We start from the raw sequence: 56,471 nt of genomic DNA on the forward strand, positions 1-56,471 counted from the left end.
TTTTAAATGACCTGGCGAACCGCCGGATGCGGGCCCGCATGTCCAGTGGTGTGAGAGGTGGGGGCTAGACACCCCCACCTACTCGATTCCGTTCCGCTGCGGCCCCGAAGAAAATCAGCCTCCCGCCACCTCGGCGCGAAACTCCAGCGGACTGATCGGCGGGATGGGATCGGTGGGCAACCGCGCATAATTCAACACATCGATCCGCTGGCCATTGATCAGGAACTTGCCGCGCTCGCGTCCTTCGAGAATGAACCCGCAACGCTCGGCGACTAACTTCGACGCCGGATTGTTCACGCGCAAACCCAACTCCAGTCGCTGCAAGCGGTAGCTGGAGAATAACTCCGCCGAGAGGGCGGCCAACGCCCGGCTGCTCAACCCGCGGCCCCGATGCTCCGCGTGCAGCCAATACCAGACCCAGGCGCTCAGGTTCGCCTCATCGATGGTCCCGCACACCAGACCAACGAGCGCAGAATTCTCGACGACGGCCAACGGAACCTGCCGGGCCGGGAATTCGAGCAACATGCGGACATAGGCTTCGGCCTCGGCAAGCGTACTCACCTCGCCTTGCCGGGCCATATCCGGGCTCGAAAGGAAGGCCGCGAGGACTTGCGGTGCATCCGCTAGGCGAAGCGGACGCAAAGATGCCGTCGTTTGCCCAGCGGCGCCGAGCCGCCGGCCGCTGATCTGGGACGACGCGGATTGACCGGTGCCTTGATGAAAGAGCAACTGCCAACCTTGGGCCGAATGAACCCAGAGCGAGGTGCGTTGGCTCAGGTTCTCCGGCTTGGTTCGCCACCGCAGCATCAGCAGCGAATCGCTGAGCCTGCGCACGCGCGGATCATGCACTTCATCCCTAGTCGATTCAACGACTGGTTCATTGCACAGCTGCTCGATAATCTGCGCGCGAGAATAGCACCTGCCCGAGGCACCAACCTCTTCGAAATCTGCGTGGAGCAGCCGCAATAATGCCTGCCGATCCCGGCGGACGGCAGGCAAGAGCAGTTGCCGTTCGCCATCGATGACAACCTGTGCCAGCCGATGATCGGTAGACAAATCCTCCGGACCACTGAATTCGCTCATACCAACGAGTAAAACACAGGCAGAAGCACAGGTTGAAGTCATGAAGTTCGCCAAAGTGAGCTGAGGCATGCTTATAATCCAAGTACTCCGCGGGAGCCCAACAGCGATTGGGCTGAGAGGGCCATGTGCCGACCGCTACACCTGATGCGGGTCATGCCGCCGTAGGAAGGAAATGCCTTCGTGCATATAGTCATTGTCGGCGCCGGAATCATCGGGCTTGCCACGGCATTCGAACTGCGCGCCCGCGGCGCCGAAATCACGCTAGTGGATCCGGCGCCTGGGCTAGGAGCCAGCCACGCCGCGGCGGGAATGCTCGCACCGACCGCCGAAACCACCTGGGGGCAGGGCGCACTTCACCGCCTGATGGCCACTTCGGCCAAGGAATACCCCGCATTCATTGACCGCGTGGAACAATGCACCGGCAGCAGACCAGCGTACGTAGAAAACTCCACGCTGGTCGTCGCCGCCGAAACCGCGGATATGGACGCACTGCTTGCGCTCATGAAGCTGCAAGCCTCGCTGGGATTCAGCGCCGAGCGGCTGCTGGGCAGCGCGGCACGCAAACTCGAGCCGGCGCTTGCCACCGGCATCGCCGGCGCCATCCGCTGCGCCGAAGACCAGCAGCTGGACCCACGGTCCCTGCTGCGCATCCTGATCGATGAGCTTGACCGGTCGATCGTGCGCGAAACGGCGGTGCGGCTGCTGCGCCAGGGATCACGGACCAGTGGAGTGCTTACCTCAACTGGCCAAGAAATCCATGGCGATCAGGTACTGCTTGCCAACGGGTTGGGCGCGCTAGCAGGTGCGCCGGCTCTGCCATTGCGCCCGGTCTACGGAGACATCCTCAGGCTCCAAGGTCCGGCGGGCGCGCCGCTGATCAAGCACACCGTGCGCGGAATCGTGCATCGGCAGCCGGTCTACCTGGTGCCACGCACCGATGGGAGCCTCGTGCTGGGCGCGTCGAGCCGCGAGGACGGCCAAGAGCAGGTGAACGTGGGAGAAATGCACGCCCTGCTGGACAATGCGCGCAGGCTCGTGCCGGGCATCGTCGACACCACCTTGAACGAGGCGATCGTGCGGGCCAGGCCGGCGACACCCGATGATCGGCCGCTGCTCGGACGCGTAGATGAGGGACTGGTGGTTTCCACCGGTTATTCGCGCCACGGGGTGCTGCTTACCCCGCTCGGCGCACGGCTGGGGACCGAGCTGCTGCTCGGGAACCCGGCAGATGCACAACAGCTGACCAGCGTTTCACTCGATAGGTTTGGCGCGCAACTCGCCAACAGCACACCATTCTAGGAGCCAGAGAAGATGCAACAGATCGAATTTATCCTCAACACCGAGGCGGCCACCGTGCCGGCGGGAAGCACCGTGCGCGAGCTGCTCGCGGCGCACTTGGGAAAGAACATCGGAACGGACGGGAGGGCCAGCGACGGGTCGCGTTTAGGCGTTGCCGTAGCGGTGGACTCGGCAGTTGTCCCGCGCAGTGGCTGGAATGACTTCGAGCTGAAGCCCGGCCACCGGGTTGAACTCGTCACCGCGGCTCAGGGAGGCTGAAGATGGAAGAGCTAACTCTTGAAACCGATGGCTTCGAGGTCGCCGGGGAACGCTTCGACTCCCGGCTGATTCTCGGCACCGGCGGGGCGACCTCGATGCATACCCTCGAGCAGGCCCTGCATGTTTCGGGCACCGCGCTGACCACCGTCGCCATTCGCCATTTCGCCGCGGCCGGTTCCGGATCGGTGTACGAGCTGCTGGCGCGCAACGGGGTGCGCCCGCTGCCCAATACCGCCGGATGCTTCACCGCGCGAGATGCGGTGCTCACCGCCCAGCTGGCGCGCGAAGCGTTGGAAACCGACTGGATCAAGCTCGAAGTGATCGCCGATGAGCATACGCTGCTGCCGGATCCGATCGAATTGTTCACCGCGGCCGAAGAACTCGTCGCCGACGGCTTTAAGGTCTTCGCCTATACCAACGATGATCCGGCCCTGGCCATGCGGCTCGAACAGCTAGGCGTGGCAGCGGTCATGCCGGCCGGATCCCCGATCGGCTCCGGAATGGGGATCCTGAATCCGCACAACATCTCAACGATTACCGCGCGCGCCGGGGTACCGGTGATCCTCGACGCCGGGGTGGGGACCGCCTCGGATGCGGCCAAGGCGATGGAGCTCGGCTGCGATGCGGTGCTGCTCGCCAGCGCGGTGACCCGAGCGCAAAACGCGCCCTTGATGGCCGCCGCGATGCGCGACGCGGTCCGGGCCGGGCGCGCGGCGTTCCTTGCCGGGCGTATTCCGCAACGCGATCTCGCGCTGGCCTCATCTCCGACAGCGGGAATGATGCAAAGACTCGTCGGGGAATTCTGATGGCTACCGAGCCGATGCCGCCGCGCAGCCGTGCACAACTCGCCCGGTACACCCGCCACCTGTCCCTGCCCGGGGTGGGTGTGGAAGGCCAAGAGCGTATCGCGAACGCGAAGGTACTGATCGTGGGCGCTGGGGGATTGGGCAGCCCTATCGCCAGCTACCTGATCGCGGCCGGCGTCGGAGAGCTGAGCGTGATCGATCCGGACACCGTTGAACTCTCGAATCTGCAACGCCAGACCGTGCACCGTGAAACGGACCAGGGCCAGCTTAAGGTTGAATCGGTGCGGCGCCTGGCGGAAGAACTGAACAGCGAAGTTTCTGTGCGGCTCTACGCACAGCGACTGGATCCTGGCAACGCGTTGGAACTTTTTGCCGAACACGATGTGGTGATTGACGGCAGCGACAATTTCGCCACCCGGTACCTGTCAAACGATGCCGCGGAGTTGACCCAGACGCCGCTGGTCTGGGGCACCATCTTCCAATTCTCCGGTCAGGTCTCGGTGTTCGACCCCCGAGTGGGCCCAATGCTCAGGGATATTTTTCCCGACCTCCCGGAAGCGGATTCGGTCCCTTCCTGTGCCGAGGGAGGAGTCTTCGGGGCCCTTTGCGGAGTCATCGGTTCGCTGATGGCCACCGAGGCGCTGAAGCTGATCACCGGCGTCGGAGAACCTTTGAGCGGAAAGCTCTGGCTCTACGACGCGTTGGAGGCAAGCGTTCGCATCTTGACGTTTGCACGAGATCCGGAGCGTGCTCCGGTCACCGGGCTCGGTGAATATACCGTGGCTTCCTGTGCGGTTGCAGGCTCCGCCCAGGAGCTGAACGCAAATGAATTTGAACTGCTTCGGGACGCCCGGGAAGTCCTGGTGGTAGATGTTCGCCAGGGGTGGGAACGCGAGCTTGCGGTCATTCCCGGCAGTGTCCACTTCCCGCTGGAAAGACTTGCCAACGAAGGCTGGCGGGAGCTTCAGAGCTTCCCTGCAACCGAGCTGGTTTTCGTGTGCAAAACCGGTGTTCGCTCGCTGCGCGCCGCCACGGAATTGAACCAGTCGCTGCCCGAAGGCAGCGCCCGGGTGCGGAGTTTGCGCGGGGGAACGCTTGGGTGGCTTGCGGAAATCCGCGATGAAATAGTGACTTACTAGCCGGTGCTGACATACTGAGGTTATGCAGCGTTCCACGAAACTAGTGATCAGAGAGCTTGTTCCGGATGATGAAAGGCAGGCTATCGCCGCTCATCACGACTTGCTGGACGATGACTTTGATTTTCTTCCGACGTGGTCCGCACGCCAAAACTGGGAGGCGTACATCGAGCGCATGGCCGAGGGGCGCAGCGGCGAGTTCGTCCCCGAGGGATGGGTGCGCAGCGGACTGTTCGTTGCCGACCTGGACGGACAACTCGTTGGCCGTGTTTCGGTGAGGTACGAACTCAACGATTTTCTCAGCGAAGTCGGCGGACACCTGGGCTATGGTGTTGTCCCGAAATTCCGCGGACAGGGAATCGCCACCCAACTGTGCAGATTCGCCCTCGCCGAGTTGGGATCCCACGGTGTCGACTCGGCTTTGGTAACCTGTGATAAGCAGAACGCCGCCTCGCGCGCAACGATTATCGCGTGCGGCGGCCAAATAGATCAAAACCGTCCCTCGGTTGAAGAAAACGGCGGAAATACGAAGCTCCGCTATTGGATTTCAACACGCGGCTAGATCCCGTTAATCAAGTAATTTCTGTATGTTGCGCCACAGATAAACAACGCAATTGCCTCGAGCGCGTAAAATAGTATGTTGGGTCGCCTGTGGCCCCGCCTCCGAGACCCTAAATTCTCTACACGAAGTGAGCCTTCCCGTATGTCAGATACAACTCTCATCCGTCGCGACGACCTGCGCAACGTAGCAATCGTTGCTCACGTTGACCACGGCAAGACCACCTTGGTCAACGCAATGCTCCAGCAGACTGGTGCATTCGACAGCCACGGTGAAACCGAAGATCGCGTGATGGACTCCGGCGAGTTGGAACGCGAGAAGGGCATCACCATTCTTGCTAAGAACACCACGGTGTTCTACAGCGGTCCGGCCGCCGAGGGCAAGAACATGACCATGAACATCATCGACACCCCGGGTCACGCTGACTTCGGTGGCGAGGTCGAGCGCGGCCTTTCCATGGTCGATGGCGTGGTTCTGCTGGTTGACGCTTCCGAAGGTCCACTGCCACAGACCCGTTTCGTGCTTCGCAAGGCCTTGAGCGCCAACCTTCCGGTGATCATCGTCGTGAACAAGACCGACCGCCCGGACTCGCGCATCGAAGGCGTCATCTCCGACTCCATGGATCTGCTGCTGGGTCTGGCCTCGGACTTGGCCGATGAAGCTCCAGATCTGGATCTGGACGCGATCTTGAACGTTCCTGTCGTCTTCGCTTCGGGCAAGGCCGGCTACGCGTCGAAGAACCAGCCAGAAGACGGCACCCTGCCAGACAATGAGGACCTCGAGCCATTGTTCGAGACCATCATCAAGCACGTGCCGGCCCCGACCTACAACGAGGGCGAAGTTCTCCAGGCGCACGTCACCAACCTTGACGCCTCGCCGTTCCTTGGCCGTCTTGCCTTGCTGCGTATCTTCAACGGCACCCTGCGCAAGGGCCAGGTCGTTGCCTGGGCCCGCCAGGATGGCACCATGAAGCAGGTCAAGATCACCGAGCTGCTGGCCACCAAGGGCCTGGCCCGCGTTCCGGCCGAAGAAGCCGGTCCGGGCGAGATCGTTGCAGTCGCCGGTATCGAGGACATCATGATCGGTGAAACCCTCACCGACCTTGAGAACCCAAAGCCATTGCCGCTGATCACCGTTGATCCACCGGCCATCTCGATGACCATCGGTATCAACACCTCGCCGCTGGCCGGCAAGGTGAAGGGCGCCAAGGTGACCGCGCGCCAGGTCAAGGACCGCCTGGACAAGGAACTGATCGGTAACGTTTCGTTGAGCGTACTGCCAACCGAGCGTCCGGATGCTTGGGAAGTTCAGGGCCGTGGCGAATTGGCACTGGCAATCCTCGTCGAGCAGATGCGCCGCGAAGGCTTCGAACTGACCGTTGGCAAGCCACAGGTTGTCACCAAGATGATCGACGGCAAGGTCAACGAGCCAATGGAACACATGACCATTGACGTGCCAGAGGAGTACCTCGGCGCAATCACCCAGCTGATGGCTTCGCGCAAGGGCCGGATGACCAACATGGCCAACCACGGCACCGGCTGGGTCCGCATGGAATTCATGGTTCCTGCCCGTGGCCTGATCGGCTTCCGTACGCGCTTCATGACCGAAACCCGCGGCGCCGGCATTGCCGCCTCGTTGGCTGAAGGCTACGAGCCATGGGCCGGTCCAATCGAGTACCGCATCAACGGTTCGATCGTGGCTGACCGCGCTGGCGTGGTCACTCCGTTCGCGATGATCAACCTGCAGGAACGCATGAACTTCTTCGTGCGTCCAACCGAAGAGGTCTACGAGGGCATGATCGTTGGCGAGAACTCGCGCGCCGATGACATGGACGTGAACATCACCAAGGAAAAGAAGCTCACCAACATGCGTGCGGCTTCCTCGGACTCCTTCGAGAACCTGACCCCACCGCGTAACCTGACTCTCGAAGAGTCGCTGGAATTCGCTCGCGAAGACGAGTGCGTTGAGGTGACCCCGGAAGCGATCCGCATCCGCAAGGTGCTGCTGAACGCAAACGACCGTGCCAAGGCAACGCGTGCACGAGCAAAGAGCTAACCAGCCGCTCACCGTCGGCGGCAACCCGGGCGCGCTGCTGCGTGGCCTGGTTGCCGCCGTGGTTGCAGGTTTACTCGGTACGGCAATCCACGCTTCGCTGAGCTACGCGGGCGATATCCCGCTGGTCTGGGGAGTGCTGCTGGCTTGGCTGCTGCTGGGGCTGCTCGTTTACTGGTCGGTGATTGCCTCGGGCAAGCTCTGGGCCGGAGCGGTAGGATTCATCGGCTGCTACCTGGTCGTCGGCTCGATTTCCTATTTCGGAAACGACACGCTGATCTTGCCGCTGCAGTACCTTCAGTACCTGCCAGGTCCGACCATCGCGTCCCTGTTGTGGATGTATGGAATGATCGTGCCCGCCGTGATCGCGTTAACCGCTGCACTGCGAGTGCTTCGCAAACGCCAGCGTTAAGCCAAAAAATCCCCAGCCAATGGCTGGGGATTTTTTTGCGCAAAAACTACTTATTGCCGGTTACATCGAGGTGGTGGGCCAGGAACAACGAGGTGGCAACGCCGTCAACCTCCGGTTCGCGCATCGCATAGTCTTCGATAACCGCGCGAATGCGGCCCATCATTTCCTTCTGCGTAGTCTCGGATAATTTCAACCCCACGCGGATGACCTGAATTTCCTCGGGCTCCAGCCCGTTGATTTCCTGCAAGAACGTGTCCACAAGCAGGGGAGCGGCATCGGGGATGCGGGTACCCCACGATTGGCGGGTGCTGCGATAGGGGACTTCCTTCGCCCCACGGTTTCCCCGGCGAGGTTCCTCTGCGCTGAGAAAACCGCTGCTCACCAGCGTGCGTACGTGATGCAACGAGGTAGCCGGGTTCAACTCGAGAATGTCAGCTATTTCCTTGTTGGTGCGAGGCTCATGCAGGCATAGGCGCAGAATTCTAAGCCTCAACGGCGAGCTCAATGCTCGAGCGCGGGCTTGGACGTGTTCGTCGGACGGCATATGGCCAGCATACGCGAAATTGGCCCAGTGATTGGTATCTTCAAATCACATGTCGCGAAACCAGCGGTCTGCGGGCGGCGGCGCAACCGCGCAAGGAGTTCCGCGGGGCTCCGTGGAACCTCTGCGGGCCTGTCAACGCGTTGGCTCGCGCGGAGGGGTTACTTCAGGGTTGGCGGACGAGATCGGCGTACCGGTGGCGGCGGAACGCGTTTGGCGTGGGTGATATTTTCACGCTCCACCTCGACCGGGCCGCGCCGAGTGCTGATGCGGATCTTGTCCGCATTCACCTCGATGACCTCCCCAAGTACGTCGCTGCTGGCGCGGTTGCCTGTGGTGACAGATGACTCGGTAAGTCGGTAGCGGACCACAATGCGGTCACCGGGAGTAAGATCTTCAAATTTGAGCATATTTTCCGTCATGTAATTGTAAGAAGAATTCACTTTCGCAGTCGCGCAACGAAATGTGAATGGTCGATTACGTCACAGGATGAGTGTGCGAGATCCCTTGCATGGGTATCAGGACTAGACTGTAGCTAGAGCTTACTTGCGGATTCAACGAGCAGTCGTTAAATCCGTGAAACCGAAGTGAAATCTTAAAATTGCGCTAAGAAAGGTCTCAACACCCGTGACTTACATCATCGCCCAGCCGTGCGTCGACGTTAAAGACAAGGCGTGTGTCGAAGAGTGCCCGGTAGATTGCATTTACGAAGGCGAACGCTCGCTGTACATTCATCCCGATGAGTGCGTCGACTGTGGTGCTTGTGAACCGGTGTGCCCCGTCGAGGCCATCTACTACGAGGACGATGTTCCGGACGAGTGGGCCGACTATTACAAGGCCAATGTCGAGTTTTTCGACGAACTTGGTTCACCCGGTGGCGCCGCTAAGATTGGAAACACAGGAAATGATCACTCGTTGATCAGCGTCCTGCCTCTGCAAAACCAAGGCTAGGTTCCCCCTTTTATGCTTGAGCTCCCCGATTACCCCTGGAACCAGCTCGCACCCTACCGCGAGTTGGCTGCCGAACATCCAGGTGGTGTTGTCGATCTTTCCATCGGCACACCTGTCGATGACACACCACAGGTAATCCAGCAGGCTCTGGCAGAAGCCGCAAATTCCCATGGATACCCGACCACCCACGGAACGCCCGCGGTGCGTCAGGCAATCGTCGACTGGTATGCCCGACGGCGCAACGTCACCGGGCTCGGTATTGACGATGTCATGCCCACTGTTGGTTCCAAAGAGCTGGTGGCCTGGCTCCCGCTCTTGCTCGGCATGGGTGCCGAGGACATCTTGGTGCGTCCGAAGATTGCTTACCCCACTTACGATATCGGTGCTCGCTTGGTTGGAGCCACGGCCATCGCCGCGGACGATTTGAGCGAACTGACCGAGGCGGAACGCGCTCGCGTGAAGCTGGTCTGGGTCAATTCTCCCGGTAACCCCACCGGCAAGGTCCGCGACGTGGAATCGCTGCGCCAATTGGTCGCCGAGGCGCGCGAACTCGGTGCGGTCGTGGCCTCCGACGAATGCTACGCCGAGCTTGGCTGGGATGAGTTCGACGGTCAGGTGCCCAGTGTTCTGGACCCGCGGGTCAACGGTGGAAACCTGGATAATTTACTCTCGCTGTACTCCCTGTCCAAGCAATCGAACCTCGCCGGGTACCGGGCCGCATTCGTTGCCGGTGCCCCGAATTTGATGCCCGCGTTGGTCAACAGCCGCAAACATGCCGGCATGATCGTCCCTGGTCCCATTCAGCACGCAATGGTCATCGCCTTGGGTGATGACGCGCATGTGGCCGCGCAGCGTGAACTGTATCGGGCGCGCCGCGAAGCGTTGCGCCCAGCTCTTGAAAACTTCGGGTTGACCATCGAGGATTCGGTGGCCGGACTTTACCTCTGGTGCACCGAGGGCCGCTCCAGCTGGCAGACGCTGCAGCGCCTGGCGGAGCTTGGAATCGTCGCCGGCCCAGGTGCCTTTTACGGAACTGCCGGGCAGTCGCACGTACGTGTGGCGCTGACCGGTTCCGACGAACGGATCGCCACGGCCGTTGAGCGGTTGAATTCATCCGCCGCCCGGTGAAGATGACAGTCTAATTAGCATGAACGGGTCAGTTAGCGGTATGTTCTACCGTGACGACTGACCTTTCGGAACTAAAGCCTTTCCGGTTAGGAGATGCAATGACAGATACTAAATCTGCACAGCTACATTTTGGTGAATCCAGCCTAGAGCTACCGGTTATCCCGGCTGCCGAGGGCAATGATGGTTTTAACGTAGCGCCACTATTGAAGACCACCGGGAACGTAACCTACGATCCCGGCTTCATGAATACCGCGGCCACTAAGTCCGCGATCACCTACATCGACGGCGACGCAGGCATCCTGCGCTACCGCGGTTACCCAATCGAGCAGCTGGCACAGCACTCGAGCTTCACCGAGGTCAGCTACCTGCTGATCAACGGCGAACTGCCTTCGGCGACCGAGCTGGAAACCTTCGATGGTTCCCTGCGCCGCCACACCCTGCTGCACGAAGAGCTCAAGGGCTTCTTCGGCGGCTTCCCCCGCGATGCACACCCCATGCCGGTGCTGTCCTCGGCCGTTTCGGCCCTGTCGACCTGGTACCAGGATTCGCTGGATCCAACCGATGACGTGCAGGTCGAGCGTTCGACCCTGCGCCTGCTGGCAAAGCTGCCGGTACTTGCCGCCTATGCGCACAAGAAGTCCATCGGCCAGGCACTGCTGTACCCGGATAACTCGATGAACATGGTCGAGAACTTCCTGCGCCTGTGCTTCGGCACCGCCGCCGAGCCCTACGAGCTGGACCCAGATGTGGTCAAGGCCCTCGACCTGCTGCTGATCCTGCACGCAGACCACGAGCAGAACTGCTCGACCTCCACCGTGCGCCTGGTCGGCTCCTCGGATGCGAACATGTTCGCCTCGGTCTCCGCAGGCATCCATGCCCTGTCGGGCCCAGCACATGGTGGCGCCAACGAGGCAGTGCTCAAGATGCTGCGCGAGATCCAGTCTTCGGGCATAACTCCTGAGGCCTTCATGGAGAAGGTGAAGAACAAGGAAGACGGTGTACGCCTGATGGGCTTCGGCCACCGCGTGTACAAGAACTACGATCCACGTGCACGCATCATCAAGCAGACCGCACACGATCTGCTGGCCAAGCAGGGCAATAACCAGCTGCTTGACATCGCGATGAAGCTGGAAGAAACGGCGCTGAACGATGAATACTTCATCTCACGCAAGCTCTACCCGAACGTGGACTTCTACACCGGCCTGATCTACACCGCGATGGGCTTCCCGGAGAAGATGTTCACCGTGCTCTTCGCCATCGGCCGCCTGCCGGGCTGGATCGCCCAGTGGCGCGAACTGATCAAGGACCCAGAGACCAAGATCGGCCGTCCACGCCAGTTGTACATGGGTGAGACCGAGCGCAACTACCCGGGCGTCTAAGCCGCGGATAGACGATTGAGTCTTGGCGAAACGGCCGGGCAAGCACGAAAGTGTTTGCCCGGCCGTTCCCTGTTTTAACGCGGAATTTCGGCGTATCCTAGGGTTCTAGGGCGCAATGATGCGTGGAAAAGTCAGGTGGTGCGCGTGTATTTTCGTCGTGGCAATAATTGGACTTTGGCCATAAATACAAATCCGAGCATGGTGTTGGCACTTTACCTACGCGAGTTGGGCGGGCTGGACCCGACCGAGGTGGGACCGAACTCCGGACTTGCGCCTGGCATCAAGGCACGCGGCAATCGGCAGGTGGCGGCCGGGCAAATCAAGCAGGAATGGTCCTCCTGGTGGGATTCGCTCATTTCCCGGGATCCAACAAGCGATGCCGAAGGCACCGTGGATCTGCTGGCGGACCTAGGCGCCGGCTGCTATCCAGAACTAGCGAAGCTGGCCAGCGCGCACTACGGGCAGGCCACCTTGTATGCTCAGCAGCACCGTGCGAAATTCAGCGAGCAGTCCAAAGACTATATTCCGCAGCGCATGGACGAGGTCGAACGGATTCTCATCGACCACGGGGTAGAACATGCCCAAGAGGTGGAAGAAATGCAGATTCAGGTCATCGACGTGCCGCTCACCGAGCCGCGGGCCTGGCTGATCGGCGGCGCGACGATCGTCGCGAGCACCTCGTTGTTGCGTGACGGGCGGGCCTTTCACGGTTACATCCAACCCATGGTGACCATCATCTTCCCCTGAGTGCTGTACGCAAAGAGGTCGAGGGACGCACCAGCCGGTGCGTCCCTCGACCTTTTGCGTTGGGAGAACTAGTTGGCGTGCAGCGCGCTGTTCAGCTCGACCTGCTGTCCGGCGCGGGCCAGTGCCTCCACGGCGCCGCTGACCGAATTGCGGCGGAAGAGCAGGTTCGGGACACCGGAGAGCTCCAGGGCCTTGACCGACTTCGCACCGAGCTGCACCCGGGTGCCAGCGGTAACGTAAAGTCCTGCTTCGACCACGCAGTCATCTCCGATGGAGATGCCCACCCCCGCGTTGGCTCCCAGCAGGACGCGCTCGCCAATGGTGATGCGTTCCTTGCCGCCGCCGGAGAGCGTGCCCATGATCGAGGCGCCGCCGCCGACATCGGAGCCGTCACCGACAACCACGGAGGCCGAGATGCGCCCTTCGACCATCGAAGCGCCCAGGGTGCCGGCATTGAAGTTCACGAAGCCCTCGTGCATCACCGTGGTTCCTTCGGCCAGGTGCGCGCCGAGGCGGACACGGTCCGCATCGGCGATCCGCACGCCGGTGGGCAACACGTAGTCGACCATGCGCGGGAACTTATCGACGCCGAAGACATCGACGTTGCCGCGGGCGCGCAGTTTCAGTCGGGTCATTTCGAATCCCGCCACCTGGCAAGGGCCGAAGTTGGTCCACACCACGTTGGCCAGGTGTCCGAACACGCCGTCGAGGTTGATCGAGTTCGGGGTGACCAGGCGGTGCGAAAGCAGGTGCAGGCGCAGCCACACATCGGCGGTGTCGGCAGGCGCCACATCGAGGTCGATGGTCAGCGAAATGACCTTCTGCGTGGTGCCACGCTGGGCGTCGTCGAGTGCGGCGGCGGAAAGTTCGCCGGAAAGTTCTGGAGCCTCGGCGAGCACACCGAGAACGGGGGCCGGGTACCAGACGTCAAGTACGGTGCCATCGGTCGCGATGGTGGCCAAACCATGACCGGAGGCCAAACGTACTGAGGAGTCAAAAGAAGTTGCTGCAGGTTCAAAAGTCATTCTCTGATCGTAGCGTTTGCACTGCGAGTAATGTTGATAAATGACAGCGGTATGAACTCAAAAAGTGTAGAACGATGGGTATTGTGAACGAATTAGACCTTCGAGAAGACGTCGCCAGCCTGACCGAACGGATCATGAATATCGAATCCGTCTCCGGAAACGAAAAGGCGTTGGCAGATGCGGTCCATCAAGCGTTGTTGGCGCTGGAGCACCTGGAGGTGCACCGGGACGGGGACTCCATCGTGGCGCGCACTCGGCTCGGTCGCGAGCGACGGGTGGTGCTGGCCGGTCACCTGGATACGGTGCCGTTGCCGCATACCCAAGGAGCGCGCGGCACGGTGCCGGCCACGGTGGTCGACGGGGTGCTCTACGGCCGCGGGGCGACGGATATGAAAGGCGGGGTCGCGGTCCAGCTGGCTCTTGCCGCCGAACTGACCGATCCACGCTATGACGTCACCTACATCTTCTACGACCACGAAGAGGTCGCCGCGGCGAAATCCGGATTGGGACGTCTGGCCCGGAATGCGCCAGAGCTGCTGACCGCCGACTTTGCGATTCTGCTTGAACCGACCAACGGCACGGTGGAGGGCGGCTGCAATGGCACAAGCCGTTTCCTGGTGCGAACCACCGGCACCGCGGCGCATTCGGCTCGCGCCTGGATGGGGGAGAACGCCATCCACAAGGCCGCCCCGATCCTGGCGCGCTTGGCAGCCTACGAGCCGCAGACCCTCGATGTCGAAGGCCTGGCCTACCGGGAATCGATGAACGCGGTACGGATCTCCGGTGGCATCGCCGGGAACGTGATTCCGGATTATTGCGAGGTGGAGGTCAACTACCGCTTCGCCCCGGATAAGGACCTGGCCCAGGCCGAAGCGGCCGTGCGCTCGCTGTTCGAGGGATTTGAGGTCGAACGCACCGATGGTGCCGAAGGCGCCCGCCCGGGCCTGGACCAAGCCATTGCGGCCTCGCTGGTCGAGATCCTCGGGCAGGAGCCCAAGCCGAAATACGGTTGGACCGATGTGTCGCGTTTTTCTGCGCTGGGAATCTCGGCGGTGAACTTTGGCCCGGGCGACGCCTTGCTGGCCCACACCGATGACGAGCATGTCACGCAGCAGGCCATCCGCGATTGCCGCAACACCCTGCGTGCCTGGTTGAGCGAAACCAAATAGTAACCGGACCCTTGGACTCGGGGGTTAAAACAGCAGTTGCCTCCCCAAAAGGAGAGGCAACTGCTGGCGAGGAGCAATCCGACTAGCTCCGAGGATTCGGTTCGTCCTCGGCGTTCGGAGTTGGTTCCACCGGCAATACCGAGGGAGCTCCGACGACTGCAGCCTGCGGGGCCTGGCCGCCGGTCTTGTCCTTCTTCTCCCTGCTGCCCAGACGGCGCGAGACGATCTCGGCAATCTTGCCCAGGGTGAAGTTGATCAGGATGAAGATCGCCGCGGCAACGATCAGTGCCTGCAGCACGTTGCCGTTGGGAGACGAGTAGGTGCGTGCGAAGAACAGCAGCTCGTTGAAGCTGATGATGTAGCCCAGCGCCGAGTCCTTCAAGATGACGATGAACTGCCCGATCAGGGCCGGCAGCATGGCCACCAACGCCTGGGGGATTTCAATGAACCGCAATGACTGCCCGCGGGTCAGGCCGATCGCAATGCCTGCCTCGCGTTGCCCCTTGGGCAGGTTATGCACGCCGGAGCGCACCAGCTCGGCGACCACCGAACCGTTGTAGAACACCAGTGCGGCGACCACAGCCCACAGCGCGGTATCTCCTGGCAGTTGCAGGGAACGGGAGAAGAACACGTTGAAGAACACGATCATCAGCAGCACCGGCACGGCGCGGAAGAATTCCACGACAACGGTGCTGAACCCGTTGATGAGCTTGTTCTGCGAAAGCCGTCCGACGCCGAAGATCAGGCCGAAGATCACCGAGCCGACGATGCCCAGCACGGCGGCCTTGAGCGTGTTCAGCAGACCCGGCAGCAGATAGTTGGCCCAGGTGCTGCCTTCGATGAAGTCATCCCATTGGGAAGGCTGCATCTGGTCCTTGTTGGCCAGCCCGAAGATGATCCAAGCCAGGAGTCCGGCCGCAATCAGCGCGCCGACGACGTTGATGGCCAGGATGTTTCGCCGGGCCTTAGGACCCGGGGTGTCAAAGAGAATCGAGGCGCTCATCGTGCCACCGCCAGTTTCTTGGAGAGCCAGGTTGTTAGCAGACCCACCGGGATCACGATGATCACAAAGCCGACGGCGAAGGTCAGGAAGATCGGGATCACGATGTCCGCGCGGAATTCGATCATGGTCTTCATGGTCGAGGAGGCCTCGGTTGCCACCGAGCCGACGGCTGCTACGGTCGAGTTCTTAATCAGCGCGATCAAGGTGTTGCCCAACGGGACGATTGCGCCGCGGAAGGCCTGCGGCAAGATGACCTCGCGGGCCGCAGGCAAGAAGCTCAGCCCGATGGCGCGAGCGGCCTCGGCCTGCCCCAGCGGCACGGTGTTCACGCCCGAGCGGATGGCCTCGCAGACGAATGCTGCGTGGTAGAGGGCAAGTCCCATGACCGCCAAGCGGAAGAAGTTCCCCTGGAAATCTCCACCCAGGTTGAAGCCCAATTGCCCGTAGAGCGCCAGCACTCCGAAGAGGATGATGATCGTCAGCGGAGTGTTCCTGATGAGGTTCACATAGCTGGCGCCTATCGCACGGAAGCTGGCGACCGGTGAAATGCGAAGGAGCGCAAGTACCGTGCCTAGGAGCAGGGCGCCCAGAGCGGCCCAGAAAGTTAGTTGGATGTTGACCCAGAATGCTCCGGGTACGTCGTATTCAGTGAATATCGATAGATAGTTGTCCACTGCAAGCCTCTATCTCGATGGCCGCACCTGCGGCCAAGCGGCTATGGGTGTGGTGCCCGCTGCACGGGGCACCACGAAACATGAAGGTGTGCAAAGGGGCCAAGGGCAATGCGCTTGGCCCCTTTGCTACGGATGCTGCTAAGCGCAGGTATCCGAGAGTTCCGGTGGGTTGGTTTCCGAGTTCGGCGTGTAGCCGGTGCCCTCGGTGTTTGCCGTCAAGGCTTCTTCCCAGGCGCCGGATTCGATCATCTTGGTGATCGCCGCGTTGATGTCGCCGCACTTGTCGGTTCCGTCGGGAAGGCCCACTCCGTAGTTTTCCTCGGAGAACGGTGCACCGGCAACCTTGAACTTGCCCTGGTAGGCAGGCTGGGCCGCCAAACCGGCGAGGATGATGTCATCGGTGGTCACCGCGTCGATGGTGCCGCCGCCCATCTGGGTCACGCATTCTGCGTAGCCCGGAAGCTCCTGCAGGTTGGTGTTCTCGGCGTAGTTGTCCTTCACCTTCTGGGCCGAGGTGGAACCGGTGACCGAGCACAGGTTCTTGCCGTTGAGGTCTTCGGGGCTGGCGATATCCGAATCCGTGGCCACCAGCAGATCCTGGCCTGCAACGAAGTATGGTCCGGCGAAGTCGACAACCTTATTGCGTTCCTCGGTGATCGAGTAGGTTGCGAAGATCATGTCGACCTGGTCATTCTGGAGCATGGTTTCGCGGTTCGCCGAAGGGGCCGAAACCCATTCGATGTTCTCCTCGGCGTAGCCCAGCTCGTTGGCAACGTACTTGGCAACATCTACGTCGAATCCGGTGTAGTTGTTGCCGTCTTTGAAGCCGAGGCCCGGCTGGTCGAACTTGATGCCGATGCGGATGCTCTCGGCATCGCCTTCGCCGCTCCCTCCGCCACATGAAGTGAGGGCCAAAGCCGCCACGGCTGCCATTGCAGCGACAGCGCCTAAACGATTCTTACGCATGATTCCTCCTGAATACAGAATGCGGTGATGGAATTAGTGGTTGGTAATGAGCTTGCCCAGGAAGTCCTTGGCACGGTCGCTCTGCGGGTTGGTGAAGAACTCGTGCGGAGTGGCCTGCTCGACGATCTGCCCGTCGGCCATGAAAATCACTCGGTCGGCGGCCTTGCGGGCGAAGCCCATCTCGTGGGTCACCACCAGCATGGTCATGCCTTCCTTGGCCAACCCGACCATGGTGTCTAGCACCTCATTGATCATTTCCGGGTCCAGCGCACTGGTCGGCTCGTCAAACAGCATGACCTTCGGCCTCATGGCCAGCGCACGGGCAATTGCCACGCGCTGCTGCTGGCCGCCCGAGAGCTGAGCTGGCAATTTGCCGGCCTGGTTGGCGACGCCTACGCGCTCCAAGAGCTGCATGGCGAGCTTGTCCGCCGCGGCCTTCTTCAGCCCCTTGACCTTGATCGGGCCGAGAGTCACGTTCTCCAGAATGGATTTGTGCGCGAAGAGGTTGAAGGACTGGAAAACCATTCCCACATCGGCGCGAAGCGTCGCCAGCGCCTTGCCCTCCTCGGGCAGGATCTTGCCATCGATGCTGATTTTGCCGTCGTCAATCGTCTCCAGACGATTAATGGCGCGGCAGAGCGTCGACTTGCCCGAACCGGAAGGTCCGAGAATGACTACAACCTCACCCTTGGTGACCTGAAGATTGATGTCGTTCAGTACATGGAGTGCCCCATAATGCTTGTTGACCCCAGTCAATTCAACGATGGGGCCGTCAGAAGAAGCTTGAGCTTGCTGATCGCTTTTCATAATCTAGACATTACTTCATGTGACGCACATAATGCGAGGCTACGAATGCGTCACAAAAAGTTGTTATCAAACTGTTCCGTAATCGTGCATCGGGCAATGCGCTGGATGCTGGGTGGTTACCGATAGAGTGAGGTCATGGTCCATAAGCGTAAAAGCGAAGAAAATGCGCATGCAGGGCGCAAGGTCCACGTTGAAGCGAGCTGGCCGAACAAAGAGCCAGCCGAGCAACTTGACCGCTATCTGCTGGAGAGTCCGCAGGAAGACGTCACGCATAGCGATGTGTGGCGCGTGCTGCGCATCCAATCGGAATTCGTCTCTGGATTCGGTTCGTTGGCAGGGCTGGGACCAGCGGTGTCGGTTTTCGGTTCGGCGCGCACCGATCCGGACAGCCTGTACTACAAGCAGGCTTATCGCATCGGGCAACGGCTAGCCCAGTCCGGGGTAATCACCATCACCGGTGGCGGCCCGGGCGCGATGGAGGCTGCCAACAAGGGTGCCAGCGATGCGGAAGGCTCCTCGGTGGGGCTGGGGATCGAACTGCCCTTCGAAACCGGGCTGAATTCCTGGGTGAACCGCGGCATCAACTTCCGCTATTTCTTCGTGCGCAAAACCATGTTCGTCAAGTACTCGCAGGGATTCATCGTGCTGCCTGGGGGTTTTGGCACCTTGGACGAGCTTTTCGAGGCACTGACCTTGGTGCAGACGCAGAAGATCACCGGATTCCCCATTGTCTTGGTTGGCACCGAATATTGGGGTGGGCTGGTGGACTGGCTGACGGATGTGGTTGCCAAGGAACGCGCCATTTCACCAAAGGACCTGGATCTCTTCCACCTCACCGACGATCCCGACGAAGCCGTGGACATCGTGTTGCGTAATATGGTGGAGGACCTGGAAAAGAAGCAATCGAGCCGGAGCTAGCCATGCCATTTTTTCTCATAGCACTGGCAATCCTGGCCGTGGGCGGCGTGGCGTTGCTGATTTCAAGCCAACGGAAATCGGTTCCGGCAGGCCGGCATTTCGAATCCACGAGCGAGCCAATTGTGGGGCTCGTGGAGCATGAAGCGTCGTTGCCGCCGGTGTTGTTGCCGGAGCATCCGCGCGCCAACGATATTGACTCCGTGAAGTTCTCGCTGGGGCTGCGCGGCTACCGCTGCGATCAAGTAGACGACACCCTTGATGTGCTGGCTGCCGAGATCACCCGACTGGAAAATACAATTCGTGACATGGAGTCCCGGCGTGTGATTAGCGACACGACGCAAAATTAGCAATAATAGAAGATAAGTGTCCCTTATCAGCGACGAATCATCGCAGAAGGTGGACTTAGACATTGGGTTGTGCGCAAGGCAAAAAATGTTGCGCGCGTTAGCCACGGACGAAGGGAACAGCTCATATGGCTGCGATGAAGCCACGTACCGGTGACGGGCCGATGGAAGTCACCAAAGAGGGTCGAAGCCTGATTTTGAGACTGCCAATCGACGGCGGAGGTCGTCTGGTGGTGGAGCTGAACAGTGCGGAAGCAACTGAACTGCGTAACTGTCTAGTTGGGGTCACCGAATAATTCTTTAGCAAACCGAGGGCCGGCAAGATGCCGGCCCTCGGTTTTTCTACCCGCCGAACGCCCCGCTAGCGCGCTTTAGGTGCGGGCAGCACCGTGGCCACGAACAATCCCTGCTCGCTGGGGAAGAGGTGGGTCTGCAGCTTCGGGTCCTCGCGCAGCAGGCGCAGGGCATCGCGGGTGGCGACGGTGGAGGCGCGGCGTACCGCGGGACGCGCGAGGCGGTGTTCATCGAATGCGTTATTCAGCACGATCACTCCGCCCGGACCCACCAGGCGCTTGGCCTCGGCCACGTAGTCCAGCAGCAGTTCCGCGCTGGCATCGATGAGCACCAGGTCATAGGCGTGGTCGGCCAAGCGGGAGAGCACGCTTTCGGCGCGCTCGTTGATGATGCGCACGCGCGCCGAGAGGATTCCGGCTTCGCGCAGGCCCTGGCGCATGGCGTTGGCATGCTCCAGATCCGATTCGATGGCCGTCAGCGTCCCCGTGGCGCCCATGGCTTCGAGCATCGCCATGGAGGCGACACCTACTCCGGAGCCGATCTCGACGATGCTGTGCGGGGCGCGCAGGGTGCAGAGCAAGGCGAGCATCGAGCGCCCGGCCGGATCGATGCATCGAACACCAAGATCCGCGGCCCGCTCGCGTGCGGCAAGCACATGATCGCGCTCGGGCAGCTGGTTTTGGCTGAAGCCCCAGCTGGCGAGGAGTTCTGGATTCATCGAAGGCATGAGTGTGAGGTCCTTGGGGTTGTCTGTCGGGTGGTCCGGAGACCATCGTACCTACCGAGTTGGGCCGATCTTGGACGAACTGCTGGCAGGTGCGCAGGCGATTCTTAGCTTCAGCTCAGCTTTCCGGGTCACAATTGAAGAGTGAACACTGCAAGTAGCCAGCTAATTGCCCCCGTGGACGGCCCCGAAACCGAGACCCCCTCATGGGACTCCATGGTGCACGACCATGGCGAACGGGTCTTCCGTTTGGCGTACCGTCTGACCGGTAACCGCCAGGATGCCGAGGACCTGTCGCAGGAAGCCTTCGTGCGGGCGTTCAACGCGTTGGAGAAGTACACGCCCGGCACCATGGGCGGATGGCTGCACCGCATCACCACCAACCTGTTCCTCGACCAGGCGCGGCGCAAGTCCAAAATCCGTTTTGACCGTTTTGCCGAGGGCGCCGAGGACCGCTTCCCGAGCAACGCGGTCACCCCCGAGCGGGACTTCGAATTCAACAATCTGGACGTCGATGTGGCCAAGGCGCTCAAGGCGCTCGCCCCCGACTTCAGGGCGGCGATCGTCTTGTGCGATATGGAGGGTTTCTCCTATGAGGAAGTCTCGCAGATCCTGAATGTGAAGCTGGGCACCGTGCGGTCGCGCATCCACCGTGGGCGCGCCATGCTGCGCGACGCGTTGGCGCACCGCAACCCGGCCAACCGCGCCCCGTTGACCGTGAGCCTGCCGCGCATCCCGTTGGGGCTGCGCACCGCCAAGCAGGGCTGACGCATAAGCCATCCGCCGTGGCGCGGTGACTTCGACCATTCGAAGCCGACAAGGTAATCTTTCATACGTGGAGTTAATTGGAATCAATGGCGGAGAATTCATTATTCTCGCCATCCTCGCAGTGGTGATCTTGGGTCCCGAGAAGCTTCCGGAGTACGCCAAAAAACTGGCTAACCTGGTCAAGGAACTACGCCGCATGGCCAATGGCGCCAAGGAGCAGCTGCGTGAAGAGGTCGGCGACGAGGTCGCAGACATGGACTGGCGCAAGCTGGACCCGCGGCAGTACGATCCGCGGCGGATCATCAAGGAAGCGCTCGTCGATGAATTCGACGAGGCGGTGAACGCGGCCAAGGCGCCGCCGCACCCCGCGCAGGCCCCGGTGCGAACGGCCGTTGAGACCGCCAAGCAGCAACCGCTGGCGGCCGACGAGCTGGCCCCCTTTGACACGGAAGCCACCTAGAACCTCTAGAAGGACATTGGCAGCGATCGCCCGGCAAGCCCGCGCGGCCGCTGCCCTAATTTCTGCGCCAGCTGGCGCAGGGAACCGGCCACCGGCGACTCCGGGGTGCCCAGCACCACCGGGACCCCTCGATCCGAGCCCACTCGCACCGCCTCTTCCAGCGGCAGCTGGGCGAGCAGCTCCACCGGATATCCGAGCTGTTCGCTGAGCGATTCGCTCAGCCGCTGCCCGCCGCCGGTTCCGAAGATCTCCATCTTGCCGCCGTCGGGCAGGCTCAGGTAGCTCATATTCTCCACCACGCCGATCACCTGCTGCTTGGTTTGCAAGGCAATGGTTCCGGCGCGTTCGGCCACCGCGGTCGCGGTGGCCTGCGGGGTGGTGATCACCAGCAGTTCGCTATTGGGCAGCAGCTGCGAAACCGAGATCGCCATATCCCCGGTGCCCGGGGGCAGGTCCAGCAGCAGCACGTCCAGGTCCCCGAAGTACACGTCGGTCAAGAACTGTTCCAGCGCGCGGTGCAGCATCGGCCCGCGCCAGATCACCGGCTGGTTCGAGTCCAGGAACATGCCGATGGAAATGACCTTCACCCCATGGGCTACCGGGGGCAGGATCATCTCGTCCACGCGGGTCGGTTTCCCGGTGATGCCCATCAGCGCCGGGATCGAGAAGCCGTGCACGTCGGCATCGATCAGCCCGACCTTCAACCCGTCCGCGGCCATGGCGGCCGCCAGATTCGCGGTGATCGAGGACTTGCCCACCCCGCCCTTGCCGCTGGCCACCGCGATCACCCGGGTCAGCGAATCCGGGTCGGAGAATACCGTGCGCTTGGCTTGCAGCTTCGCGCGCAGCTCGGCGCGCTGGACCGGATCCATCACATCCAGCACGACGTTCACCGCCGCCACCTCGGGCAGCGCGCCCACCGCCTTGGCCACGTCGGCCTCGATGGTCGAACGCATCGGGCAGCCGGCGATGGTCAGCAGGATGCGCACCTTCGCGGTGCCCGCGACCAGTTCCGCGGAGCCCACCATGCCCAGTTCGGTGATGGGGCGGCGCAGCTCCGGGTCGATTACGGATTCAAGGGCGCGGTGCAGGGCCGCGGATTGGGTCACTTTGGGTTTGCCTTCCGATGCTGGGAGCGGTTGGAGTCAACCGTGTCAATTAATCCGGTGGACGGATTGCTGTGCTTGTTCTTGCGCTTGGCGCGCAGATGCAGGTCTTCGCCGTCGGTGGTTTCGAGCAGTTCTTCGAGCACATTGCGCAGTTCGGAACGCACATAGTCGCGGGTGGCGACATCGCGCATGGCCAGGCGCAGGGAGGCGAGCTCCCGGGTGAGGTATTCGGTGTCGTAGAGGTTGCGCTCGGCGCGGTTGCGGTCCTCGGTGAGCGAGACGCGGTCGCGGTCATCCTGGCGGTTCTGCGCGAGCAGCAGCAGCGGGGCCGCATAGGAGGCCTGCAAGGAGAGCATCAGGGTCAGCGCGGTGAAGCCGATGGCCGCGTCATCGAAGCGCCAGGCGGCCGGGGCGACGGTATTCCAGACGAGCCAGAAGGCGCAGAAGATCGTCATGTAGAACAGGAACTGCGGGGTGCCCATGAAGCGGGCGAATTTCTCCGTCGCCGAACCGAAAAGGTCCGGATCGGGGGAGAACTTCGGCCAGAACCGGCTGCGTGCCGAAAGGGGAGTATCCAGCCCGTTGCTCTTGCGCTGTTCGGCCATCCGGTGAACTCCTTTGCTGCTGATCGAGAATGCTGAAGCTTGCCGGCCTAATCCGCCGAGCGCCAGTCATCGGGAAGAATGTGGTCCAGGACGTCGTCGACGGTGATGGCGCCGACGAGCCGCCCCTCGTTGTTGACCACGCCCACCGAGGTGAGGTTATAGGTGGCCAGATGGCGGACCACGTCGGTGATGCTCGACAGGTCCGACATCGGTTCAAGTTCCTTGTCAAGAATATCGCCCAAGGGCTCCGGGGGAGCGGCGCGCAACAGCGCCTGGATGTGAACTTGGCCCAGGTAGCGGCCAGTGGGGGTCTCCAGCGGCGGGCGCACCACATAGACCGTGGAGGCCAGCGCCGGGCTGATCTCTTCGAAGCGGACCGAAGCCAGCGCCTCGGCCACCGTGGATTCCGGGGTGAGGATCACCGGCACCGGGGTCATCACCGAACCGGCGGTGCCTTCGGGATAGGCCAGCAGGCGGCGGACGTCCTCGGCCTCCTCCTCGTTCATCAGCTCCAGCAGCTGGTGCTTGGTCTCCTCTTCCACCTCGGCGAGCAGGTCGGCCGCGTCGTCCGGGTCCATCTCCTCGAGCACATCCGCGGCGCGCTCCAGGCTGAGCGCGGAGAGGATTTCGACCTGTTCGCGGTCCGGCAGCTCCTGCAAGACGTCGGCCAGCCGGTCATCTTGCAGATGCGCGGCGACTTCCAGCCGGCGTTTGCCGGTCATCTCATGCAGCGCGTCGGCGAAGTCGGCGGCCTTCATCTCATCGTGGGTGGCCACGAAATTATCCGCGGACTGCGGTTCGCTCTGCGCCCCCTGGCGGATCTCCGCCCAGGAGACCAGCACCTTGTTGCGGCGGCGGGTGCGCAGGCCCAGCAGCGTGCTGGTCGTCTCCAGGCGCTGGACGAAGTACTCGTTGATCTCCCAGTCCCCGCGCCGGGTCTGGGTCAGGCCCACGTCCTCGATCAAACCGCGCCCGGAGGCATCGAGGAAGGTGACCGTGCGGTCGAACATTTCGGCGACGACGAGCATTTCCTGCCCGCGCTGCTGGAAGCGGCGCATGTTGACCAGTCCGGAGCAGATGACCTGGGTGGATTCCATCGACTGGATCCGGGTCATCGGCACGAAGACGCGGCGTTTACCCGGAACTTCGACGACCACGCCGACACAGGCCGGGGCCCGCTGCGGGCCGCGCGAAACGACGACGACGTCGCGTAGCCGGCCCAGGCGATCGCCCAAGGGGTCGAAGACGTCCAGCCCGAGGAGCCGGGCGACAAAGATTTTAGAAACGTGTGCGCTCACCGTTCTAGCCTAGCGTGCAAAGGGGCCGTTGGCGGTGTGCTGGGCCACGAAGCGGCACAGGATTCTTTCACCCTCAGCGATAGTGGGTGTACAACTGGGCGCACTCACAGTATTAGCGTGCACAATATAGGTATGACCTCGCCGCATGGAGTAAATTCAATCAGCCCCAACGGTTTGCCCCGTGGCGAACTGCTTGGGCGCTACACCAGCTATCTGGATGCCCAGAAACTGGTCGACTATCTTGCAGATAACAACTTCCCGGTCTCCGCCGTGAGCATCGTGGGCAACGACGTACGCACCGTGGAACGGGTGACCGCGAAGCTTTCCTACCCGAAGGTGGCGCTGTCCGGCGCGGCGCAGGGCGGCATGATGGGCCTCTTCGTGGGCCTGCTGCTCTCGCTCTTCGGCGGTAGCGGAACCGGCCTGTACCAGATCCTCTCGGCCATCGGCCTGGGCATGGCGATCTGGATGATCGCCGGAGTCGTTTCCTACTCGATGCGCCGGGGCAAGCGCGACTTCGCCTCCTCGAGCAAGTTCGTGGCGACCAGCTTCGACGTGGTCGTGGACTTCGAGCATTCGCAGACCGCCCGGCAGCTGGCCGCCCAGCTGCCGATGCGTCCGCAGCCGGCACCGGGCACCGTGCCGGCAGCGCAGCCGGTACAGCCGCCCGCCGCCCCGGTGGCGCAGCCGCCGGCAGCCCCCGCTGCGACGCAGGCTCCGGCAGCTCCGGCAACGGAAGCAGCGCCCGCACCGACCAGCCAATTCGGCGACCTGCCAGATGGCCGCCCGCGCTACGGTGTGCGCGTGGACGAGCCAAAGCCCGCGGCGCCGGCGCAGCCCGAGGCGCAGGATGTGGCGCAGGCCGAGCCGACGGTGAAGCAGGATGCGGTGCAGCCGCCCTCCGGCGAAGCCGCCCCGGAGACGGCCGGCCAGCCACAGGCCGAAGCCAAGGAATCCGACAAAGAGACCAAGCAGCAGTAACCAAGCGCAGCAAACCCGCCACGATGTCTTCCGCACCGAGCGGAGCAGCGTGGCGGGTTTTTGCTTGCCCGCTGGTCCGCGGCAGGCAGCCAGCGACGCAAAAAACCAGGGGCAGCCGGGCTTCCGAGGTGGAAACCGGCTGCCCCTGGCAACTGTGCAATGACCGCTGGCGGACTAGCCGCGCAGCTTTGCCATCCACGCCTCGACCTCGTCGGGCTTGCGCGGCAGGGCCGCGGAGAGGTTCACCGCACCATCGGCGGTGACCAGGATGTCGTCCTCGATGCGCACGCCCAGCCCGCGGTACTCTTCCGGGATGGCCAGGTCCTCATTCTTGAAGTACAGGCCCGGTTCGATGGTGAACACCATGCCCTCGACGAGTTCCGCGTCCAGGTAGAGATCCGCACGGGCCTGGGCGCAATCATGCACATCCAGGCCCAGGTGGTGGCTGGTGCCATGCGGCATCCAGCGGCGGTGATGCTGGCCTTCGGGGGACAGCGCCTCCTCCAGGGAGACCGGGAGCAGTCCCCAATCCTGCAGGCGTTCGGCGAGCACGGTGGTGGCGATGAGGTGCAGGTCGCGGAACTTCAGCCCCGGGCGGACCGCGGCGTAGGTTGCATCGGCGGCGTCGAGCACGGCCTGATAGACCTTGCGCTGCAGCTCGGTGTACTTCCCGGAGACCGGCAGGGAGCGGGTGATGTCCGCGGTGTAGAGCGACTCGGCTTCCACTCCGGCGTCCAGCAGCAGCACCTCACCCTCGTTGACCTCGCCGGTGTTGCGGATCCAGTGCAGGATCGTGGCGTTGTTGCCCGAGGCGGCGATGGTGTCATAACCCAGTTCGTTGCCCTCGAGGCGGGCGCGGGCGAAGAAGGTGCCCTCCACGATGCGTTCCCCGCGCTGGTGGGCGATGGCGGCATCCAGGTTGCGCACGACGTCTTCGAAGCCTGCGATGGTGGCATCCACGGACTTCTGCAGTTCGGCCAGTTCGTACTCGTCCTTGACCAGGCGCAGCTCGGAGACGAACTCGGCGAGTTCGTTATCCAGCGCATCGCTGGCCTCCAGATCCTGTCCGGTGTTGATCCGCGAGGTATCGACCAGCGCCTCGACGTTCAGGTCGATCTCGCGCATCAGGCGGATGCGGATCCCGCCCAGGGCCTGCGGTCCCGAGTTCTTGGTCAGCGCATTTTCCAGCAGATCCAGCGACTGCGTGGAGATGCCGGTGCGGGCGGACATGGTGCTCAGCGTGGGACGCGGGCCCACCCAGAATTCTCCGGCGCGCGAGTCGAGGTAGAAGTCCGAGCTGTCCCGGCCCGCCATCGGCGCGAAGTACAAGGTGGCCGCGTGGTTGCCGCCCTGGTCCCCGGCCCCGTCGTCGGTTGGCTCCAGCACCAGGACCGCATCGGGTTCGTGGTCGACGCCCAGACCGGTCAGGTGCGCGAAGGCCGAATGCGGGCGGAAACGGTAGTCCGTATCATTCGAGCGGACCTTTGCCGGGCCGGCCGGAATGACCAGGCGTTCGCCCGGGTAGTGCGCGGAGAGGGCCGCACGGCGGGTGGCTGCAAAGCTTGCGGCAGGATCTGCTGCGGGAAGCTGGGAGGTGTCCGGCGCCCAAGAGGAAGCCATGAACTTCTTGAATGCTTCCGAGGTGGGACGCTGGGAGCGGTTGTTGACGCGATCTTCGAGCGGCTGGTCGTTGCCCGAAGGCGAAGAAACTTGATTGGTCATACTACTTAGTGTGTCACCGATTCGGGTATCCGGGCAAAGTAGCAGTAGGCCAGCTAATCTAGGGATATGCGAATTGACCTGCACACCCATTCAAATGTTTCGGATGGGACGCAACCGCCTGCCGAACTGATCGCGGCCGCGCAGCACGCCGGATTGGATGTGGTGGCGCTGACCGATCACGATCAGACCGCCGGGTGGGGCCAGGCGCGGCAGGCCGCGGCGAAACTTGGTGTGGGTTTTGTCCCCGGAATGGAAATCACCTGCCAGGACCATCAGGGAATCAGCGTGCACCTGCTGTGCTATCTGCAGGACCCCGGCTATCAGCCGTTGCTCGATGAATTGGATCTTTCGCGCAATTCCCGGGTCATCCGCGCCCAGCGCATCGTGGATCGGCTCGCCGAAGATTTTCCGATCAGCTGGGATTTGGTCTCCGAGCATTGCCAGCCGGGCGCCACGGTGGGACGCCCGCATATTGCCGACGCGTTGATTACCGCGGGGGTGGTGGAAAGCCGCAATGAGGCCTTCGCCAACATCCTCTCGGCGCGCTCGCGATACTACGTGGGGCACCCGGCCATCGACCCGCGCGACGCGGTGCGCCTGGTCCTGGAAGCCGGGGGAGTGCCGGTCTTCGCGCACCCTGCGGCCGCCTTGCGCGGACGGGTCGTGCCCGAAGCGACCTTCCACGAGATGATCGATGTGGGACTGGCCGGGGTGGAGATCCACCACCGGGACAACAGCGCGGAAGGCAAGCGCTTCCTGGCCCGGCTGGCCAAGCAATACGACCTGATCGTGACCGGTTCTTCCGATTACCATGGGGCCGGAAAACTGAACCGGCTCGGTGAGAATCTCACCGAGCCGGACATGCTGGATCGAATTATTGCGGCGGGAACCGGAGCTCAGGCCTCTTTGTAGGTGGTGGTTTCCGGCAAGCGGGAACGCATCACCTCGATGGCCTCGGCGTTCTGGTCGATCAGCACGAAGCGCCGATTCAACTTCGCGGCTACCGCACCGGTGGTCCCGGAGCCGGCGAAGAAATCCAGCACCCAGTCGCCTTCGCGCGATGAGGCGGCGATGATCCGACGCAGGATACCTTCGGGCTTCTGCGTCGGGTAGCCGGTCTTCTCCTTGCCGGTCGGAGAGACGATGGTATGCCACCAGACATCGGTGGGCAGTTTGCCCAGGGCGCGCTTTTCGGGGGTCACCAGACCGGGAGCCATATACGGTTCGCGGTCCACCTCGGCCGAATCGAAGTGGTACTTCTTCGGGTCCTTCACGTATACCAAGATGGTGTCGTGCTTCGCCGGCCAGCGGCTTTTGGCGCGGGCACCGTAGTCGTAGGCCCAGATCAATTCGTTCAGGAAGTTCTCGCGCCCGAAAATCTGGTCCAGCAGCACCTTGACGTAGTGCACCTCGCGGTAGTCCAGGTGCACATAGAGCGTGCCGTCTTCGGCAAGCAACCGGTGGGCTTCGTGCAACCGGGGCTCGATGAAGCTGAGGTAGTCATCGAAGCTGTCGTGATAGGAGCGCGCGGCCCCCAGCTCGGTGTTGTAGGAAAGACCCTTGAAGCCCACCCGATCGCCTTCGCCCTCGGCGGCCCGCACCATGGTGCGTTGCGCCCGGGTTTGCTTCCGGCCGGTGTTAAACGGCGGGTCGACATAGATCAGCGTGAAACTCCCGTCGGGCAGTTCCGACAAAGCCTTCACATTGTCACCGTGCAGCACGGTATTTTCCTGCGCCGGAGCGCCCGCGGTGAGTGCGGGCGCTCCGGTTTCGGGCAGGGTGGAATCCTCTGGTTGAGCGAGCACCGTTGGTACTGAATCCTTTCGGAAGAAGAATGGAAACGGAGAACTAATTAGTCCTGCGTTCCACCTTCGGTGCTGCGGGTGCGGCGGCGGGGCCGGCGGCGCGCACGCGATTCCTGCTCGGAGTCGGTGCCGGCAGCTGGCTGTTCCTCGTGCTGGTGGGTTTGGCGGTGGCGTTCGCCCTCGCGCGCCGGGCGGTCCTGCTTGCCCTTGGAATGCCCGTGGCGGCTGGCGCCCTGGTCGCCGGACTGTTCGCCTTCGACGGTGCGGGTACGGCTGCGGCCACCGGTGCTGCGCCTGCGCGGGGTGCGCTCGGTGCGCTCGGCTTGGTCGCGGCGCGGGGAACCGTCGCCCTCGGCCGGCGCGGTCTTCTTTGCACGCTGCAAGCGGCCCTTGGTGCCCTTGGGGATGTCCAGGTCGGCGAAGAAGTGCGGGGAGGAGGAGTAGGTTTCGACCGGCTCGGGCACATTCAGGCCCAGCGCCTTGTTGATCAGCGACCAGCGAGGCACCGAATCCCAGTCCACGAAGGTCACCGCGATGCCGGTGTTGCCGGCGCGGCCGGTGCGGCCCACGCGGTGCAGGTAGGTCTTCTCGTCATCCGGGCACTGCAGGTTCACCACGTGGGTGACGTCGTCCACGTCGATGCCGCGGGCCGCGACGTCGGTGGCGACCAGGATCTCGACCTTCCCGGCGCGGAAGGCCTTCAGCGACTGCTCGCGGGCCCCCTGGCCGAGGTCCCCGTGCAGGGCGCCGGCGTTGAATCCACGGTCGATCAGTTCGTCGGTGAGCTTGGCTGCCGAACGCTTGGTCTGGGTGAAGATGATGGTCTTGCCGCGGCCCTCGGCCTGCAGCAGGCGGGCCACCATCTCGTCCTTGTCCAGGTTGTGCGCGCGGTAGACCAGCTGGCGGATGTTGCGCTTGGTCAGCGAATCGTCGTCGCCCGGGTCGGTGGCGCGGATGTGGGTCGGGCGGGACATGTAGCGGCGGGCCATGGTGATCACGGCCCCCGGCATGGTCGCCGAGAACAGCATCGCCTGGCGCAGCGGCGGCAGGGCGGCCAGGATGCGCTCCACGTCGGGCAGGAAGCCCAGATCCAGCATTTCGTCGGCCTCATCGAGGACCACGGTCTTGATCTGCTTCAAGTTCAGCACGCGCTGGCGGTTCAGGTCGATCAGGCGTCCCGGGGTGCCGACGATCACGTCGGTGCCGGCCTTGAGCGCGTTGATCTGCTCCTCGTACGGGCGGCCGCCGTAGATGGTGGTGATCGAGATATTCGAGTGCTTCGAAGCCTGCGCCAGGTCGGCGCCGACCTGAATGGCCAGCTCGCGGGTCGGAGCCACGATCAGCGCCTGCGGGGCGCCGGGGAATTCGAGCTTCTCGTAGCCCTTGTCGCCCTCGCGGATGACGCGCTGCAGCGCGGGGATGCCGAAGCCCAGGGTCTTGCCGGTACCGGTCTTCGCCTGGCCGATGATGTCGTTGCCACCGAGCGCCACCGGAAGGGTGAGCGACTGGATGGGGAATGGGTACTCAATACCTGCTTCGAGCAGCGAAGCGACGATGTCTTCGCGGACCTTGAGCTCGGCGAAGGTCTGCTTGGGAACCTCTACGTCGGCGGTATCAATTGGCTCGGGGAGTTCGACCTGTTCGGTCGATAGCGTCGTGTCGGTCACGATGTGTGTGTTCTCGTTTCATTTGTGGCACCGGAACTGGTGCTGCCAGCCCTGAGCTTCCAGGGGGCCGGCACCTGCCGGTGCGGGTCCAGCGGAGCCGATCGCGTCATACACGTCAACCGCCGCGCGGGCGGATGTCGCAATGGTGACCGCTGGGAAGTCACCACGAAACTGTTCTCTTCGTTCAGCACGGTGCGACCGGGCATCCTAAATAGTGATAGCCCAAGCATAGCCTCTCCGCGCCGGAATCCCGTCGGCCGGGGGCGCTAGCCAACGATGTCGAACATGATCTTGCGTGTGGCGGGGTCCGCCGAACGCAGCGTGACGGTGACCAGCGTGCCCGGTGCCGCGCTTCCGGTGAACTGCCCGGTGATCGGTTCGGTGACCAATTGCAGGTTTCCGGGGCGGTCCTTGGCCTCGGTCGAGGCGGGATCGCCATTGTGCGCTCCGGTGGCCTCGCGCAACACGATGGCCTCAAACCTCTCGCCGACCCGGTGCTGCAGGACGTAGGCCTCGATCAGGTTGATGGCCGCCCGGGAGATCTGATTCGCCGAAATTGAACTTTCCCGCATCAGCCCCGGCAACTGCTCCAGCGCTTCGCGCAACTCGTCCGGGATGGGCTTGGCATGGGCTTGCAGGAAGCAGCACAGCAGCACGAAGCGGTCCACCAGGCGGCGCAACGGTGCGGTGGTGTGCGCATAGGGGGCGGCCAGCGCCGCCTGCTCCATCTCGTCTTCGTTTTGCCCGTTGATCACGTCATAGTCTGCGCCGCGGAACAGCGAGGCGGCCCGATGCATGATGACCAGCTGCCGCGGATCATTCACGTCTAGGGTGCGTAGATACTGGCCGTAGTTAAGCTGTCCATCCCAGGGGTGTCCCAGCAGCTTGGTCTGCTCCTTGAATTCTGCCAGGTCCTTCTCATCCGGGGCCGGCATGGTGCGCAGAATTCCGGTGCCGTGATCGAGCATGATCCGGGCGGCGGCCATGCCGGTGAGCAGGGAAATCTGCGCGTTATAGTCTTCCAGCGGCAAGGGCTGGCGGCTGACCAGTTTGTAGCCGCCATTGTCGGGCTCGACCTCTTGATCCGGAAGGTTCAGCGAGGCACCGCCGCGCAGGCGTTCCTGCTCGATGCGCACCGCGCCGATTTGTGCCAGCAGCTCCAGCTGCTCCCCGCCGTGGCCGGAGTCCAGCTTCGCTTGCGCGGAGGCGTAGTCCAGCATTTCCCGGGATTTGATCGTGGTGCGGCGCAGCTGCACGTCAGTGATGGCCCCCGCGGAATCCAGCGTGATAAGCCACAGGAATACCGGGCGGACCGCGCCGGGCAGCAAGGAACCGGCATCTTCTGAAATCAGCGGCGGGTGAAGGTTGATCTTGCGTTGCGGCAGATAGTAGGTCTGTCCGCGTTCCCTGGTGACCTCATCGAGTTTTGAGTTCAAGGCGACGAATGTGGGAACGTCGGCGATCGCATAGTGCACCAGGTAGCCGTCGTCTTTTCGTTCCAGGTACATGGCCTGGTCGAGATCCGTGGCACCCTCGGGGTCGATCGTGAAAAACGGCAGCGCGGTGTCGTCGTGTTCCGGTGCCCGCAAGTTATCGACTGCCTCCTGGGCAGCTTTGAGGGTTTGCTCGTCGAAGGGCGCGGGGACCCCCAATTCGCTTTCCAAGGCGAGCAGCAGCTCGTCCAGATTCGCTGCGGCATGTTTGCGGGGGCTGTGGATTCGTGGATTGGTCACACACCTAGGATTATCACAGAAGAGTGATTCAAACCACGATTAACGCAGCGTGGCCGCCCCCAAATGCCGGGGGCGGCCACGCTAGCGCAGGAAAGTTTGCCTTACTGGGCGAAGCCCACGCGGCGGGCCTCTTCGGGACCAACCTCAACATAGGCGATACCGGCCGCTGGGACCAGCACTTCGCGGCCCTTGGGATCCTTCAGCGATAGCATCGTACCCTCGGAGATCGCCTTGGATAACAGCTCGTTCACTTCGGCGTTGCTCAGCTCGGACTCGAGCACGACTTCGCGGGCTACATTCTGAATGCCAATCCGGATTTCCATGATTGTCAATGATCCTCTCGAAAGAATTACGAGTCCCGTCAGGGGCCTCTGAAACAAATCTAGCTAGTTTTCCTTCGGGAACCGTGAAATTCCGCGCCAAGCTAAACGCGAGATCAGGTCGACTGCGGTTTCCTGGTCCACCGGCTCGCCGCTGGTGGCCCAATATCGTGCCGAAACCTGGGACAGGCCGGCCAAGGCGCGCCCCACAAGCAACCCTTCGTCCTCGTCGAGGTCGGTATCTTTGACAACAACCTTCGAAATCGAAGTTGCCAGCGCATTGTTGAATTCTTCAATGCGTGCGGCGACCAGCGGATCGGAGAGCACATCCGACTCGAAGATCAGCCGATAGGCCTGCGACTCACGTTTGATGTACTGGTAATAGGTGTTGATCGTTTCGAAGACGCGTTGGCGGTTTTCGTTTGTCGAGGAGATTGCGTCATCCAGCAGCTTGGTGAAATCGGCCAGATGCGAATCGAGCAAGGCCAGATAAAGTTCTCGCTTGCCGGGGAAATGCTGGTAGAGCACCGGTTTGGAGACGAGTGCAACCTCGGCGATCTCGTCCATCGAAGCCCCGTGGTAGCCGTGGGCTACGAATACCTGGTGGGCTGCCTGCAGCAGCTGGCGGCGGCGCGCTTCGCGAGGCATCCGCTGGGTGCGTGGATTCTTGATTTCCCCGAGTTCCGCCATGATGTAGACCTTTCAACCTGCTGCGTGTGGTGGTTGCCGGCGAATGCTCCGCCCGTAAAACCACCACCTACTTGCAAGTAGTATTCCATGTCGCGCCGAAAATATCGCCAGCGACGGCGGGGTGTCTGAAGTGCTTAAGCGCTTTGCTCCAAGGGAAGTACCGGGCAGGCGGCGTTATCTGCAGATTCTGCGTCGACACGCACCGGCTTGGCCGGCGCGGTGGCCGCGGAACCGGAGAGATCCAGCCCGTAGAGGGTTTCGAGGGCTGCCACATATTCGTCGGTACGGCCTTCGGCCGCCAACTCGCGGGCCCGCATGGTTGGCACGTGGAGCAGCTGGCGCATCATCCGGCGCATGGCTAGTTCCACTTCTTCGGCCGCGGCGGTGCATCCGTGCTGCGCGCGGACCTTCGCTACTTCGGCGTCCAATACGGTCTTGGTGTGGGCGCGCAGCGCCACAATGGCGTGGTCCGCTTCGCGCTCGCGCTGCGCGGCGGAGAATTCGCGGGCGGCCTTGGTGACGATCCTGGTGGCGTCGTGCACGGCCAGAGCCTGGTCGTTGGGCGCTGCCATCCGAACCGATTCGAGGGTGATGAGCTCAACGTCGGCCAGCTGCGCAATGGTTGGATCAAAATCGTGGGTCAACGCCATATCGATGGCTATCAGCGGCTGGCCCTCAACGCGCAGTTCCTCCAAGGTATGGCTTTCCAAACGGTTTCCACCGCCGGAACAGCCGACGATGACGTCGGCTTCGCGCAGGGCTTGGGTCAGGTGCTGCTCGCTCAGCGGGAAGCCGCCGCGCTTATCGGTGAAATCTGTTGCCCGGCCCGAGTGGGAGTACACGCTGATGCGCTTGACGCCGCGTTCCTTCAGCAGCGCCATGGTGGCGCCCGCATAGGATCCGGTCCCGAATAGCACGATGTCCTGGTCTTGCCAGCTGCGGCTGCCATCCATCAGCTCTTCGGCGAGATCCAAGGCCACCGAAACGACGGATTTTCCTTGGGAGCCCAGATCGGTGCTGCTTCCGACATCCTTCGCGGCGCGCGTGGCGTTTTGGAAGAGCCGGGTGAGGCTGCTCGTGGCTGTTTTCTCCTGCTGGGCCTGGGTCAATGCGCGACGGACCTGACCGGCAATTTCACGTTCGCCCACTACGGCGCTGTCCAGGCCGGCGCCCACGGAGAAGAGGTGGTCGATTACCGGTTCCCCTTCCAGGGTGGTCAGCCGGCGGGCGAGGAAGTCCGCGGACAGCTCGGTGTGCGCGGAAAGTTCATTGACCAGATGCTCGGTGGCATCTTCGACGTTTTCCACATCCGCATAGACTTCGAACCGGTTGCAGGTGGCCAGCACCACGGCACCGTTGATAGCCGCCGAACCATTGATGGAAGCGGCGGCTAGCCCGCTGGCCGAAGCGCTCAGTTGCGCCACGGTCTCCAGGTCGAGCTGTGAATGCGATGCGACAAGAGATAAGAAAACCACAATGTTCCAAGAATAGGCCGAATTAGGGCAGCTAAACAACGCAGGCGAACCTAACTGATGGGGGTTTTGGCCCGTAATGTTGCTCACCTTCCCCTGAGGGTGAACGGCACAAATGGGCTTTTACCTGCAAGAGTTGGCATCATTGAATCATGACTCTGTCGCAGAACCATCCCTTCGTTGATGGACGTACCTCCGATTCCGCATTGATCCAGGCCCTGACCGGTCGCACACCGAGCCACCACCCGGTGTGGTTCATGCGCCAGGCAGGGCGCTCGCTGCCCGAATACCTCAAGCTCCGCGAAGGCGTGAGCATGCTTGACTCGTGCCTGGACCCTGCGATGGCCAGCGAAATCACCTTGCAGCCGGTGCGCCGGCACAAGGTCGACGCCGGCATCTTCTTCTCCGATATTGTGATTCCCTTGCGGCTGGCGGGCATCGGCGTGGACATCGTCCCCGGTGTCGGCCCGGTCTTGGACAAGCCGATCCGCACCGCAGAAGACGTGGCCAATCTGCCCGAGCTCACCGATGAATCCCTGGACCCGATCCGCGAAGCGGTGGCGCTGACCGTCGCCGAGCTGGGCAGCACCCCGTTGATCGGTTTCGCCGGGGCACCGTTCACCGTGGCCGCCTACATGGTTGAGGGCAAGCCGAGCCGCGACCACCTCGGCCCACGCACCATGATGCATTCGGAACCCGAGGTCTGGGACAAGCTGATGAGCTGGGCCGCCGACGCTTCGGGCAAGTTCCTGCGCGCCCAGGTGGAGGCCGGCGCCTCCGCCGCGCAGCTGTTCGACTCCTGGGCCGGTTCGCTGTCCCTTCCGGATTATCAGCGGTTCGTCGCCCCGTATTCTTCGCGTGCGCTGGACTTCGTCCGCGATACCGGCGTGCCGCTAATCCACTTTGGCACCGGCACCGGCGAATTGCTGACCGCCATGCGCGACTCCGGCGTGGACACCGTGGGCGTGGATTACCGCATCCCGCTGGAAACCGCGATCGAGCGGCTGGGCCAGAGCGTGTCGGTGCAGGGAAATATTGACCCGGCCCTGCTCACGGCCCCCTGGGAAGTGCTCGAAGCCCACGTCCGCCAGGTCGTAGCCAGCGGCGCCAAGGCCCGCGGGCATGTGCTCAACCTGGGGCACGGCGTGCCGCCAACCACGGATCCGACGGTGCTCACCCGAGTGGTTGAACTCATCCACTCGCTCTAGGCACACAGGGCTAGGCTAGGTTTCAAAGACAGATCTCCGCTTCCGGGACGCGCCGGCAATCCCGGCACGTCCCGTTCGGCGGGGAACATCGAGTTGAAGGTGGAAGGTGCAGCGCCCATGACCAAGAATCAGCGCAACGCCCCGGCGGCAGACAAACAAGGTGCACGTCCGGCGGTAAAAATCCGCCGTGATCTCGCCGGAGACACGGCAGCACATGCCCTGCGCCTGCTGGAAAAGGTCCGCGCGGCCGCGGAAACCCGGGCCTCGAAAGACAGCGCACCGCACGCTGCCGCACCGCACGCGATAGTTGTCGGCGGCGGTATCGCCGGATTGGTGGCCGCGCGTGAAATGAGCCAGACCGGATACCGGGTTACGGTCCTTGAAGCCTCGGACAATTTCGGTGGCTGCCTGCGCCGGGTTGAGGTCGCCGGCCTGGCCCTCGACGCCGGAGCCGAGTCTTTCGCGTTGCGCGGCGGCACCGTCAGCGCATACCTCGATGAGCTGGATCTGAGCGAAAAAATCGCCCAGACCTCCGGGGTCGGCGCCTGGCTGATCCAGGGGGACGCCGAAAACGTCGAGGCTAATCCGCTGCCGCCGAGCTCCTTGCTGGGGATCCCCTCGAATATCCGCAGCGATGAGGTGCGCCGAATCATCGGCCGGGCCGCCACCGTGCGTGCCGCGGCCGATCTGGTCACGCCGATGCCCAAGAAGTGGGCCACGGAAAAGCTTTCGCTCGCCGAGGTGGTGCGCCACCGCATGGGGCAGAGCGTGCTTGACGCTTTGGTCGCCCCGGTAGTCAACGGGGTGTATTCCACCGACCCGGCACGGATCGACATCGACGCCGCAGCCCCGGGGCTGCGCGAAGCAATGCAGCGAACCGGAGCCCTGGCCAAGGCCGTGGCCCAGCTGCAGGGCGATGCCCCGGCAGGTTCGCGAGTCGCCGGCCTGGACGGCGGCATGTACACGCTGGTGACGACGCTGACCGAGCAGCTGCAGGAATCCTCGGTGGCGCTGGTGCGCAATTCGCCGGTAACCGAGATCCGCCATCACGACGAAGCCGCGCAGCCGTACACCGTGCAGACCCTGGGCCAGGAGCTCGGCGCGGACCGGGTAGTCATTGCCACCGAGGCCCAATCCGCGCTCAAGCTGCTCAACCCGCTGCTTGAAGAGCAGCAGCGCATCAGCGCCGAGGCCGAGGCCAATTCCATCGCCCTGGTGGTGCTCGTGGTCGATAAGCCAGAACTCGACGATGCGCCGCGCGGTTCCGGGGCGCTCGTGGCCAAGGAAGCGCCCTTGGCGGCCAAGGCCATGACCCATGCCAGCGCGAAATGGCCGTGGCTGGCAGAGCAATCCGGTCCGGGCACCCACGTGCTGCGGCTGTCCTTCGGCCGGATCGGGCAGCATGAGCCGCTGGTCGAATCCGGAGACGAGCAGGCGCTGCTTGCGCAGGCAGTCAAAGATGCTTCAAAGATTCTCGGTGTTGAATTGCATCAGGACGATGTCGTGGGAAGCGCCGTGTCGCGCTTCAACGACATGGTGCCGCTGCAGGGCGAGGCCGCCAGCGCACGCCGGGCGCAGGTGAACTCGGCGGTGGAGAAGTTTGATGGTTTGGACCTCGTGGGCGCGTGGCTTGCCGGCACCGGGTTGGCCCGAGTCATCGGACACACCCGGCGGACAGTTGCCATCAGCGCCCGCTAACTAGTTTTAAAGCATGAGATAGATCAGTTGATCAAGGAGAGCACTAAGTGAGCTACGAAGTACAGCACAATTCACCGGTCATGCGAGACCGCGACGCCGCTGGTGAAAACCCGACCATGTTCTACACCTTGTGGACCGTGTTCAAGCGCTCCGCCAACGTGGAACTAGGCGCGGCGGATGTTGCGGCCTTCGACTCGCTGGTCGCCGAACTTGCCGCATCCGGTGTGGCCGTGCGCGGTATCTACGACGTGTCGATGATGCGCGAAGAAGCCGACGTGATGCTCTGGATGCACGGACCGGCCGCCGAGCTGCTGCAGGCCTCGATGCGCCAGCTGCGCCGCAGCTCGCTGCTGGCCGGCACCGAGATCGTGTACTCCACGATGGCCGTGCACCGCGAAGCCGAATTTGCCAAGGACCACTCGCCGGCCTTCGCCCGCGGCCTGGATGCCAAGGAATGGATGACCGTCTACCCCTTCGTGCGCACCACCGACTGGTACACCATGGATCCGGCGGACCGCGGCAAGATGCTGCGCGATCACGGCATGCTCGGCCGCGAATTCCCGAACGTGCTGGCAAATACCGTTGCCGCCTTCGCCTTCAGCGACTTCGAATGGCAGATCTGCCTCGAAGCCGACGACATGATCGACCTGGTCGACATGATGCGCCACCTGCGCTACACCGAAGCCCGCCACCACGTGCGCGAAGAGACGCCGTTCTACACCGGACGGCGCATCTCGGCCGCCGAGGTCATCGAGGTTTTGAAGTGACCCAGGATTTCGATCCACGCACCGGCTATGACGCCAACGGCAAGATGGCGCCGAAAGCCTACGACGCGATTCTGCTCTCCTCCTTCGGCGGTCCCGAAGGCCAGGAGGACGTGATCCCGTTCCTGCGCAATGTCACCGCAGGCCGGGGGATCCCCGACGAACGCCTCGAAGAGGTGGCGGTGCACTACCGCAAGAACGGCGGCGTCTCGCCGATCAACGCGCAGAACCGCGCGCTGCTTGCCGCCCTGCAGGCCGAACTGACCGCGCGTTCCATCGGGGTGCCGGTGTACTGGGGCAACCGCAACTGGCACCCGTTCGTCAACGACACGCTGAAGCAGATCGCCGAGGACGGGCACCGCAAGGTGCTGCTGCTGGGCACCGGCGCGTACACCGGCTACTCGGCCTGCCGCCAGTACCGCGAAGACCTCGGCATGGGACTGCGCGATACCGGGCTGGAGGGTGTGCTGGAAGTTGACAAGCTGCGCCAGTTCTTCGACACTCCGGCCTTCGTGCAGCCCTTCATCGAGGGGCTGGGGGCCTCGCTGGCCGAGGTGCGCGAACAACTTGCGGCGAAGGACAATGCCGAAGGCAAGATCAAGATCGTCTTCGTGACGCACTCGATTCCGCGGGCCGACGCGGACGCCGCGGGACCTGCTCAGCTGCGCGCACAGGCGAGCGAGAATCTCTATACCGCCCATCACCGTGCGGTCGCCGAGCATATTCTGGCCAACGTTCCCGAGGCCCAGGGTCTGGAACACAGCCTGGTCTACCAGTCGCGTTCCGGGGCCCCGCACGTTCCGTGGCTGGAACCGGATATCAACGACGCGCTGGCCGAGGATGCCGCCGCCGGGGTGGCCGGGGTCGTGGTGGTGCCCATCGGGTTCATCTCCGACCACATGGAGGTCTTGTGGGATCTGGACACCGAGGCCAAGGACAGCTGTGCCGAACTGGGGTTGGCCTTTAGCCGGGTCGCAACTCCGGGAACGCACCGGGCTTTCGTCTCGGGCCTGGTTGATCTGCTCGAAGAGCGCCTGGCCGATGCCAACGGCCAAGCGCTGCGCGAGGGCCGGATGAGCGCCGTCAGCGGCGGACCATGGTTTGACGTGTGCCGCCCGAATTGTTGTGAAAAGCGCGCGCTGGACGGCTCCTTGCGTCCGACCATCGCCGCGGTCGATTCCGAAGTGGGGGTGCCCCAGGCATGAGCGAGAGCTTTCGTGTAGGCACGCGCGGCAGCGCGCTGGCGACCACGCAGACCGGGTGGGCCGCCACGCGCTTGGCCGAAGCCTCCGGGCTTCAGGTGGAGACGATTCTGGTCAAGACCGAGGGAGATGTGATCACCGGGCCGCTCTCGCAGCTTGGCGGTACCGGAGTCTTCGCCGCCGCCCTGCGCCAGCGGTTGCTGGATTCGGGCTGCGATCTGGCGGTGCATTCGCTGAAGGATCTGCCCACCACGCAGCCCGAGGGCCTGGTGCTGGCCGCCATCCCGGAACGTGAAGATATGCGCGACGCCCTGTGCGCCCGCGACGGGCTGACGCTCGCCGAACTGCCCGAAGGGGCGAAGATCGGCACCGGTTCGCCGCGCCGCGCCGCGCAGCTGCTGGCCTTCCGCCAGGATCTGCAGATCGTCGACATCCGCGGCAACGTGCCCACCCGGCTCGGCCGGGTGAAAGGCACCGGCGCCACCCATGACGACGGAAGCGTGGGGCGCAGCGTGCAGGGTGACCTGGACGCCGTCATCCTCGCCGCCGCCGGCATGCGCCGGCTCGGCCTGGAAGCGCACATCACCGAGTACCTGGATCCGGCCATCATGCTGCCGGCCCCCGGGCAGGGGGCGCTGGCCTTGGAGGTGCGCGCCGCCGGCTCGGATCACCCGGCCCTGGATCGGGCGCTGGCCGAACTGGATCACCTGCCAACGCGCCTGCAGGTCGAGGCCGAACGTGCGCTGCTGGCGGCTTTGGAAGCCGGCTGCGCGGCACCGATCGGCGCCCTGGCCCGGGTTCAGGGCGGCACGCTCGTCTTGGAGGCGGTCGCCTGCAACCCGGACGGCTCCGAAACCATGCGCCGCAGTGCCCGGGCAAGCGCGGCCACCGTAGCGGAGGCACGCGAGCTTGGACGCAACCTGGCCGAGTCGATGATCGCCGACGGCGCGGCGGTAGTCGCAGGTTTGGCTTAATTGCGACCATGAGCTATCAGGCGTTGATCCTGCGCGACGCGGCGCGAGCCGCGGCTACCGTGCGGGAATTTGAGCAGCTGGGCATCGAATCTTGCTGTGCCCGGCTGATCGACACCGTCTGGCCCGCGGATCGCAGCGAGCTGTCCCGCGGCGTCGCGGCACTGGCGGCGGGCTCCTACCAGTGGCTGGTGCTCACCTCGGTGAATACCGTGGAGGTGATCGCCACCTTGCTGGCCGGGCGCCCGCTTCCGCCGCGGCTGCGCGTGGCGGCGGTGGGCACGAAGACCGCCAAGGCCGCCCGCGCGCGGTTGGGCGTCGATGCGGATTTTGTGCCGACGGAGCAGTCCGCGGCCGGAATGGTGGCCCAGTGGCAGCTGGAACCGGGGCAGAAGATCTTCTATCCGCATGGGGACCTGGCCAGCTCGACGCTTGGCGCCGGGCTCGGCGCCCATGAAGTCCACGAGGTCCTGGCTTACCGCACGGTTGCCGCCGGCAGCGGGGGAGCACCGCTTACGGCGGTGCCGGCGCCACCGGGAATTCGCGTGCTCGCCCCGGAAGAGATAACCCGGCAGCTGGATCGGCTGGATCTGCTGGTGTTTAGCGCACCAAGCATCGTGCGCCGATTCGTGCAGCTAGCCGGTGACCGGTTGCCCGAGCGGGTGAAAACCGTTGCCATCGGCCAGCCTACGGCCGCGGCCTTGCGCGCGGCCGGGTTGCGCGCCGACGCCATCGCCGCGGAACCGACGCCCGCCGGTTTAGCTCGCGCGGCCCAAGAACTTTTGCACAATGCGAATCATCAATTCTAGAAAGAAGTGACATGGCTTTCCCTCAGCACCGACCTCGCCGGCTCCGGCAGAATCCTGCAGTTCGCCGACTCGTCGCAGAGTACGAGCTGTCCTCGCGTCAGTTGATCCTGCCCGCCTTCGTCCGCGAGGGCATCGGCGAGCCGAACCCGATCAGCTCCATGCCCGGGGTCGTGCAGCACACCATGGATTCGCTCAAGGCCGCTGCGGCGGATGCCGCCGAGCGGGGCCTGGGCGGCATCATGCTCTTTGGCATCCCGGAGGACCGGGACGAAAACGGCAGCGCCGGAATCGACCCGAACGGCATCTTGAACCGGGGCATCGCGGCCGTTCGCGAAGAGGTCGGCGACGAGCTGGTCATCATGTCCGACGTGTGCCTGGACGAGTTCACCTCTCATGGCCACTGCGGCGTGCTTGATGCCCAGGGCCGGGTGGACAATGATCGGACCCTGGAAATCTATGCCGAGATGGCGGTAGTCCAGGCCGAGGCGGGGGCGCACATCCTGGGCCCTTCGGGCATGATGGACGGGCAGATCGCGGTGATCCGCGAGGCCTTGGACCAGGCCGGGCAGCAGGACGTGGCGGTGCTCGCCTATGCGGCGAAATACGCCAGCGCCTTCTACGGCCCATTCCGCGAGGCCGTCGACTCGCAGCTGCAGGGGGATCGTCGCAGCTACCAAATGGACGCCTCGAACCGCCGCGAGGCGCTGCTGGAAGTCGAACTGGACCTGGCCGAAGGCGCGGATATGGTCATGGTCAAGCCAGCCATGAGCTACCTGGACATCGTCTCGGATATCGCTCAGCTGTCCCCGGTTCCGGTCTCCGCCTATCAGATCTCCGGAGAATACGCGATGATCGAAGCCGCGTCGGCCAACGGCTGGATCGACCGCCGCGCCGCGGTGCTCGAATCCCTGCTTTCCATTCGCCGGGCCGGCGCCCAGCAAATCTTGACCTACTACGCAGCCGAAGTCGCCGGCTGGTTGAACGAAGGAAAAAAATAAATGTCGAATTCCGAGAAGCTTTTCACCGAGGCCCGTGACGTCATGCCCGGTGGCGTGAACTCGCCGGTGCGCGCCTTCGGCTCCGTCGGCGGCGTGCCGCCGTTCATGGTCGGCGCCAAGGGCGCTTACCTCACCGATGCCGATGGCAAGGAATACGTTGACCTGGTGTGTTCCTGGGGTCCTGCCCTGCTGGGGCATGCCCACCCGGAGATCCAGTCGGCGGTGCACGCCGCGGTCGACCGCGGGTTGTCCTTCGGCGCCTCCACCCCGGATGAGGCAAAGCTCGGCCGGCTGATCAAGGATCGCATGGGCGGCGTGGACCGCGTGCGCATGGTTTCCACCGGCACCGAGGCCACCATGACCGCCGTGCGCCTGGCCCGCGGCTTCACCGGCCGCGAATTGATCATCAAGTTCTCCGGCTGCTACCACGGCCACCTCGACAGCTTGCTTGCGGATGCCGGCTCGGGCGTCGCCACCTTGGCGCTGCCGGGTTCCGCCGGGGTCACCGCGGCCACCGCCGCCGAGACCTTGGTCCTGCCGTATAACGACCGTGCCGCCATCGACGCGGCGTTCGCCGCGCACGGGGCGAATATCGCGGCCGTGATCACCGAATCCGCACCCTGCAATATGGGCGTGGTGGTACCGGAGGAGGGCTTCAACAAGTTCCTGAAGGACACCACCGCCAAGCATGGCGCGCTGCTGATCCTCGACGAGGTACTGACCGGCTTCCGCGCCTCGTCCTCCGGGTACTGGGGCTTGACCGGCAAGGAAGAGGGCTGGAACGCGGATCTGTACACCTTCGGCAAGGTCATCGGCGGCGGCTTGCCGACCGCGGCCCTGGGCGGCCGCGCCGAGGTGATGGATTATCTGGCTCCCTTGGGCCCGGTCTACCAGGCGGGAACCCTCTCGGGTAACCCGGTCGCCATGGCGGCCGGCATCGCACAGCTGACCCACGCCACCGAGGAGGTCTACGCACACATCCTCAAGGCGTCCACCGCGCTGGAAGGCGCGCTGCGCGAGGCCTTTGACACCGCCGGGGTGGATCACTCGATCCAGCGCGTCGGTTCGCTGTTCTCGGTGGCCTTCGGCACCTCGGCCAAGGGCGTGCACAACTACGCCGACGCGCAGGGGCAGGAAGCATTCCGCTACGCGCCGTTCTTCCACTCGATGCTCGACTCTGGCATCTACCTGCCGCCAAGCGTGTTCGAGGCTTGGTTCCTCTCCGCGGCACACGACGACGCAGCCATGGAGAAGATCTTCGCGGCACTGCCAGCGGCCGCTCGGGCCGCCGCTGCGGCCACCGCATAGTAGCCACCAGCACCAAGAGGCCACGGTAGCCGCTCGCCCCATCCGGGCAGCGGCTACCGTGGCCTCTTGCTATTCTGGGCCGGGAACTGGGCAGCCGCCGGCGGTCCCTGATAGCTTGGCCCACAGCATCAGCATCAACAACGGCAGTGAAAACCAGAGGAGCGCCAGATGACCGAGACGATCGCCGAGCACATGATTCCCCTGATCGACGAGCAGATTCCGGATTTGTTGGACTATCTGGGCATACCCGGGTTGGCCGATATCCATGTGCACTTTCTGCCCGAGCCGATGCTGGAAAAGGTCTGGGCGTACTTCGATGAGGCGGAGCAACGTTATGGTCGTTGCTGGCCGATTACCTATCGCATGGCTGAGGACGCCCGAATCCAACGGCTCCGTGAGATCGGGTTGGCGGCTATCCCTGCGCTTTCGTACGCGCATAAGGCGGGCATGGCCAGTTGGCTCAATGATTGGGCGGCGCGCTTCGCCGAACGCGTCGACGGGGCACTGCATTGCGCAACCTTTTACCCGGAGCCCGGGGTAGGCAGCTACGTTCGGCAGGCCATCGATGCCGGGGCACAACTATTCAAGATCCACATCCAAGTCGGCGGGTTCGCGCCCCACGATGCGCTGCTCGACGAAGCATGGGAAGTCCTCGAGCAAAGCAGGATACCGGTGGTCATCCATGCCGGTTCGGCACCGTTGAGCGGCAACTACACCGGGCCGCAGAACGTTCGAATCCTGCTGGAGAAGTATCCGGACCTCGTGCTGGTCATAGCGCATATGGGGATGCCCGAGTATCACGAATTTGCCGATCTTGCCGAGGCGTTTTCAGGCGTTTACCTGGATACGACCATGGTGGGTACCGACTTCACCAACGAATTCGCGCCGATGCCGCAAAGCTATATTTCCCGTTTGGCTTCACTCCAGGACAAAGTCATTCTCGGCTCGGATTACCCGAATATCCCTTATCCCTATGCGCATCAGCTGCAGGCACTAGCCCGGTTGGGGCACGGAAAATCCTGGATGCGAGCGGTGCTCTGGGAGAACGGGGCACGGCTGCTGGGACTTTCGCAAGCTGGCTAATCTCTAGGACTTTGACCGCATAAAGTAGAGCTGCGCTGTTCCTCAAAACGGGAACAGCGCAGCTCTATTATTTACTTGTGCTTAGAAAGCTGGGATGACGCTTCCATCGGTCCAAGTTTCGCTAATGTAGGCTCCAACCTCATCGGAGTGCAGCAGTTCGTCGAGCTTGGTGATTGCAGGAGTTTCTTCACCGGCACGCCAGGTCAGGAAGTTAGCATGTGGATTGTTTTCGCCGCTTTCCTGATCAAGTTCTTCGTCAAGATTCAACTTGGCCTGGGCAATGAAGTTTCCGTTGATTACCGCAACGTCGACGGAATCGTCTTTGGTGTAAACCTGTGGAACCTGTTCGGCATTCATCTCAGTGAACTTCAGTTTCTTGGGGTTCTTTGCTTCGTCGTCCTCAATGGTCAACACGGTGTCGCTGTCTTCCAGTCCGGAAAGCAAGCCTGTGCTTTCCAACAGACGCAAGCCGCGAAGCTGATTCGCTGGGTCGTTGTTGAGGACGACAGATGCACCTTCGGTGACGTCAGCTGGCTCACTGAACTTTTTGGAGAAAACGGTCATCGGCTCGACATGAATGCCTTTGCCGTGCTCAAATTCGTAGCCCTTGTCCGCAACCTGCTGGGCTAGGTAAGCCTCAGTTTGGAAGTAGTTGGCATCAAGTGAGCCATCTTCCAACGAGGTGTTTGGGAGGATATAGTCATCGTATTCAACGATGTCCAGATCGATGCCAGCATCTTTGGCAAGCTCTTCATCAACGTACTCAAGAATCTGAGCGTGTGGAACAGAGCTTGCGCCTACAGTGACGACAACAGGGTTTGCCGGGTCCAGGCTGGCTTCTGCGGATGGTTCGGTGGAACCGGTGCTACCGCAAGCGGTCACCGCAAAGAGAGTGGCGACACCAGTGACGGCGAGAGCGAGCTTTTGACGCATGTGAGTGATTCCTTTGATATGGACCGTTGCCGGTAACGGGGGAGCTGAATGGAGCGGTGAGGGTGCCGCCCCAGTCCGCCGGTGGCCCGGCGGAATAGTGATTTCCTAGCGGTGATCAACCTTGCGGGCAATCCAGTCGCCGAGGATCTGTACCACTTGCACCATTATCACGATGATGATGATGGTAATGATCATGATTTCAAGTTCGTAGCGCGTGTAACCGTAGTTGTAGGCCAACCGGCCCAAGCCGCCGCCGCCAACCAAACCTGCCATGGCAGAGTATCCAATGATCGTCACGACGGTGGTGGTGATCGCCGAGACTATACCGGGTAGCGCTTCGGGAACCATGACCTTGCGAATAACCTGCATCTTGGTGGAGCCCATGACCAGCGCGGCGTCGATCTTTCCGGATGAGACATCGCGTAGCGCGGTCTCCACCAGTCGAGCGAAGAAAGGGACCGTACCGATAGTCAGCGAGACTGAGGCGGCGATGGGACCTAGCGATGTGCCAACAACCAATGCCGAGAATGGAATCAAGGCGACCATCAAGATTGCGAACGGGATTGAACGGGTGATATTCACGATGATGCCCGACAAAATCACGTTCAGCCAACGCATGGGCGCCAGCCCAGTCTTATCGGTGGTGTGCAATAAAATGCCAATCAGCAAACCCACCACGACGGATACTACCGACGAGATGAAAACCATTTGCATGGTCTCAACGGTGGCCGGCCACATGGCCTTGGTGATGCCTGGGTTATTCAAGAGTTCAGTGAAGTAATCCATAACTTACTTGGCCTCCTTCACGGTCACTGCAATACCTGTGGACTCCAAATGTTCGATAATCGCAGCGATGTCCACGTCTGGGGCAAACTGCACACGCAGATGCGCGAACTGCTGGTCGCCCAGATGCTCTACCGAACCTGCCAAGACATTGACGTCGGTGTTGAACTTTCGTGCGATGCCGGAGATGACCGGCTCGGTGGCTTGCGCGCCCGTGTAGAGCAGGTCAAGTACGCGACCTGCACCTTCTGCCTGCGGGGCTTCTCCCGGCAGTGGAAGCAGCGTAGAAGCCAAACGTCCTGAAGCGTTGGTGATGACCGCTTCGAGGTCGCCGTGCTCCACGATCTTGCCGGCTTCGAGCAGGGAAACCGAATCGCAAATCTGCTTGACGACGTGCATCTCGTGGGTGATGATCAGTACCGTGATGTTCAACCGGTCGCGAAGCTTCCTAACCAGTTCAAGAATTTCATCGGTGGTGGCCGGGTCCAAAGCACTGGTTGGCTCGTCGCAGAGCAGCACGTCGGGGTCTGTCGCTAACGCGCGGGCGATACCCACGCGCTGTCGCTGACCACCGGAAAGCTGCGATGGGTAGCCCTTGGCGAACTTCTTCAGCCCGACGAGTTCCAAAAGCTGCGCAACTTTCTCGGCGATTTCCTTCTTCGGTGTGCCCACCAATTCCAGTGGGTAGGCAACATTCTGTTCGGTGGTTCGTGAATCGAACAGATTGGCATGCTGGAAGACCATGCCGATACGGCGACGAGCGTTGCGTAACGCGTCGGAGTCGACATTCGTCAGTTCCTTGCCGTTAACCGCAACGGAGCCGGACGTAGGCTGGTCAAGCAACGTCAGGCAGCGGACAAGTGTTGATTTGCCAGCTCCGGAATGTCCAACGATGCCATGAATTTTCCCGGTCGGGACTTCAAGGCTGACACCATCCAGTGCAACAACGTCATTGCTGCCTTGACGATAAACCTTACGCAGGTCACTAACTGTGATCACTAGGCGCGTTCCTTCAATTCTCAAGGGGTATAGAGAGTACCCTCCATTGAATCACTATCGAACAATATCGCCCGAACCGCCCGCAAAACACATTCACTATTCTTCATATGCGGCCAAAATCGGGGACGAATCGAAGATGATTCGCAGATTTGTGACTGAAGATGAACTAATGACTTACCCGGAATCTCGCGGGAGCCAGTTTTTAGGATGTGAAGTGCCTAACATTCACTGGAAATGCATGGTTTAGCTGTCTTTTATCGGCCAAGCGCCATCGACGAGGGCCTGGGGATCGCGCTTGCGCAGGTATTCCTGGAAGCTCGCGGCTTGTTCGCGAGCCCACCCGATCTGCCAGCCGTGCAAATCCTGCGGATCAACTTGTAGCTGCGGGTACTTCTCGGCGATGGCTCGCGCTACCGCCACGCATGCCACCGAATCGGCGAAGGAGGTGTGGGCATTTTCCAGGACGACGCCGTAGTGTTCGCAGGCAGCTGCCAGCGTGCGCTTTCCCTTGCGGAACTTGTCGACCTGCTTGTCGATGATGAACGGGTCAATCACGATTCCGGGGATGAACGGCACCAGGTCGTAGCGCAAGGCCTCGGCATGCAGGACGGAGAAGTCATAGGCGGCGTTGAACGCGACCACCGGGGACTGCTGGGCGGCGAACTGGAGCAGGTTGAGGATCTCGGCAACGCCCTGAGCGGCAGGAATGCCCTCCGCGCGAGCTTTTTCGGTGGACACGCCGTGCACCGCGGCAGCAGCCTCGGGAATTTCAACGCCGGGATCAATCAGCCACTCCCGCTGGTTCACAACCTGACCTTGGGCATCAAGCAGAACCACCGACGCAGTGACGATGCGCGCCGTAGTGGTGTCGACGCCAGTGGTTTCCAAGTCAAAGCCAACTGCAAGGCCCTTATGCCATTCATTCATGAAATCAACGCTACCCGCTCATTCGGTCAACCATTGGGCTGACGCTCCGGTTGTGGATGAGGATGTCCAAGTTGGCACAATAGGGACATGAGCTCCGAATCAAGCCACTTGCCCCTCGAGTATGCCGAGGCCGTCCATCGGCTGGCGGCACTTGTCCCGCCGGGAGCGGTACTCAGCTATGGCGACGTAGCAGAGCTCCTGGGGGTCGGCGGCGCTCGGCAGGCTGGCAAGGCGATGGGAAGTTCACCGGAGGGGACACCCTGGTGGCGCATTCTTCGGGCCGACGGCACCCTGACTTTGGCACTCGGCGAACGAGGAGAGGACGAGTGGACGCGGGAGAACACTCCCCGCCGGGGTCGACGCGTGAATATGGCCCAAGCACGCTGGAAACCGAACGATGCCCAATGGGCGCAAATCGATTCGCTCAAAGCGGCGTTGCAACCGGGCTACTTGTCCGAAGCGGATGATCAACTATGAACATGGAAGATATGACCGACCCGGCACAACTGGATACGTCTTCGCTGCTTGAGAGGCTGGCAACGGTAGCCAAACCTACCCTCGTGACCGGGGCCCCGGGGACTGGGAAAAGCACGGCCCTGCTGGACACAGCCGTGGCGCATCTGGACGCTGGTTTGGATCCGCTGCAGCTGTTGATTATTGCGCCAACTCGTCTGACCGCTGCCGGCATTCGAGACGACCTCAGCCGCCGAGCGGATCAAACTTTTACGGAGCCGGTGGTGCGGACCTGGTCCGCATATGCCTTTGATCTCATCCGAAGGGCACGCTTGGAAGGCCTGCTGCCGAATTTGGAACGGGCTCCTCGACTCCTTTCGGGACCTGAACAGGATACGCTCATCGGCAACCTCCTCGAAGGCCACCAGCAGGGATTGACCGCGGGCCCGGGGTGGCCCGAGGACTTGAACTTAGCGGTCGAAACACGCGGGTTCAGGAAAGAACTGCGTGAATTCTTTGACCGGGTTTCTGAGCTTGGACTTGAACCGGTAGATATTGCGCAACTTGGGGAACAGGCCAAGCGCGCAGAGTGGGTGGCCGCGGCACGCTTCTATCAGGAATACCGCGACCTGCTGGACCTAGGCAGTGCGGAAGCTTTTGACCCGGCGGGTCTGATGACCCGTGCCGCCCAATTGTTCGAACAGCATCCAGAATTCCTGGCCGAAGAGCACGAAAAACTGCAGCTGATCCTCGTCGATGACCTGCAAGAAGCGACCTTGTCGCAGCATCGGCTTTTGCGGCTGATCGCGCGTGATCGCCGGCTCGTTGCCTTTGCGGCGCCAGATAATGTGGTCCAAGGATTTCGTGGTGCACGCCCCGATGAGCTGAACCGTTTCTCGCAAAATTACAGCAGCAAGGATGAGGCTCAACTCTTCGAATTGGATACCAGCTTGCGCATGGCACCGGCCATTATGGATGCTTGGAAGCGCGTCGTGCGGCGAATCCCGCTAGCGGCCGGCCTGCGCGGACGAAAACTGGAAGCGCCAGCGGAAACCGAAACCGGGCAGGTTCAAGCTCTGTGCTTTGAAAACTCCACCTTGGAAGAACGCTACATAGCCCAACGCATAGTCCAGATGGATCTCTACGAGGGCTTCCCGCTCTCCGACATGGCCATCGTGGTCCGCAACGGTTCACAGGTACGGTCCTTCAGCCGGTTCCTCGAAGGCCAAGGGATCGCGGTCCAGGTTCCACCGGCCGAAATCCCCTTGAAGGATGAGGGCGCGGTACGGCCCTTGCTCGACCTGGTCCAGCTGGCCCTGGCCGGCGGCGTAAGCGACGATCCGCTGCTGATGCAGAACCTGCTGCTCTCGCGCTACGGAATGAGCACCGCATTGGAAATTCGACGCCTGAGGCAGCTGCTGCGCCAACGCGAAAGCTCGGTGGGCGGACGGCGATCCAGCCAAGAGCTTCTCGAAGCGAGCCTTCATGAACCGGAACTGAGCCGTGACTTGGGGCCCGTAGCCTTTGGCTTGGAACGCCTGCTGAGCATGTTCGGTGCCTTGCGCACCGAGCTTGCCACCGGGCAGGCAACCCCGGAAACGGCGCTGTGGGCGTTGTGGGAAGCTTCGGGCCGGGCCAACGCCTGGCGCAAGGAAGCGCTGGGCACCGGAAATACCGCCCGTCGTGCCGATCACGACCTGGACGCGGTCCTTTCGCTATTCCAGGCAGCCGAACGGTTTGTGGATCAGCTGCCCGGTGCCAGCGTGGAACTTTTCATCGATCACATTTTGCATCAGGAACTGCCGATGGACTCACTGGCCTCGCGAGCCACCGGGACGAAAACGGTCACGGTGCTGACCACCGCGGCGGCCGCAGGCAAGCACTGGCCCGTCGTATTCATTCCGGGCCTGCAGGAAGGCAGCTGGCCGAACCTGCGGCTGCGCGGTGAGCTGCTGGGTTCCAACGCCCTGGCCGACGCGGTAGAACACGGCCTGGCCTTCCTGAGCACACGCACCCCGACGCAGCTGGTGCGCGGAATCCGCAATGATGAAATGCGAAGCTTCAGCAACGCCGTTTCGCGCGCCTCGCGATTGTTGATTTGCACGGCGGTGGATAACGAGGACTCGCAACCCTCATCGTTCTTGGACCTGGTTGATCCAAACGGCGGCGCGCAACGAGAACTCACCGCGGTCCCACGAATCAGGGCCCTGCCCACGCTGGTGGCTGAACTGCGTTCGATGGCCGAACGCGCCAAGGCCGCGCAACTCGGCGCGGTCCCCGCTCCCGAGCACGTTTCGGCCGACGAGATCTACCACGACGCCATCACGGTGCTAGGGCAATTGGCCGACAGCGAATACCCGGTGCGTGGCGCTCACCCAAAGGGTTGGTGGGGATTGAAGCCACTGAGCACCAGCGCCCCGGTGGTTCCCGCCGATCAACCGCTGCGTGTGTCACCCTCAAAGGTCGAGACCCTGGTGAAGTCGCCGCTGAACTGGTTTGTGCAAAGCGCCGGGGGAGAAGCGGCGCATGACTTCGCCGCCTCCCTGGGCACCTTGATTCACTCCATCGCCGAAGAGCACCCGGAGGCCAGCGGGAGCGAATACTCGAACATCCTCGAGCAGCGGTGGCCGGAGCTGGAAAAGCTCCCGAATTGGGAGGGGCAGCGCGACTTTGACAGAGCCGAAGAAATGCTCAAAAAACTTGCGCAATACAGCATCGCCATGCGCACCTCCGGGCGTGAACTACGAGCGAGAGAACTGTCCTTCCAGGTTGACGTTCCGCAGGAAGGCAAGCATATCCAGCTGCGCGGAGTCATCGACCGGGTGGAAGCCGACGCGCAGGGCAAGGCCACGGTGGTAGATCTGAAAACCGGTGGCAAAGCGCCAACGCTCAAAGACACCGAAACCCACCCGCAGCTGGCCGTCTACCAGACCGCGGTGCAGCTCGGTGCATTGCAGCAGCACGATGAAACCGCCGCGCTTTCCACCGAACCAGCCGGAGCGTCGCTGGTCTACGTCGGTACCCCGACGAAGTCGGCCACCCTGCGGGATCAGCCGGCCCTTGGAACAGAAACCTGGGCGCGGGAGCTGATTCTCGAAGCGGCCGAGCTGATGGGCGAGCGCGAATTCACCACCCGGCACACCATTGGCTCCGAGGGCCTGCGCGGATCGTGCACGCTGCCCGAAATCTGCCCATTGTGCGAGCAAGGACGACAGGTCACCGAACCATGAGCAATATTCGATTCACCCCGCAGGAACTTTCCGAAGCCCTAGGGGAGCAGTTCCCGCCAACCGCGCAGCAGGCCGAGATCATCTGTGCCCCCTTGGAACCCATGCTGGTCATCGCCGGCGCGGGTTCCGGCAAGACGAAGACCATGGCGGACAAGGTGGTTTGGCTCGTCGCCAACGGGCTGGTTCGCCCGGAAGAAATCCTCGGCGTGACGTTCACGCGCAAGGCAGCCGGCGAACTTTCCGCACGTATCCGAGCCAAGATCGCGCAGCTAGTGGCCACGGGGCTGCTCGGCGAAGAGGAAACCAGAGACTTCCTGGACCCGGCGGTATCCACCTACCATTCCTATGCCAATACCTTGGTGCAGGACTACGGACTTCGCCTGGGGATCGAAGAAGACACGGTATTGCTCGGTGCGGCGCAATCCTGGCAGCTGGCCCATCAGGTGTTGGAGAGCTATACCGGAAACTACGAGCATCTCGGCTCGGCGACCAGCACGCTGATCGACGCAATCGTCTCATTCAGCTCCGAGTCCTCCGAGCATCTGGTCTCCCCGCCGCAGGCCCAGCAATGGCTCGACAACCTCATTGCCGAAGTCTCCCTGTTCCCGATGCAGGCGGACAAGGAAAAGAAGCGGACCGTTGCGGCGCAGAACATGATCGACCGGCTCGCCTCCCGCGCGACCATCGCCGAGCTGGCCCAGGAATACGCCCTGTCCAAGGCGAAACTCGGGGTAATGGACTACGGCGATCTAGTCTCCCACGCGGCGCATATTGCGCAAGAAGTTCCGGCCGCGGCGCTTGCCGAGCGCACCAGCCACAAGGTGGTGCTGCTCGATGAATTCCAAGACACCTCGCATGCCCAGATGGTGCTGTTCTCGCAACTTTATGGCAATGGCCACCCGGTGACCGCGGTGGGGGACCCCAACCAATCCATCTACGGATTCCGCGGTGCCAGCGCCGGCCAGCTATTCCGCTTCCCCCAGGAATTCCCCATAGTGCGCGAATCGAGCAGAGACCTCGCACATGTCAAGCACCTCACGGTGGCATGGCGGAATACCGTGAACGTCTTGGACGCGGCAAACCACATTACCGCTGGCGGTCAGCAGCCGGCCATTGGACCGGTCTCCGTCAAGCCGCTTGAACCCTCGGCTTTTGCGCAGCCCGGCCGAGTAGTGCTCAATCGCTGCGCGAGCGTCCGCGAGGAGGCCGAACGGATCGCGGACCTCATCGTGGCAGAAAATCGCCAGGGCGTCGGTGCCGAGCACAAGACCAGCGCGGTGCTCAGCCGCAACCGGGCGAATCTCTCGGTGATGGGCGAGGTGCTTGGCGAACGGGGCATTGCCTATCAGCTGGTGGGGCTGTCCGGGCTGCTCAGCACCCCTGAGCTCACCGACCTCGTGTCCTGTTTGCATGTGCTGGTGGATCCGTTGCGCTCGGACAAGCTGATGCGCTTGCTCGCAGGCGCCAGATGGCGTTTGGGCGCCGCCGACCTCGCAGCATTCGCCGATTGGTCGCGTTCGCTGGCCCGGCGCCGGGAGCGCGGGCTGAATCCCGAACTGGACTCCGCCGAACCGATCACCCAGAATCAAAGCACGGAGGAGGCGGCCCGCGCGGAGCTCAACGACGCTGCAAGCCTGATCGAGGCGCTGGATTACCTTCCTCCGGCTGGTTGGACGAGCTCCGACGGCCGGCGGTTGTCGAATACCGGCTATGAACGGCTCGAAGCGCTGCGATCCGAACTGCGGCAATTGCGTTTGATCGCCAACGATGATTTGGAAGCGTTGATTCGAGAAGTCGAACGCGCCATGAACCTGGACATCGAGGTGGCTGCCAGACCGTGGATTGCCGCGGACAAATATCGGGTGAACCTGGATGCCTTCGCCGATGTGGTGCGCGAATATTGCCGCAATGCCCCGCGCGTGGAGTTGGCGGGTTTCCTCATGTGGCTTGAACAGGCCGCCGAAAAGGAAAAGGGGCTCCCGCTGCCCTCCGAAGATGCTGATCCGCTGGCGGTACAGTTATTGACTATTCATGCCTCGAAGGGGCTCGAATGGGACATCGTCGCGGTGATGTCTTTGAACGAGGGGGTCTTCCCGGGAGCCAAATCCGATCGTTGGACCAGCGGCGATAAGGCGCTGCCTTGGCCGTTGCGCGGAGATGCCGGCGATTTGCCGCAGTGGGATACCGACCAGCCGGCGCTGAAGGAACTGATCGAGGCCGAATCGATCTTCAAAGATCGGGTGGACGACCATCATATTGCCGAAGAACGCCGCCTCGCCTACGTGGCAGTCACCAGGGCTAAGTCATTGCTGATCTGTTCAAGCAGCATTTGGTCGGGATCGCGCTCCAAGCCCTGTGAACCTTCGGTCTTCATGGACGCACTGCTGCCACTGGCCGAAGGGGAGGAACCCCGCGCCGAAATTGGAGTGTGGGTCGAAAACGATCAGGGGCCCGAGGAAAATCCGGTACGCTCCCAACCGATGGAGGCGCGCTGGCCGTACGACCCGCTTGACGGGCCGGTGATTACCGGCACCGTGCAAAAGTCGCCGCACCCCTATTCTCGTCGTGAGGTGCTCAGTGCGCTTGCCGAAGACGTTGTTGCGGCCAAGGCGACGAGCCAGATGCTGACCGGCTTCGGGGAGCATTGGAAGGACGAGGCGGAGAGGTTGCTGGCGCAACGCGAGTTCCTGAACAACCGCGAACGCGTCATCGCTGCGCCCGAGCATGTGCGGGCCTCATTGTTCGTTGAACTTGCCGAAGACTCTGTGGAGGTACTGGAGAACCTGCGCCGCCCCGTTCCGCGCCGCCCCGGCCTGGCTGCCCGGCGAGGCACCGCATTCCACGCCTGGATCGAGGAATACTACGAACAAACCCAGATGCTCGACCTAGGCGAGATCGTCGAGCCAGCGGATCGATATATTGACGACGTGCTGGATCTTGCCTCGATGAAGGAAGCGTTCCTAGCCAGCGAATGGGCCGAACGCCAACCGGCATATGTTGAGGTGCCGCTGGAAACACGTGTGGGCCCGGTTGCGGTACGCGGGCGCATCGATGCGGTCTTCCAGCTTGAAGATGGCACCTGGCTGATGCTCGACTGGAAAACCGGAAGGGTGCCCAGCGGCAAGGACCTGAAGAGCAAATTGGTGCAGCTGGCGGTCTACCGTCTTGGCTGGTCACGCCTGCACGGGATCCCGCTGGAACAGATTCAGGCCGCGTTCTACTACGTTGGCGCCGGCATCACGATTCACGCCGAATATCTGGCATCCGAAGAAGAACTTGAATCCATGATCGCCGGGGCCTTCGAAAACCTGACGGAGCAGGTCGAAACGGAAGCTACGAAGTAGTTTCTTCCTTGGAGTCGGTGTCTTCCACGGGCACCGGCTCGCTTGGCTTCGCATCCTGTGCAGGGTTATTTCCCGAATCGGCCTTCGCGGCATCCTCCGGCGAAGTGCTGCCTGCGGCCGCTGCGTCGTCTGTGTGCTGTGCCGCGGGGGACTGCACGCCAGCTTCAACGGGGACGGCGGAGACCGCTGGAGGCTTGGGCGTGCTGTCCTCCGGTGGGGCGTCGGTTTCTACCTCATCCTCGACGGGAAGCTGTGTAACCTTTGAAGAGTTGATTGCCGGAGCGCTCGGCTTCGGCGCTACTTCAGGTTTCTCAACCGAAGCGGATGCCGGAGCGGCCAGCGGGCGCGGAGCCTCAACGACGGACAGCGGCTCACCGCCGTACTCGGCTATATTCGTATCCAGTTCCTGCAGCATTTCGTCGGCATCGGCAATGCGCTCGGTGTCTTTGCTGTCCAGGGACTTGACCAACCACTGGGCGAGCGCGAATTCCGCAGCCAGCGCAGCACGGCGCATGATGTGCGGATCTGCTGAGTTGCCGCGAGCCTCCACATAGGCGGCGAATACTCGTTCGCTGAAGCTCTGGTCATCAATGGCGGAGAGCCAGGCGAAGTCGTCGGCGGGGTCGCCCACATGCAAGTCGGTCCAGCCCTTGACGGCGGTAATGCTTGAGTGGGAAACCTGCAGCTGCTCTTCATCGAAGTCGCCATGGACCACCGTGGCGTTAAAGCGCCACAGCGACACATCTTCCATGGCGTGCTCCCAACGCCGCAGCAGGCGGCTAGGCACTCGGCCCGTCGCGGCGGCGGTGTCCAGCTCGTTGAGCTTGCGCTGGCGAACTTCATCGGCGGTGTAGGT

The 56,471-nt window shown here is 62.6% G+C and carries 55 protein-coding genes and 1 riboswitch (1 of these 56 running past the window's edge); of the genes, 31 read left to right on the forward strand and 24 right to left on the reverse strand.

Annotated elements, in window-relative coordinates:
* Positions 1-114: 114 nt before the first annotated feature.
* Positions 115-1,083 (reverse strand): GNAT family N-acetyltransferase, encoded by a 969-nt coding sequence (locus ACT3UQ_RS14190; RefSeq protein WP_444637350.1) that lies wholly within the window; start codon positions 1,081-1,083, stop codon positions 115-117.
* 79 nt (positions 1,084-1,162) lie between these two features.
* Positions 1,163-1,268: riboswitch (TPP riboswitch) on the forward strand.
* Between ACT3UQ_RS14190 and thiO the strand changes: the two genes are divergently transcribed.
* The 7 genes from thiO (at position 1,264) to ACT3UQ_RS14225 (ending at position 7,605) form a co-directional block, all read left to right on the forward strand.
* A complete protein-coding gene (gene thiO / locus ACT3UQ_RS14195; RefSeq protein ID WP_444635819.1) occupies positions 1,264-2,382 on the forward strand; it encodes a glycine oxidase ThiO in 1,119 nt (372 codons plus the stop codon). It overlaps the preceding riboswitch by 5 nt.
* A 12-nt stretch (positions 2,383-2,394) precedes the next feature.
* Positions 2,395-2,640 carry a sulfur carrier protein ThiS gene (thiS, locus tag ACT3UQ_RS14200; protein ID WP_105553024.1) on the forward strand — a complete coding sequence of 82 codons (246 nt, stop codon included), beginning with the start codon at positions 2,395-2,397 and terminating at the stop codon, positions 2,638-2,640.
* Between the two features lie 2 nt (positions 2,641-2,642).
* Complete coding sequence (locus ACT3UQ_RS14205) at positions 2,643-3,446, forward strand: thiazole synthase (RefSeq protein WP_444637351.1); 804 nt, start codon at positions 2,643-2,645, stop codon at positions 3,444-3,446.
* On the forward strand, positions 3,446-4,585 hold the full coding sequence (locus ACT3UQ_RS14210) for a ThiF family adenylyltransferase (RefSeq protein ID WP_444637352.1): 1,140 nt from the start codon (positions 3,446-3,448) through the stop codon (positions 4,583-4,585). The genes ACT3UQ_RS14205 and ACT3UQ_RS14210 overlap by 1 nt, the downstream gene beginning before the upstream one ends.
* 22 nt (positions 4,586-4,607) lie before the next feature.
* Positions 4,608-5,144, forward strand: a complete 537-nt coding sequence (locus ACT3UQ_RS14215; protein ID WP_444637353.1) for a GNAT family N-acetyltransferase — start codon at positions 4,608-4,610, stop codon at positions 5,142-5,144.
* A gap of 141 nt (positions 5,145-5,285) precedes the next feature.
* The gene (gene typA / locus ACT3UQ_RS14220; RefSeq protein ID WP_096284523.1) at positions 5,286-7,196 is read left to right on the forward strand and encodes a translational GTPase TypA; all 1,911 of its coding nucleotides are present in this window, start codon (positions 5,286-5,288) and stop codon (positions 7,194-7,196) included.
* Positions 7,177-7,605: a hypothetical protein gene (locus tag ACT3UQ_RS14225; RefSeq protein WP_096284526.1), complete on the forward strand. Its 429-nt coding sequence runs from the start codon at positions 7,177-7,179 to the stop codon at positions 7,603-7,605. The genes typA and ACT3UQ_RS14225 overlap by 20 nt, the downstream gene beginning before the upstream one ends.
* 46 nt (positions 7,606-7,651) lie before the next feature.
* On the opposite strand, the gene ACT3UQ_RS14230 is transcribed toward ACT3UQ_RS14225, so the two are convergent.
* Together ACT3UQ_RS14230 and ACT3UQ_RS14235 are read right to left on the reverse strand one after the other, a co-directional pair.
* On the reverse strand, positions 7,652-8,149 hold the full coding sequence (locus ACT3UQ_RS14230) for a helix-turn-helix domain-containing protein (RefSeq protein ID WP_444637355.1): 498 nt from the start codon (positions 8,147-8,149) through the stop codon (positions 7,652-7,654).
* Positions 8,150-8,307: 158 nt separating this feature from the next.
* Entirely contained in the window at positions 8,308-8,556 is a 249-nt protein-coding gene (locus ACT3UQ_RS14235; RefSeq protein ID WP_444637357.1) for a putative acetyltransferase, read from the reverse strand.
* Positions 8,557-8,773: 217 nt separating this feature from the next.
* Here ACT3UQ_RS14235 and fdxA point away from each other — a divergent pair, with 217 nt between their 5' ends.
* The 4 genes from fdxA to ACT3UQ_RS14255 all read left to right on the forward strand — a co-directional run bounded on the left by fdxA (position 8,774) and on the right by ACT3UQ_RS14255 (position 12,351).
* The gene (gene fdxA / locus ACT3UQ_RS14240) at positions 8,774-9,097 is read left to right on the forward strand and encodes a ferredoxin (protein WP_096284532.1); all 324 of its coding nucleotides are present in this window, start codon (positions 8,774-8,776) and stop codon (positions 9,095-9,097) included.
* A gap of 12 nt (positions 9,098-9,109) precedes the next feature.
* Positions 9,110-10,225 carry a succinyldiaminopimelate transaminase gene (dapC, locus tag ACT3UQ_RS14245; protein WP_096284534.1) on the forward strand — a complete coding sequence of 372 codons (1,116 nt, stop codon included), beginning with the start codon at positions 9,110-9,112 and terminating at the stop codon, positions 10,223-10,225.
* Between the two features lie 98 nt (positions 10,226-10,323).
* Positions 10,324-11,604 (forward strand): citrate synthase, encoded by a 1,281-nt coding sequence (locus ACT3UQ_RS14250; protein WP_096284536.1) that lies wholly within the window; start codon positions 10,324-10,326, stop codon positions 11,602-11,604.
* Positions 11,605-11,802: 198 nt separating this feature from the next.
* A complete protein-coding gene (locus ACT3UQ_RS14255) occupies positions 11,803-12,351 on the forward strand; it encodes a hypothetical protein (protein ID WP_096284538.1) in 549 nt (182 codons plus the stop codon).
* A gap of 68 nt (positions 12,352-12,419) precedes the next feature.
* Here ACT3UQ_RS14255 and dapD read toward each other — a convergent pair whose 3' ends face one another.
* A complete protein-coding gene (gene dapD / locus ACT3UQ_RS14260; RefSeq protein ID WP_096284540.1) occupies positions 12,420-13,376 on the reverse strand; it encodes a 2,3,4,5-tetrahydropyridine-2,6-dicarboxylate N-succinyltransferase in 957 nt (318 codons plus the stop codon).
* A gap of 74 nt (positions 13,377-13,450) precedes the next feature.
* Here dapD and dapE point away from each other — a divergent pair, with 74 nt between their 5' ends.
* Entirely contained in the window at positions 13,451-14,545 is a 1,095-nt protein-coding gene (dapE, locus tag ACT3UQ_RS14265; protein WP_444637359.1) for a succinyl-diaminopimelate desuccinylase, read from the forward strand.
* An 82-nt stretch (positions 14,546-14,627) separates the two neighbouring features.
* Here dapE and ACT3UQ_RS14270 read toward each other — a convergent pair whose 3' ends face one another.
* The 4 genes from ACT3UQ_RS14270 to ACT3UQ_RS14285 form a co-directional block, all read right to left on the reverse strand.
* Positions 14,628-15,548, reverse strand: coding sequence for an amino acid ABC transporter permease (locus tag ACT3UQ_RS14270; RefSeq protein ID WP_096284544.1), 921 nt, complete (start codon positions 15,546-15,548; stop codon positions 14,628-14,630).
* Positions 15,545-16,222, reverse strand: coding sequence for an amino acid ABC transporter permease (locus tag ACT3UQ_RS14275; RefSeq protein WP_096284546.1), 678 nt, complete (start codon positions 16,220-16,222; stop codon positions 15,545-15,547). Before ACT3UQ_RS14275 ends, ACT3UQ_RS14270 begins: the two co-directional genes overlap by 4 nt.
* 138 nt (positions 16,223-16,360) lie before the next feature.
* A complete protein-coding gene (locus tag ACT3UQ_RS14280; RefSeq protein WP_096284548.1) occupies positions 16,361-17,188 on the reverse strand; it encodes a glutamate ABC transporter substrate-binding protein in 828 nt (275 codons plus the stop codon).
* A 33-nt stretch (positions 17,189-17,221) separates the two neighbouring features.
* Entirely contained in the window at positions 17,222-17,953 is a 732-nt protein-coding gene (locus ACT3UQ_RS14285) for an amino acid ABC transporter ATP-binding protein (RefSeq protein WP_219843920.1), read from the reverse strand.
* A 177-nt stretch (positions 17,954-18,130) separates the two neighbouring features.
* Between ACT3UQ_RS14285 and ACT3UQ_RS14290 the strand changes: the two genes are divergently transcribed.
* From ACT3UQ_RS14290 to ACT3UQ_RS14300, 3 genes are all read left to right on the forward strand, one after another.
* A complete protein-coding gene (locus tag ACT3UQ_RS14290) occupies positions 18,131-18,913 on the forward strand; it encodes an LOG family protein (protein ID WP_105649585.1) in 783 nt (260 codons plus the stop codon).
* Between the two features lie 2 nt (positions 18,914-18,915).
* A complete protein-coding gene (locus ACT3UQ_RS14295; RefSeq protein WP_096284554.1) occupies positions 18,916-19,260 on the forward strand; it encodes a DivIVA domain-containing protein in 345 nt (114 codons plus the stop codon).
* 125 nt (positions 19,261-19,385) lie between these two features.
* On the forward strand, positions 19,386-19,553 hold the full coding sequence (locus tag ACT3UQ_RS14300; protein WP_096284556.1) for a DUF3117 domain-containing protein: 168 nt from the start codon (positions 19,386-19,388) through the stop codon (positions 19,551-19,553).
* Between the two features lie 65 nt (positions 19,554-19,618).
* Here the strand turns inward: ACT3UQ_RS14300 and ACT3UQ_RS14305 are convergent, their stop codons facing one another.
* Positions 19,619-20,278 carry an O-methyltransferase gene (locus ACT3UQ_RS14305; RefSeq protein WP_096284558.1) on the reverse strand — a complete coding sequence of 220 codons (660 nt, stop codon included), beginning with the start codon at positions 20,276-20,278 and terminating at the stop codon, positions 19,619-19,621.
* A gap of 141 nt (positions 20,279-20,419) precedes the next feature.
* On the opposite strand from ACT3UQ_RS14305, the gene sigE reads away from it, so the two are divergent.
* On the forward strand, positions 20,420-21,043 hold the full coding sequence (gene sigE, locus ACT3UQ_RS14310; protein ID WP_255248371.1) for an RNA polymerase sigma factor SigE: 624 nt from the start codon (positions 20,420-20,422) through the stop codon (positions 21,041-21,043).
* 67 nt (positions 21,044-21,110) lie between these two features.
* Positions 21,111-21,503: a sec-independent translocase gene (locus ACT3UQ_RS14315; RefSeq protein ID WP_096284562.1), complete on the forward strand. Its 393-nt coding sequence runs from the start codon at positions 21,111-21,113 to the stop codon at positions 21,501-21,503.
* A 5-nt stretch (positions 21,504-21,508) separates the two neighbouring features.
* On the opposite strand, the gene ACT3UQ_RS14320 is transcribed toward ACT3UQ_RS14315, so the two are convergent.
* Genes ACT3UQ_RS14320 through ACT3UQ_RS14330 form a run of 3 tightly spaced genes read right to left on the reverse strand, consistent with a single transcriptional unit; the run spans position 21,509 to position 24,515 of the window.
* Positions 21,509-22,612 (reverse strand): Mrp/NBP35 family ATP-binding protein, encoded by a 1,104-nt coding sequence (locus ACT3UQ_RS14320; protein ID WP_444637361.1) that lies wholly within the window; start codon positions 22,610-22,612, stop codon positions 21,509-21,511.
* A complete protein-coding gene (locus ACT3UQ_RS14325; RefSeq protein ID WP_096284564.1) occupies positions 22,609-23,217 on the reverse strand; it encodes a DUF1003 domain-containing protein in 609 nt (202 codons plus the stop codon). The genes ACT3UQ_RS14320 and ACT3UQ_RS14325 overlap by 4 nt, the downstream gene beginning before the upstream one ends.
* A 47-nt stretch (positions 23,218-23,264) precedes the next feature.
* On the reverse strand, positions 23,265-24,515 hold the full coding sequence (locus tag ACT3UQ_RS14330; protein ID WP_105553014.1) for a magnesium transporter MgtE N-terminal domain-containing protein: 1,251 nt from the start codon (positions 24,513-24,515) through the stop codon (positions 23,265-23,267).
* 132 nt (positions 24,516-24,647) lie between these two features.
* Between ACT3UQ_RS14330 and ACT3UQ_RS14335 the strand changes: the two genes are divergently transcribed.
* The gene (locus ACT3UQ_RS14335; RefSeq protein ID WP_181150505.1) at positions 24,648-25,496 is read left to right on the forward strand and encodes a general stress protein; all 849 of its coding nucleotides are present in this window, start codon (positions 24,648-24,650) and stop codon (positions 25,494-25,496) included.
* 174 nt (positions 25,497-25,670) lie between these two features.
* Here the strand turns inward: ACT3UQ_RS14335 and ACT3UQ_RS14340 are convergent, their stop codons facing one another.
* Positions 25,671-27,218: an aminopeptidase P family protein gene (locus ACT3UQ_RS14340; RefSeq protein ID WP_105553013.1), complete on the reverse strand. Its 1,548-nt coding sequence runs from the start codon at positions 27,216-27,218 to the stop codon at positions 25,671-25,673.
* A 66-nt stretch (positions 27,219-27,284) separates the two neighbouring features.
* On the opposite strand from ACT3UQ_RS14340, the gene ACT3UQ_RS14345 reads away from it, so the two are divergent.
* Positions 27,285-28,130, forward strand: a complete 846-nt coding sequence (locus ACT3UQ_RS14345; protein ID WP_096284570.1) for a PHP domain-containing protein — start codon at positions 27,285-27,287, stop codon at positions 28,128-28,130.
* Here ACT3UQ_RS14345 and ACT3UQ_RS14350 read toward each other — a convergent pair.
* From ACT3UQ_RS14350 to ACT3UQ_RS14375, 6 genes are all read right to left on the reverse strand, one after another.
* The gene (locus ACT3UQ_RS14350; protein WP_105553334.1) at positions 28,115-28,996 is read right to left on the reverse strand and encodes a DNA-methyltransferase; all 882 of its coding nucleotides are present in this window, start codon (positions 28,994-28,996) and stop codon (positions 28,115-28,117) included. The two genes, ACT3UQ_RS14345 and ACT3UQ_RS14350, sit on opposite strands and share 16 nt — an antisense overlap.
* 74 nt (positions 28,997-29,070) lie before the next feature.
* Complete coding sequence (locus ACT3UQ_RS14355) at positions 29,071-30,690, reverse strand: DEAD/DEAH box helicase (protein WP_105553012.1); 1,620 nt, start codon at positions 30,688-30,690, stop codon at positions 29,071-29,073.
* A 266-nt stretch (positions 30,691-30,956) separates the two neighbouring features.
* Positions 30,957-32,423 (reverse strand): RNB domain-containing ribonuclease, encoded by a 1,467-nt coding sequence (locus ACT3UQ_RS14360; RefSeq protein WP_105568842.1) that lies wholly within the window; start codon positions 32,421-32,423, stop codon positions 30,957-30,959.
* 101 nt (positions 32,424-32,524) lie between these two features.
* Positions 32,525-32,746: a DUF3107 domain-containing protein gene (locus ACT3UQ_RS14365; protein WP_096284576.1), complete on the reverse strand. Its 222-nt coding sequence runs from the start codon at positions 32,744-32,746 to the stop codon at positions 32,525-32,527.
* A 63-nt stretch (positions 32,747-32,809) separates the two neighbouring features.
* Positions 32,810-33,433, reverse strand: coding sequence for a TetR/AcrR family transcriptional regulator (locus tag ACT3UQ_RS14370; protein ID WP_096284578.1), 624 nt, complete (start codon positions 33,431-33,433; stop codon positions 32,810-32,812).
* 134 nt (positions 33,434-33,567) lie between these two features.
* The gene (locus ACT3UQ_RS14375; protein WP_105553010.1) at positions 33,568-34,908 is read right to left on the reverse strand and encodes a glutamyl-tRNA reductase; all 1,341 of its coding nucleotides are present in this window, start codon (positions 34,906-34,908) and stop codon (positions 33,568-33,570) included.
* Between the two features lie 149 nt (positions 34,909-35,057).
* Between ACT3UQ_RS14375 and hemE the strand changes: the two genes are divergently transcribed.
* The 9 genes from hemE to ACT3UQ_RS14420 all read left to right on the forward strand — a co-directional run bounded on the left by hemE (position 35,058) and on the right by ACT3UQ_RS14420 (position 44,946).
* The gene (gene hemE / locus ACT3UQ_RS14380) at positions 35,058-36,113 is read left to right on the forward strand and encodes a uroporphyrinogen decarboxylase (RefSeq protein WP_105568843.1); all 1,056 of its coding nucleotides are present in this window, start codon (positions 35,058-35,060) and stop codon (positions 36,111-36,113) included.
* A gap of 117 nt (positions 36,114-36,230) precedes the next feature.
* Positions 36,231-37,811 carry a protoporphyrinogen oxidase gene (gene hemG / locus ACT3UQ_RS14385; protein WP_444637362.1) on the forward strand — a complete coding sequence of 527 codons (1,581 nt, stop codon included), beginning with the start codon at positions 36,231-36,233 and terminating at the stop codon, positions 37,809-37,811.
* Positions 37,812-37,891: 80 nt separating this feature from the next.
* Complete coding sequence (gene hemQ / locus ACT3UQ_RS14390; RefSeq protein WP_096284654.1) at positions 37,892-38,578, forward strand: hydrogen peroxide-dependent heme synthase; 687 nt, start codon at positions 37,892-37,894, stop codon at positions 38,576-38,578.
* Positions 38,575-39,780, forward strand: coding sequence for a ferrochelatase (locus ACT3UQ_RS14395; RefSeq protein WP_444637363.1), 1,206 nt, complete (start codon positions 38,575-38,577; stop codon positions 39,778-39,780). The genes hemQ and ACT3UQ_RS14395 overlap by 4 nt, the downstream gene beginning before the upstream one ends.
* The gene (gene hemC, locus ACT3UQ_RS14400) at positions 39,777-40,751 is read left to right on the forward strand and encodes a hydroxymethylbilane synthase (protein ID WP_444637364.1); all 975 of its coding nucleotides are present in this window, start codon (positions 39,777-39,779) and stop codon (positions 40,749-40,751) included. Before ACT3UQ_RS14395 ends, hemC begins: the two co-directional genes overlap by 4 nt.
* Before the next feature lie 8 nt (positions 40,752-40,759).
* Positions 40,760-41,557: a uroporphyrinogen-III synthase gene (locus ACT3UQ_RS14405; protein WP_444637366.1), complete on the forward strand. Its 798-nt coding sequence runs from the start codon at positions 40,760-40,762 to the stop codon at positions 41,555-41,557.
* 11 nt (positions 41,558-41,568) lie between these two features.
* The gene (hemB, locus tag ACT3UQ_RS14410; protein ID WP_444635827.1) at positions 41,569-42,555 is read left to right on the forward strand and encodes a porphobilinogen synthase; all 987 of its coding nucleotides are present in this window, start codon (positions 41,569-41,571) and stop codon (positions 42,553-42,555) included.
* Entirely contained in the window at positions 42,556-43,863 is a 1,308-nt protein-coding gene (gene hemL, locus ACT3UQ_RS14415) for a glutamate-1-semialdehyde 2,1-aminomutase (protein ID WP_096284592.1), read from the forward strand.
* A gap of 168 nt (positions 43,864-44,031) precedes the next feature.
* Positions 44,032-44,946, forward strand: coding sequence for an amidohydrolase family protein (locus tag ACT3UQ_RS14420; RefSeq protein ID WP_444637367.1), 915 nt, complete (start codon positions 44,032-44,034; stop codon positions 44,944-44,946).
* An 81-nt stretch (positions 44,947-45,027) separates the two neighbouring features.
* Here the strand turns inward: ACT3UQ_RS14420 and ACT3UQ_RS14425 are convergent, their stop codons facing one another.
* The 4 genes from ACT3UQ_RS14425 to ACT3UQ_RS14440 all read right to left on the reverse strand — a co-directional run bounded on the left by ACT3UQ_RS14425 (position 45,028) and on the right by ACT3UQ_RS14440 (position 48,588).
* A complete protein-coding gene (locus ACT3UQ_RS14425) occupies positions 45,028-45,879 on the reverse strand; it encodes a MetQ/NlpA family ABC transporter substrate-binding protein (RefSeq protein WP_105553005.1) in 852 nt (283 codons plus the stop codon).
* Positions 45,880-45,984: 105 nt separating this feature from the next.
* Entirely contained in the window at positions 45,985-46,665 is a 681-nt protein-coding gene (locus ACT3UQ_RS14430; RefSeq protein ID WP_105553004.1) for a methionine ABC transporter permease, read from the reverse strand.
* Between the two features lie 3 nt (positions 46,666-46,668).
* On the reverse strand, positions 46,669-47,661 hold the full coding sequence (locus ACT3UQ_RS14435) for a methionine ABC transporter ATP-binding protein (RefSeq protein WP_444637369.1): 993 nt from the start codon (positions 47,659-47,661) through the stop codon (positions 46,669-46,671).
* Positions 47,662-47,904: 243 nt separating this feature from the next.
* Positions 47,905-48,588, reverse strand: a complete 684-nt coding sequence (locus tag ACT3UQ_RS14440; protein WP_444637371.1) for a 3'-5' exonuclease — start codon at positions 48,586-48,588, stop codon at positions 47,905-47,907.
* Positions 48,589-48,675: 87 nt separating this feature from the next.
* Between ACT3UQ_RS14440 and ACT3UQ_RS14445 the strand changes: the two genes are divergently transcribed.
* The 3 genes from ACT3UQ_RS14445 to ACT3UQ_RS14455 are packed head-to-tail and all read left to right on the forward strand — an operon-like array spanning position 48,676 to position 55,615.
* Positions 48,676-49,065 carry an MGMT family protein gene (locus ACT3UQ_RS14445; protein ID WP_105649578.1) on the forward strand — a complete coding sequence of 130 codons (390 nt, stop codon included), beginning with the start codon at positions 48,676-48,678 and terminating at the stop codon, positions 49,063-49,065.
* Positions 49,062-52,271 (forward strand): ATP-dependent helicase, encoded by a 3,210-nt coding sequence (locus tag ACT3UQ_RS14450; protein ID WP_444637373.1) that lies wholly within the window; start codon positions 49,062-49,064, stop codon positions 52,269-52,271. The genes ACT3UQ_RS14445 and ACT3UQ_RS14450 overlap by 4 nt, the downstream gene beginning before the upstream one ends.
* The gene (locus ACT3UQ_RS14455; RefSeq protein WP_444637375.1) at positions 52,268-55,615 is read left to right on the forward strand and encodes an ATP-dependent helicase; all 3,348 of its coding nucleotides are present in this window, start codon (positions 52,268-52,270) and stop codon (positions 55,613-55,615) included. Before ACT3UQ_RS14450 ends, ACT3UQ_RS14455 begins: the two co-directional genes overlap by 4 nt.
* Here ACT3UQ_RS14455 and ACT3UQ_RS14460 read toward each other — a convergent pair.
* Positions 55,605-56,471 carry the 3' portion of a phosphotransferase gene (locus ACT3UQ_RS14460; RefSeq protein WP_444637376.1) on the reverse strand. 435 nt of this gene lie beyond the right edge of the window, so only the last 867 of its 1,302 coding nucleotides appear in the window; its start codon lies off the right edge, out of view; the stop codon is at positions 55,605-55,607. The genes ACT3UQ_RS14455 and ACT3UQ_RS14460 overlap by 11 nt on opposite strands.

Source organism: Glutamicibacter sp. AOP12-B1-11, assembly GCF_052379245.1.
Taxonomy (GTDB): Bacteria; Actinomycetota; Actinomycetes; order Actinomycetales; family Micrococcaceae; genus Glutamicibacter.

Excerpts from the sequence above, each read along its gene's own strand:
- ACT3UQ_RS14420 (WP_444637367.1), top strand. The coding sequence starts at position 44,032 with ATGACCGAGACGATCGCCGAGCACATGATTCCCCTGATCGACGAGCAG.
- ACT3UQ_RS14235 (WP_444637357.1), bottom strand. The coding sequence starts at position 8,556 with ATGCTCAAATTTGAAGATCTTACTCCCGGTGACCGCATTGTGGTCCGC.
- ACT3UQ_RS14440 (WP_444637371.1), bottom strand. The coding sequence starts at position 48,588 with ATGAATGAATGGCATAAGGGCCTTGCAGTTGGCTTTGACTTGGAAACC.
- hemC (WP_444637364.1), top strand. The coding sequence starts at position 39,777 with ATGAGCGAGAGCTTTCGTGTAGGCACGCGCGGCAGCGCGCTGGCGACC.
- typA (WP_096284523.1), top strand. The coding sequence starts at position 5,286 with ATGTCAGATACAACTCTCATCCGTCGCGACGACCTGCGCAACGTAGCA.
- dapE (WP_444637359.1), top strand. The coding sequence starts at position 13,451 with ATGGGTATTGTGAACGAATTAGACCTTCGAGAAGACGTCGCCAGCCTG.
- ACT3UQ_RS14335 (WP_181150505.1), top strand. The coding sequence starts at position 24,648 with ATGACCTCGCCGCATGGAGTAAATTCAATCAGCCCCAACGGTTTGCCC.
- ACT3UQ_RS14340 (WP_105553013.1), bottom strand. The coding sequence starts at position 27,218 with ATGACCAATCAAGTTTCTTCGCCTTCGGGCAACGACCAGCCGCTCGAA.
- ACT3UQ_RS14365 (WP_096284576.1), bottom strand. The coding sequence starts at position 32,746 with ATGGAAATCCGGATTGGCATTCAGAATGTAGCCCGCGAAGTCGTGCTC.
- ACT3UQ_RS14230 (WP_444637355.1), bottom strand. The coding sequence starts at position 8,149 with ATGCCGTCCGACGAACACGTCCAAGCCCGCGCTCGAGCATTGAGCTCG.
- ACT3UQ_RS14215 (WP_444637353.1), top strand. The coding sequence starts at position 4,608 with ATGCAGCGTTCCACGAAACTAGTGATCAGAGAGCTTGTTCCGGATGAT.
- ACT3UQ_RS14255 (WP_096284538.1), top strand. The coding sequence starts at position 11,803 with ATGGTGTTGGCACTTTACCTACGCGAGTTGGGCGGGCTGGACCCGACC.
- ACT3UQ_RS14455 (WP_444637375.1), top strand. The coding sequence starts at position 52,268 with ATGAGCAATATTCGATTCACCCCGCAGGAACTTTCCGAAGCCCTAGGG.
- ACT3UQ_RS14450 (WP_444637373.1), top strand. The coding sequence starts at position 49,062 with ATGAACATGGAAGATATGACCGACCCGGCACAACTGGATACGTCTTCG.
- ACT3UQ_RS14280 (WP_096284548.1), bottom strand. The coding sequence starts at position 17,188 with ATGCGTAAGAATCGTTTAGGCGCTGTCGCTGCAATGGCAGCCGTGGCG.
- hemB (WP_444635827.1), top strand. The coding sequence starts at position 41,569 with ATGGCTTTCCCTCAGCACCGACCTCGCCGGCTCCGGCAGAATCCTGCA.
- ACT3UQ_RS14370 (WP_096284578.1), bottom strand. The coding sequence starts at position 33,433 with ATGGCGGAACTCGGGGAAATCAAGAATCCACGCACCCAGCGGATGCCT.
- ACT3UQ_RS14445 (WP_105649578.1), top strand. The coding sequence starts at position 48,676 with ATGAGCTCCGAATCAAGCCACTTGCCCCTCGAGTATGCCGAGGCCGTC.
- hemL (WP_096284592.1), top strand. The coding sequence starts at position 42,556 with ATGTCGAATTCCGAGAAGCTTTTCACCGAGGCCCGTGACGTCATGCCC.
- ACT3UQ_RS14190 (WP_444637350.1), bottom strand. The coding sequence starts at position 1,083 with ATGAGCGAATTCAGTGGTCCGGAGGATTTGTCTACCGATCATCGGCTG.
- ACT3UQ_RS14295 (WP_096284554.1), top strand. The coding sequence starts at position 18,916 with ATGCCATTTTTTCTCATAGCACTGGCAATCCTGGCCGTGGGCGGCGTG.
- ACT3UQ_RS14425 (WP_105553005.1), bottom strand. The coding sequence starts at position 45,879 with ATGCGTCAAAAGCTCGCTCTCGCCGTCACTGGTGTCGCCACTCTCTTT.
- ACT3UQ_RS14325 (WP_096284564.1), bottom strand. The coding sequence starts at position 23,217 with ATGGCCGAACAGCGCAAGAGCAACGGGCTGGATACTCCCCTTTCGGCA.
- ACT3UQ_RS14210 (WP_444637352.1), top strand. The coding sequence starts at position 3,446 with ATGGCTACCGAGCCGATGCCGCCGCGCAGCCGTGCACAACTCGCCCGG.
- hemG (WP_444637362.1), top strand. The coding sequence starts at position 36,231 with ATGACCAAGAATCAGCGCAACGCCCCGGCGGCAGACAAACAAGGTGCA.
- ACT3UQ_RS14250 (WP_096284536.1), top strand. The coding sequence starts at position 10,324 with ATGACAGATACTAAATCTGCACAGCTACATTTTGGTGAATCCAGCCTA.
- ACT3UQ_RS14345 (WP_096284570.1), top strand. The coding sequence starts at position 27,285 with ATGCGAATTGACCTGCACACCCATTCAAATGTTTCGGATGGGACGCAA.
- ACT3UQ_RS14290 (WP_105649585.1), top strand. The coding sequence starts at position 18,131 with ATGGTCCATAAGCGTAAAAGCGAAGAAAATGCGCATGCAGGGCGCAAG.
- ACT3UQ_RS14205 (WP_444637351.1), top strand. The coding sequence starts at position 2,643 with ATGGAAGAGCTAACTCTTGAAACCGATGGCTTCGAGGTCGCCGGGGAA.
- dapD (WP_096284540.1), bottom strand. The coding sequence starts at position 13,376 with ATGACTTTTGAACCTGCAGCAACTTCTTTTGACTCCTCAGTACGTTTG.
- hemQ (WP_096284654.1), top strand. The coding sequence starts at position 37,892 with ATGCGAGACCGCGACGCCGCTGGTGAAAACCCGACCATGTTCTACACC.
- hemE (WP_105568843.1), top strand. The coding sequence starts at position 35,058 with ATGACTCTGTCGCAGAACCATCCCTTCGTTGATGGACGTACCTCCGAT.
- dapC (WP_096284534.1), top strand. The coding sequence starts at position 9,110 with ATGCTTGAGCTCCCCGATTACCCCTGGAACCAGCTCGCACCCTACCGC.
- thiS (WP_105553024.1), top strand. The coding sequence starts at position 2,395 with ATGCAACAGATCGAATTTATCCTCAACACCGAGGCGGCCACCGTGCCG.
- ACT3UQ_RS14305 (WP_096284558.1), bottom strand. The coding sequence starts at position 20,278 with ATGCCTTCGATGAATCCAGAACTCCTCGCCAGCTGGGGCTTCAGCCAA.
- ACT3UQ_RS14430 (WP_105553004.1), bottom strand. The coding sequence starts at position 46,665 with ATGGATTACTTCACTGAACTCTTGAATAACCCAGGCATCACCAAGGCC.
- ACT3UQ_RS14270 (WP_096284544.1), bottom strand. The coding sequence starts at position 15,548 with ATGAGCGCCTCGATTCTCTTTGACACCCCGGGTCCTAAGGCCCGGCGA.
- ACT3UQ_RS14300 (WP_096284556.1), top strand. The coding sequence starts at position 19,386 with ATGGCTGCGATGAAGCCACGTACCGGTGACGGGCCGATGGAAGTCACC.
- ACT3UQ_RS14405 (WP_444637366.1), top strand. The coding sequence starts at position 40,760 with ATGAGCTATCAGGCGTTGATCCTGCGCGACGCGGCGCGAGCCGCGGCT.